Raw genomic sequence first — 54,452 nt, 5'->3', positions numbered from 1 at the left:
TTGTCCTTGGCCGCGCCGATGGCCGCATAACGCTCGCCCTTTGCGGTGATCTTGTAGGCTTTCGAGAGGTCAGCGCCGACCGTGTCGAGCACGGCTTTCAGGGCAGCCGAATGATCCGGCGGCTCATAGGCGAAGGGCTCTTTGGCGGCTTTCTCGGCCAGCGCGATGATCGCATCGATCACCGGCTGCATGGCTTCATGGCCGGCCACAACCGCGCCCAGCATCACTTCTTCGGAAAGTTCGTAGGCTTCCGATTCCACCATCATCACGGCGTCGGCGGTGCCGGCGAGGACGAGATCAAGCTCGGACTCTTCAACTTCTGCCACGGTCGGGTTGATGATGTACTGGCCATCCTTGTAGCCGACGCGCGCAGCACCGATCGGGCCCATGAAGGGCGCGCCGGAGAGCACGAGCGCAGCAGAAGCGCCGATCATGCCGACGATATCGGCATCGTTTTCGAGGTCATAGGACAGGGTCGTGACGACCACCTGAACTTCATGCTTGAACCCATCGACGAACAGCGGGCGGATCGGACGGTCGATCAGGCGCGAGGTCAGTGTTTCTTTTTCGGTGGGGCGGCCTTCGCGCTTGAAGTATCCGCCGGGGATCCGGCCGGAGGCGAAGTATTTTTCCTGGTAATTCACGGTCAGCGGGAAGAAATCCTGACCCGGTTTTGCTTCCTTCGCGAACACGGCGGTCGCGAGGACAATGGTGTCGCCGTATTGCACCATCACGGCGCCATCGGCCTGACGTGCCACCTGGCCCGTCTCGATTGTCAGTGTGCGGCCAGCCCATTCCAGCGACACGGATTGCTTGTTGAACATTCGTCTTGTCTTTCTTTCACATACGAAAAGCCCGCCGCGGCCCCAATGCCCGGCGGGCTTGTTTTTCGGAGCCTAGCGGCGGATGCCGAGCTCCGTGATGAGTTTCGTGTAACGATCCTCATTCTTGCCCTTGACGTAGTCGAGGAGCTTCCGGCGCGTGGCAACCATGGTCAGGAGGCCGCGGCGGGAATGGTTGTCTTTCTTGTTGGTCTTGAAGTGATCGGTCAGATTGTTGATCCGCTCGGTGAGGATCGCGACCTGCACTTCCGGGGAGCCCGTATCGCCTTCTTTGGTGGCGAACTTCTTGATCAGCTCCTGCTTCTTTTCAGCAGTAATCGACATCGGCATAGCCTTCTGGTTCAAGCATCCCAAAGGGATGCGGGTTTGAATAAACGCCTGAATTGGCGGGTTTTTTTGGGAACGGCCCTTGTCAAGTTGGCCACGGCCGGGATGTCGTCCAGCAGGGTCAGCAGGCAGGCCTCCGCCCCAAAAACGGGCTTATGACCTATTTGACGGGGAATTGAAAGTGGCGATTGTGCAAGCATTTGCCCTGCCGGGGCCCGTCTGCGGGCAAATTCCGCTGGATGCCAGCCATACGGCGCATTAGCGTCGCTGCATCGAATCGGGAGGGTTCCTATGAAAATCTGGTCGTGTGCGGCGCTGGCAGCCCTTTTTGTGGTCTCCGCCTGCGAAACCTTGAGCGAAAGCTATGTGATCGAGCGGGACGACCTGCTCAACGAAGACGGCATTCACGTCTATAGCGACCTTATGGAGAACCCTTGGGACGGCGCCCAGTACTGGCAGTTCCGCGCCACCAATTACAGCGACTATCCTTTCTGTGTCCGCACAGGGCTCGCCAGCGTCAGCCATTCCAACGGATACGACATGGGCAACGTCCATTATCTGGCCCCAGGGGAAAGCCGGGATATCGGCTATGTCCACGCCCCGGCTAATTTCCAGGTGGATGCCCGCACCTGGGACCCGGACGCAAACGGCAACTGCTGAGCCCGGCGCCGCCACCCGAAACGAGCCTGCTGATGACCCCCACGCCCCTCCCCGAAGAAGTCGCCCACATCATCCAGCTCGCCATTGCCCCGGTGTTCACACTGGCGGGTATCGGCGCGCTGCTGAATGTCATGGCAAACCGGCTTGCCAGGGTGGTCGACCGCTGGCGCGCGCTCGAGGCCGCCCTGCCGGAGACAGAACCGCTCACCCGCAGCCTCTACCATTCTGAGCTCTCCGTACTGGACAAGCGAATGGAGCGCATCCACCGCGCCATTTCCCTCTCCACGCTGGCAGCGCTGCTGATCTGTGTGGTGATTATCCTGCTCTTCACCGGCCAGCTGGTGCCGATCCCGGTCGCCCAGGCTGTTTCGGTTCTCTTCGTGGCTTCAATGGTATTCCTGTCGGTGGCGCTCGTCTCCTTCCTGATGGAAGTCCGCATCGCCAGCCGCACCCTCCGCGTCACCCGCGCGGTTCTGGAAGCAGGAAAGCCCGGAAAGCCGCGATAAACCCCGCCCTATCCAACCATGCCATCCCGGCAAGGCCGTTCAGCGGCGCCGGAAAGAGGCGCGCCCTATTTCTCGCCGGCGGCCTTGCCCATCTGGCGCAGGATCCAGACCGTGATGCCAACCATCACCAGCACCAGAGCGCCAAAGCCCGCCAGCGCGCCCACCGCCAGGGGATCAATCGTCAGATTACCGATCTGCATGTGAGGCCTCCTCCCGCATTCAGCTTCTGACGGGAAGATACGAAAAGCCTGGCCAGCGGAAAACCCACGTAAAACTACCTAGGCTGGGAAAACCCCTGCCCGGCTGAGCGCGCTGGCCACAGGGTGGCCCAGCACGGTTTCCAGCCATTTTGCCGTCTCGATCAGGCGGGCCAGATCCAGCCCCGTCTCAAATCCCGCCCGCTCCAGCATCCAGACGACGTCTTCGGTGGCCACATTGCCTGTCGCCGCCGGCGCAAAGGGGCAGCCGCCGATGCCGCCGCAGCTGGCATCGATCACGTCAATGCCCGCCTCCACAGCGGCAAACACGTTCGCAAGGCCCGCCCCGCGCGTATCGTGGAAATGCATCCGCAGGAACACATCGGGCGCCTCGATCCGTACCCGGTCAATTGCGCGGCGCACATCCCAGGGCGTTGCCGCCCCGATCGTGTCGCCCAGGGCGAGTTCGGCGACGCCCGCCCTTTGGGCCTGCGCAGCCAAGCTGCCGACGACGGCGATATCCACATCGCCCGTATACGGATCGCCAAAGGCCACCGAAATGGTTGCCGTCAGCGGGATGCCCGCCTCATGCGCCAGCGGGGCGCACTTTGCCAGCATGTCGGCGCTCTCCTGCGGGCTCATGCCCTGGTTGCGGCGTCCGAAAGCCTCGCTGGCCACCAGCACGAAATTGATCTCGTCGGCCTTCGCCTCGATCGCGCGGCGCATGCCTGTCTCATTCAGCGCGAGGGCGATGTGGCGCGTCGGCCGTGTCCGGTCGACCCCGGCGAAAACGGCCGGGGAGTCGGCCATCTTTGGCACGGCCTTGGGGCTGACGAAGCTGCCCGATTCCATCCGCCGGACGCCCGCCGCCTCCAGCCGCGCAATGAATTCCAGCTTCTGCGCGACGCTCAGATTGGCCGGATCATTCTGCAACCCGTCGCGCGGGCCTACTTCCACAATGTCGATACGGCGGGTCATTACGCGTTCCTATCTGCCTGTAAATGCCGGGGCCCGGCGCTCCACAAAGCTCGCCACCCCTTCCTTGAAATCATGCGTCGCAAAGCTCGCTTCCATCTCGCCGTCTGCCACTTCCAGCGAAGCGGCGTAAGACTGGAAATAGCTCTCGCGCACCTGCCGCTTCATGATCGCCACAGAGCGCGGCGATACCTGCGTCGCCAGATGCAGGGCAAGATCGTGGACATATTCCATCAGCTCATCCCCCGGCATCGCCTTGTTTACGAGGCCCATCCGTTCGGCCTCCGCCCCGTCAAACTTGCGCGCCGTGAACAGAAGGTCGAGCGCGTTGGCCTCTCCCACAAGGCGCGGCAGCTGCCAGGCAATGCCATGCTCGGCAATCAGGCCGCGCTGGGCAAAGGCGGTGGTGAACTTCGCCTCGGCCGCTGCATAGCGCATGTCAGCAAACAGGGTGAGGATCAGGCCAATCCCGGCGCAGGGGCCGTTGATGGCCGCGATGATCGGCTTGGGACAGGCAAACATATGGCCGAAGCGGCCGGGAAACATCTTCTCCAGCTCTGACGGCGCCTGAGGTTTGGGGGCAGCTGGCCGGGTCTCGTTATAGTCCGCCCCGGCGCTCGCCTGGATCGACTGGAGCCCGTTCATGTCAGCCCCGGCGCAGAAGCCGCGCCCGGCGCCCGTCAAGATGATCACACGCACGGCCTCGTCCGCCCCGCCCTTCCGGATTGCGGTCTCCACCTCCACCTGCATCGTGCCGGTCCACGCGTTCAGCCGCTCCGGACGGTTCAGCGTGATCGTCAGCACGCCGTCTGAAAGGCCGGTCATTATCTCCTGATAGGCGCTCATCGCTCGTCTCTCCCCTATGGTCTTTGTATCAGTCTAGACCCGTATCCCAGGATTGGGCAGACGCAAAACCCCCTTCCCCTGCGGCTTGACTTGCGCGCGGCCATGGGCGACCGCTGCCGTTATGTCCACCTTCCCTCCCCCCCTCTCCGGCAGCGCGCAGGACGAAACCGCCGAGCTGCGCCCGCGCTTCGACGAGAGCGGCCTCATTGCCGCGATTGCGCAGGATGCGGTTACAGGAGAGGTGCTGATGCTCGCCTGGATGAATGCCGAGGCGCTGCAGAAAACCATCGAGACCGGCCGGGCCACCTACTGGTCGCGGTCGCGGGGCGAAATCTGGATCAAGGGCGAAACCTCCGGCCATATCCAGGAAGTCACCGAAATCCGCGTCGATTGCGACCAGGATGCCGTGCTGCTGAAAGTGCGTCAGACGGGCGGGGCCTGCCACACCCACCGGGAGAGCTGCTTCTACCGGCGTGTAGACGGGGGGGCGCTATCCTTCCCCGGTGAGGCAGACTAGGGTTCCCGAAAACCGGAGGAACCGCCATGCGCCTGCCCACATCGCTCACCCAGATCCTGCTCACCGGCGCTGCCGTAGGGATCCTTGCTGCCTGCGCCCCACCTGCTGAAGCGCCCCCCGCCGCCGCCCCGCCGCCAGCTGCAGAAGCCACAGAAACGGCGGGCCCGGCGCTCTATGTCGACGTGCTCGATTGCGGCACCATCGCCATCTCCGATCTCGACGCATTCTCCTCGGCTGGCGATTATGCCGGCCAAGCCGACGAATTCACGAACACTTGCTATCTGATCAACCATCCCAATGGCCGCCTGCTCTGGGATCTCGGCCTGCCCTCCCAGCTCGTCGGTCAGCCACCCTTCACCCAGCAGATATTCACCGTGTCGGTAGAAAGATCGATCACGGACCAGCTCGCCGATCTTGGCGTCGTCCCCTCTGAGCTGACCTATGTGGCGATTTCGCATGCGCATTTCGATCATATCGGACAGATCGATCAGGTCCAGGGCGCCACCTGGCTCGTCAATCAGACCGAATATGACTACATGTTCCCGGCTGACGGCGCGCCGCCTGCAGACCCGTCGCTGGTGGCCAACTTTGCCCTGTTCAAGCCAATGGAAACCCAGATCATCAACGATAGCCATGATGTCTTCGGTGATGGCAGTGTCGTGATCTTCCAGACCCCGGGCCATACGCCGGGCCATTCATCGCTTCAGCTGACCCTTCCCGAAACCGGGCCGGTCCTTCTGACTGGCGACCTTTATCACCGGTCCGAGAGCCGCGCGCTGGGCCGCGTGCCGCGTTTCAATACAAGCGAAGAGAATACGCTCGCCTCAATGGCCGCGTTCGAGGCCCGCGCCACCGACCTCGGCGCCAGGGTGGTCATCCAGCATGAGCCGGCTGACGTCGACCCCCTGGGCGGCGTTATTCGCTAGGCACTGCGCTTTCTTCCGCAGGCAGAGGAGCTGGCCGGATGAAAATCCGGTCCTCCCGCGCCGCGAATTCGCCCCGCCGGAACTCGCCGGCGATGCTTGCCGTCAGGCCAGCCTCCTCCAGCACTGCGGCGACCCGCGCCGCACGGCGATGCCCAAGCGCGCGCTCGTCAAAGGTCTGGGCGGCCAGCGCGTTCGGCAGATAGGCGACCACCTCCACCTGGCCAGCCCCCCAGCGCTGCAGGGCCCAGACCTGATCGGCCAGCATATCGGCTGCCCGCGGCGCAAGCGCATCGTCATTGGGCGCAAACGGGATGGGCAGCAGCGCCAGCGGCGGCGGCACGATAGAGACTGTCCAGTCGGCATAGTTCCGCGTCAGCCCGTCCTCCAGGCTGCGCCAGGCCGGCAGGGTCACGCCTTCAGTCGGCGCAGCGGCGAACACGGCCGAACGCGCCTGGGCGTCGATGTCTGCGGCAGCGAGATTGAACGGATAGGCCGCGCGCAGTTCCCGCTCGGTCCGGCGTTCCTGGGCCAGCGCTTCGAACTGGGACATCTGCGCGCGCAGCGGCGCGCCCAGCGAAGACTCGGCCGCCTGAAGGAAGCGCGCCGTTGCGGTGTTATTATTATCGTCCACCTGAATCTGGTCGATCGACACTTTAACCGTCCGGCGAAACCGCTCTGCCAGCCGTTCTGCCAGCGCTGCCTCGGCGCCCGCCACACGGTCATTGGTCAGCACGGTCGCCTGCAGCACGATCTGATGTTCCCCGCGCCGGGGAAACGCCACATCCATATCGGAAAGCCGCGCCTCCCTGCCCTCGAACGGATCAAGCACCATATCCCGCGCCACATCCCGCACCCGGGTCTCATACGCAATATCGCGCAGGGCGAGGCCCAAGGGGATCGACAGGGCAACGAACACGCCGACGATCAGCCCGGTCTGCCAGAAATTATGCTGCGGGCTGTGGCGCTCGCCAAACCCGTAAAAGCGGGAGAGCACCGTCACCGACAGCGCAATCGCCAGAAGGTTCGTCATGTAGAGAAAGAATGCGCCGCCCGCCAGCTGGAACTGCGCCGTTGCAAGGCCATACCCCACCACGGCAAGCGGCGGCATCAGGGCGGTGGCAATGGCCACGCCCACAATCGTCTCGCCCTTGCGGTGGATCACGGCATAGCCCCCGGCGAGCCCCGAGAACACGGCAACCAGAAGATCGAAGAAGTTCGGCCGCGTCCGCGCCAGGATCTCGGGCGTCACATCCGTTAACGGAGAAAGAAAGACGATCAGAAAGGACGTTCCCAGCGCCAGCCCCGTACCGATGGCCAGCGACACAATCGCCTCGCGCAGCGCCTTCAGTTCCAGGATCGAAAGCGAGAAGCCCATCAGCATGATCGGCCCCATCAGCGGAGAGATCAGCATCGCGCCGATGATGACGGCCGGAGAGGACAGAAGCAGGCCCAGAATGGCGATCCCGCAGGACATTGCCGTCATGAAGAGGTAACGCCCGGAGACGCCGCCTTCCTCATGGACGTGATCGACCACTTCCATATGGTCAATGCTGCGGATGCCCCGCCAGCGGGCAACTCGCAGACGGCGATACCATTCCGGCCGCCGGGGCGGCTTTTGCTCAGCAGTATCGGTCATGTTCCGTCCTCGTCAGAGAGTCCGCCCAGGCGTGGTGCGCTAAGGCCGCCGGCGCGCTCAAGGCGCAGCGGCAAAAGCAGGTTCAGTTGCCACCCTCGACCAGGCGCCGGGCGATAACCATCGCTTGCACTTCGCCTGCGCCCTCGAAGATGTTCAAAATACGCGCGTCCTGCAGAATGCGGCTGATCGTGTATTCCAGCGCAAAGCCGTTGCCGCCATGGATTTGCACGGCATTGTCCGCCGCCGCCCAGGCGACCCGCGCGGCCAGCAATTTTGCCATGCCGGCCTCAAGGTCACAGCGCTTGCCGTTATCCTTCTGGCGGGCGGAGAAATAGGTCAGCTGGCGCACGCCGACGAGTTCGGCCGCCATCATCACCAGCTTGTTGGAGACGCGCGGGAACTTGAAGATCGCCTGGCCAAACTGCTGCCGGTCCAGCGCGTAGCGAAGACCGGTCTCGAAGGCGTTCTGGGCCACGCCCACGGCGCGCGCGGCCGTCTGGATACGGGCGCTCTCGAAGGTGGCCATCAGATGCTTGAAGCCCTGCCCTTCGACGCCGCCCAGCAGGTTCTCGGCCTTCACCTTGAACCCATCAAAGCCGATCTCGTATTCCTTCATCCCGCGATAGCCGAGCACTTCGATCTCGCCGCCGGTCATGCCTTCTGCCGGAAACGGATCGGCATCGGTGCCGCGCGGCTTTTCAGCCAGCAGCATCGAGAGGCCCGAGAAATTGTTCGTCGCCGGATCAGTCCGCGCCAGCAGTGTCATCAGGTCGGCGCGCACAGGATGGGTGATCCAGGTCTTATTGCCGGTGACGATATAATCGGCGCCATCGGCAGACTTCACCGCGCGCGTGCGCAGCGAGCCAAGGTCAGACCCGGTATTGGGCTCGGTAAACACCGCCGTCGGCAGGATCTCGCCGCTGGCAATCTTGGGCAGCCATTTTTCCTTCTGCTCCGGCGTGCCCCCGATCAGGATCAGCTCAGCGGCAATTTCCGACCGCGTACCGAGCGAGCCTGTGCCGATATAGCCCCGCGAAAGTTCCTCGGAGACAACGCACATCGCCGTCTTGCCCATGCCGAGGCCGCCGAACTCTTCCGGGATCGTCAGCCCGAATACGCCCAGCTCCGACATCTCCTCGACAACATCCATCGGGATATAGTCGTTGCGCAGGTGCCACCCATGGGCATGCGGCTTGATCCGGTCAGCGGCGAACTTCGCGAACTGCTCGCGCACCATTTCCATCGTCTCGTCGAGACCGGTCGCCTCCACCGTATTGCGCGACAGGGCGTCCGGCAGCAGCGCCGCCGCCGCCGAGAGAACCGCCTGACTCTTGCCCTCGATGATCAGCTTGCGGATGACGGGCACCGCGAACAGCGCGTCGGCCGCTTCCAGGCTGCCCAGTTCATGCGGACGGATCGTCTCGCCCTGGTTCATCGGAATGCCGCCGACGATCTGGGCGCAATACTCGCTGAACAGGATCTGGGAGAGCAGCGCCTCGGCTTCGCCAAACTTGCCGTCGGCCTCCAGCCGCGCGGCCCATTCGGAAACCTGGCGCAGGGTTTCCACATAGGTGACGAGCCAAGAGAGGCCATGGGCCAGGTGCTGATTGCGCTCGAAGGCGCCGCGATCGGGTTTCCCGTCAGCGCCGGCCAGCAGGTCCCGGGCGCCAGCAATTGCGGCGGCGGCATAGGTGTCCAGCGCGGTGACCGCTTCGGCCAGCGTGCCCACGAGCCCCTGAAAAACCGTGCCCTGCCCCTGTTCCAGCGTATCTGTTGCACCCATCACGTCTCTCCCTCAAATCTGTTGCCGCCTCATGTCGCCGAATAGGATAGGGCGGCAAGCGCTTTCTGGCATATCCATGTTGTGCGGCGCAACATCGCGCCGGAGTCCACCTCCCGGCCTCAGCCTTCCAGTTTCCGGTACCGCGCGGTCTGGGAATGCGCCAAAGTCCGCCCTGCCGGCTCCGGCAACAGGCGTGTCAGCGTCGCTACCACCTTGTTGAACAGGCCGGGCACCACCACCGGCTGCCCCCAGTTGACGGCATCAATTCCCGCCTTCACCACAGGGGCGGCCTCCATCCACATCCATTTCGGCATCTTGTTGGTCGTCTCCCGCATGCCGTTCACGTCATGGAACTCGCTCCAGGTGAAGCCGGGACAGAGCGCCGTGCAATGAACATCCTTATGCCCCAGCGTCTGGCATTCGGCCGCCACGCTTTCGGAGAACTTGATCATCGCGGCCTTCACGCTCCCGTATAGCGTGTGTCCGGCGCTGCCGGGCGCATACCCGGCGAGTGAGGCGACATTGATGATCCGCCCGAAACCGCGCGCCGCCATGCCCGGCAGCACCCGGTGCGTCAGTTCCACTGGCGCCAGATACAGTACCTGCAGGAAATCAGCCTGATCAGCCCATGAGGTGGACAGAAACGTTCCAGGAAGTCCGTAGCCGGCATTGTTCACCAGCGCGTCAATCTCCCGGCCCTTCCCTTCCAGCGCCGCGATGATCCGCGGCGGCGCGCCGGGGTTGGACAGATCCTCCGGAATGACCTCCACCAGCACGCCGTAACGGGCATGCAGCTCGGCCGCCAGAACCTGCAACCGGTCCGCCCGGCGCGCCGTCAGCGCCAGGTCCCACCCCAACGCTGCGTATTGCTTCGCAAACTCAGCACCTATTCCAGAAGACGCACCTGTGATGAGGCAAAGCCGCCTATTCATGCCCATTTTTCATGCTCGCTTCATGAGTTGTGTCAGAAATGCAACAAAAGCATAACTAAAGCATGGTGTTAGCCCGGTCTGCTTGTTGATTGCTGCAGTGCCCTCACCTTACGGTTAGTTCAGGTTTCCACAACCGCCCGCCGGCAAGCCGGCACACACGCACACGGAGTTACCAACCCAATGCAATTCAAAGCTGCTCTTTCGGCGGCCGTTGCCGTCATCGCACTTTCCGCTGCTGCCGCGCCAGTCTGGGCGCAGGAACAGGAAGGCGAGTCCGCCCGCACCCTCGATACCGTCGTCACCGTCGGTACCCGCGTTGCCAACCGCTCTGCCCTCGATACCGCCGCCCCGGTAGACGTTGTTTCTGCAGAGACGATCCAGAACATCGGGGTCGGCGAGCTCAATCAGGCGCTCTCCGTCAACCTGCCTTCTTACAACTTCCCCCGTCCGGCCCTGACCGATGGCACCGACTCTGTCCGCCCCGCCGCCCTGCGCGGCCTGGCGCCTGACCAGACGCTCGTGCTCGTGAACGGCAAGCGCCGTCATTCGGCCGCCCTCGTCAACGTCAACGGCTCGATCGGCCGCGGCGCTTCTGCGGTTGACCTCAACACCATCCCGTCGCTGGCAGTCGGCGGCGTGGAAGTCCTGCGCGACGGCGCCTCGGCCCTCTACGGCTCTGACGCGATTGCCGGCGTGGTCAACGTCCGCCTGCGCGAAGCCAATACCGGCGGCGCGATCCAGGCGAGCTATGGCTGGCGCGAAACCGAATACACAGTGCCCGTCATCGCCCCCACCGCGACAGGCGTGCCCAACCCCGGCGCCACCGCCACCCGCGAACGCTCGGACGGCCACGTGCTGACCGTTGCCGGTTGGAAAGGCTACAGCCTCGGCGAAAACGGCTTCCTCACCATCACCGGTGAGTATAAGGACCAGAACCACACCGAGCGCGCCGGCTATGACAGCCGCCAGCAATATCCAACGGTGTTCCCGGCCGGTGAGGCGATCATCAATCGCTGGAATGGCTGGACCGGTGAGCCTGACCTCGAGCAGCTGAGCTTCTTCGCCAATGCCGGCTACACGCTTGCCAATGGCGTCGAGCTTTATGGCTGGGGCAGCTTCCAGGACCGCGAAACGGTTTCCGCCGGCTTCTTCCGCCGCGCCAATGATGCCCGCAACGTCATCGAGATCTATCCGAACGGCTTCCTGCCGAAGATCAACCCGACGACCACGGACTATTCTGCCCTCGGCGGCGCCCGCTTCAACTGGGCTGGCTGGGATGTGGATGCCTCGCTCGGCTATGGCTCCAACAAGATGGAGTTCCAGATCATCGACACGGTGAACCGGTCCATCGGGCCTGCATCGAAAACATCGTTTGATGCCGGTGGCTTTGAAGGCTCGCAGCTGGTTGCCAACATTGGCTTCGTCAAAGGCTTTGCCATGGACGGCCTCGCCTCCGATCTCAACGTGGCCTGGGGTGTGGAAGCCCGCAAGGAAACCTATGAGATCTTTGCCGGTGAGCCTGACTCCTACCGCAATGGCGGCGTGCTGCTGAATGGCGCCCCCACCGCTTCCGGCGCCCAGGTGTTCCCTGGCTTCCGCCCCGAAAACGAGCGTGACGAAGACCGCACCGCTGTCGGCGTCTATGTCGACCTTGAAGCCAACGTCACCGACAAGCTGCTCGTCTCCGGCGCCGTTCGCGGCGAATCCTATTCGGACTTCGGCGAAGCCCTCACCGGGAAGCTCGCAGCCCGCTACGACCTGACCGAAAGCTTTGCGGTTCGCGGCTCGATCCAGAACGGCTTCCGCGCCCCGTCGCTGCAGCAGCAATACTTCACCACTACCTCGACGAACTTCATCAGCGGCGTGCCCTTCGACATCACCACCTTCACCGTGGACGATCCGGTCGCTGTGGCCTTGGGCGCAACCCCGCTCGACGCTGAAAAGTCGGTCAACTATGCCCTCGGCTTCGTCTTCCGGGCCGGCGCCTTCAACCTGACCGTTGATGGCTACCGGATTGATGTCGAAGACCGCATCGTCCTGTCGGAAAACCTCACCGCAACCAACGTCCAGGCTTACCTGCAAGGGCTCGGTTTCGTGGGTTCGGGCGGCGGCCGCTTCTTCCTGAACGGCGTCGACACCGAAACCACGGGCGTTGACATCATCGCCAACTACGCCTTTCCGGAAACAGAAATCGGCACCTTCCGCGGTACGCTCGGCGCCAACTTCAACAAGACCGAAGTGACGAAAGTTCCGGCTGTTCCGCAACTGGCGGCGCTTAATCCGGCACCCGTCCTCTTCGGCCGCGTCAACGTGCTGACGCTCGAAGAAGGCGCGCCGAAGGACAAGTTCACCGGTCAGCTCGACTGGGAACGCGGCCCCTTCGCCGCTACGCTCCGGGCGATCCGTTATGGCGAAGTGCTTGTTCCGGGCACCACGTCGGCAACCGACTATAACCTCGACCCGAAAACGGTTGTGGACCTGGAAGCCCGTTACAACTGGAACGACCGCGTAACCCTGGCCCTCGGCGCAGATAACATCTTCGACGAGTATCCGGATGCGGCGCCCGCTGCGCTCAACAGCACCGGCAACACGCCCTTCTCCACCTACTCGCCCTTCGGCTATTCGGGCCGCTTCGTGTACACGAAGGCTACCCTGAAATTCTAAGGCGCGATCCTTCCGCTTACCCACAAACGCCGCCCTCCGGGGCGGCGTTTTTCATTGCCCTGAGGGCAGCGCTTGATCTCTCCGGGGCCGCCCCTACTGTCCGGCGCCAGCATACCATTCTCGGGGGGAGACAGCATGGCCCGCATTCGCGCCAACGGCATTGAACTGGAATATGACACGCTGGGAAACCCAGCCGATCCGGCCATCCTGCTGATCATGGGCTTTGCCTTCCAGATGACGCGCTGGCCCGACGCCTTCCGCCAGGGACTTGCTGATGCTGGCTTTCATGTCATTCGGTTTGACAACCGGGATATCGGCCTTTCCCAGGAAATGGGCGGCTTTTCCAGCTACACCCTGAACGATCTCGCCGCCGATGCCGCGGGCCTGCTCGGCGCCCTAGGAATCGGCCGTGCGCATATTGTCGGCATGTCGATGGGTGGCATGATTGCCCAGCTGATGGCCCTCGACCATCCCCACAAGGTTTCCAAGCTCGTCGCCATGATGACCTCTTCCGGCGCGCCGAACCTGCCTCCGCCCACGCAGGAAGCGCTCGCCGCGCTGACCGCCGTGCCCTTGCAGCGCACGCCCGAGGCCATCGCCGATATTGCTGTGAAAGCGCAGCACGCCATCGGCTCGGCGCCCCATCTGCGCAACAGCGCAGACACCATCCGCCGCTATGCGATTGAAGACTTCCGCCGTTCAGACCGGCCCTTCGGCGTCATCCGTCAGTTTACGGCCATTCAGGCCCAGCCGCGCTGGCATGAACGCCTCGGCGCCATCCCTCACCCCACCCTTGTGCTGCACGGGAGCGATGATCCGCTGGTGCGCCCCGCTGCGGGCGAAGACATTGCCCGCCGCATTCCCGGTGCCCGCTTCAAGGCCCTGCCGGGATGGGGCCATGATCTCGCCGACGCCATGTCGGAAACCCTCGCCCGCGAGATCACTTCCTTCCTCAAGGAATAATCCGTCAGCGGATAGCCACTGGATTGATGATGGCCTGCACGGCGCCTTCAAGGCGGGGCGTGCCCAGCGTGAAGAAGAACTCCGTCACGCCGTCTTCAGCCAGCTCATGCGTCACCATGTTTTCTAGGATGTAGACCCCGTTCTTGGCCAGCAGTGTCAGGTGAACATCAAACGGCCGGGCTTCCTTCTCGAACGGGATCACCTCCAGCGCCCAGGTGTCCGCCCCCACCGCTACCGCGCCCAGATCGGCCAGATATTGCGCGCCCTCCACGCCGGGACCAGGCTCAGTGGGCGGAAGATCAGCGGAGCCTTCATTGGCCTTCATCGTGCCGGTATGGAACAGCACCACATCGCCCTGCGTGATCGTGACGCCAGCCGCAGCCATCGCCGCATCAATCTCCGCCTTGTTGAAGGCCGTGCCCGCCGGCACCGGATTGCCAAACTGCTTGGTCATGTCCAGCAGCACGCCCCGGGTTGCCATGGGCGGCAGGTCATGCGTGCCAAACTGTGTCAGCCCGGCGGTGGTTACAAAATCCGCCACCCGAACACCGTTATAATAGCGATGGTCGATGCCCATATGGCCAAGGCCATCAATCTGGCTGCCGATGCCGATATAGGTGTTGACGAGATCGTCATTGCCAACAGCCTTGTTCTCGCCCAGCGGCGTGCCCGAACCGTCCGACAGCTGAAGGATCGTCATGGAGAAGCTGCGCGGGCCGTAGGCCGGTGTCTTGCGCCCGGTTACCTGCCCCAGGGCATAGGTCTTGCCCGTGGTGATCAGCTTGGCCGCCTCGGCGGTCTTCTCCGGCGAGAGAAGGTTCATCGCCCCGATCCGGTCCTCCGCGCCATAGCGGGAGGGATACCAGACCTCTTTGGCATCCGCCTTCGCGCCCGGCGCAGCCTCATCCGCCGCCATATGCCCACACGCCGCCACCAGCAGCACCGAGGCCATCAGGAACTTCTTCATCGCTTCCTCCCGTTATGAAATCTTTGGGAGAAAGCCTAGCGCCGGATCGCGCCTGCGCAACCCGTATCAGGCCCGGCGCACCAGGAAGCCCGCCCGGGGGAAATGCACATGCGTTGTCTCGGTTTCCGGGGTCACACGCTGCAGGATCACGCGCTGGCTGTCAGCATGCACCAACTCGCCCTCCACCCAGTCCTGGCCATAATCGTCGGGCGCCACAGCCACATGCTCGCCTGGCGCAAAGCCCTGCGGCTCGTTGCGCGTCGTTGCCGCCACAAGGCGCGGGGCGGCATCCTTGGCAATCGCCACGGCCTGGGCCGGCGTAATCGTCTCAGGCGTCTGCCCTTCCACTTCAGTCAGCCGGTCATACCAGGCCCGCGTCAGCGGCGCGCTCTCGAAACAGGCGTCGGCAAAGGCAGGCACGGCCTGCTTCATCCACCACACATTCATATAGGCATGCACGTCCACAAAGCCCGGCTTGGCGCCCACAAGGTAGAGCCCGCCGCCTGCGCCCTTGGCGCCCGCCAGCCGCTCCTCCAGCAACATCAGCCGCGCCCGCCACTGGTCGCGCATCATCGGCGCCACTGCCTTCATCGCCGGAATATTGAACGGCCGCCCGGAAAGCTGCTCCCGGTCCTTGATGAAAGCCTGGGGCACATTGTCCCCGATCTCGCCGAAGATCACCGCCACTGAAGACTGGAACCAGCGCCCATCGGTCCACCCGGCTACCATCTGCGCGAGGCCCTCATGGCCCGGAAGTTTCAACGCGACCATCGGATAGCGGATATCCAGCTCCCGCAGAATGATCGCCGTATCGCAATAGATATCCGCGCCGATCTGCAACACCGGAATGCGCCGGTATCCCCCCGTCAGCGGAACAAGGTCGGGCTTGGGCATGATCGAAGGCTGCTCAACCCGCGCATAGGCAAGGTTCTTGAGGCGAAGCGTCAGGCGCACCTTCTCGGCATAAGGCGATGCAGGATATTCGTGCAGGATAATGCTGCGGGCGTCCGCCATGATAACTGTTTGCCTCCCAGGCTGTTTTTGGGGCGCACTCTGCGCGCGTTCCTGTTTACAGGAAAGTGTAAATTCCGCCCTTAACCCGGCGATAGGAAACGGCAAGAAACGGGTGGCGCGCCCGCTGCCCCTCCGGCAAACTCTCCGTCATGGCTGACACGTTCTATCCCCTCGACGACCGCGCCCGCGCCTATGCCCGGATGGCCAAGGCCCTGGAATGGCTGGGCGATACCTGGCAGGACTGGCCGGGCCTTGACGCGGCCGCCCGCGCCATGGGCCTCTCCCCGCATCATTTCCAGCGCGAGTTCACCCGCTGGGCCGGCATCAGCCCCAAACAGTTCCAAGGCGCCCTCGCCCATGCCGCTGCCGGTGATCTCCTGCGCCAGGGCGCCAGCGTGCTGGACGCAAGCCTTGAGGCGGGCCTCTCCGGCCCCGGCCGCCTGCACGACCTGTTCATCGCCCATGAGGGCCTCACCCCCGGCGAGGCCAAGGCCGGCGGCAAGGGCGCAGACCTCATCCTCGGCAAGGCGCCCACCCCCTTCGGCATGGGTGCCTGGCTGATCGGCCCCCGCGGCCTCATCGCGCTGGGCTTCATTGACGAAGACGCCGCCCCCCGCACCGGCTTCGAGCATCAGGGCCGGCGGGAAGAAGATGCCTTCGCCAATCTCGCCAGCCGCTACCCCGCTGCCTCGATCCGCCGGGATGATGCCACCGCCGAGCGGATGGCGCGCGACGTGTTCGAGGATGGCGCCCCCCTGCCCGTCTGCCTCTATGGCACGCCCTTCCGCCGTCAGGTCTGGCGCGCGCTGCTGGATATCCCGGCCGGTGAAACCTGCACCTATGGGCGCCTGGCCGCGGCTATTGAGGCGCCCAAGGCCTCGCGCGCGGTCGGCGCAGCGGTCGGTGCCAACCCGATCAGCTGGTTCATCCCCTGCCACCGGGCCCTTGCAGCCGATGGCCGGCTACATAACTATCATTGGGGTGTGGCGCGAAAGCGCGCCATGCTGGTATACGAACGCGCCCATCTGGCCTGATCCTCAACGGGGCCAGCCAGCTTCGGGCGCCCAATTCTGGCCCTGAAGCGGACCTGACCCATGTGGCTCTACTTTCTTCTCCTTTTTGCCATCCTGGCCTGGGGCGCCCACCTTGGCTGGCGGTGGAAACAGACGCGGGAATTTGCGCCCCAGCTGCTCGCCCTGCGCCAGCAATCGGGTGAGTTGCCCCCCGGCATTGACGAGAAGGAGTTCACCGATCTCTATCTCCGCGCCGAGGGCCCCCGCGCCGCCACCTATATCTATGTCTGTGCCGCGCTGCTGACGCTGGGCCTCGCCCCGCTGATCGCCGTCTTCAACATGATCTGGGACACTTTCTGGCAGCTCTCGGGCACCTCGCCGGTCTTCGAGCGCGGCACCCTGATCCACACCTTCAGCACCTTCCTCGCCTTCATGGGGGTAACCGTGCTGCTCCTCGCCGCTGCCCTCCGCCGCTACTACACCCTGACACCGCCAAACCTCCGGCAGGTCATCCGTAATCTGAAGGAAGCCTATTCATGAGCCCTGAATTCCTCCACACCATGATCCGTGTCGGCGACATTGACGCGGCCAAGCGCTTCTTCTGCGACGGGCTCGGCCTGACAGAGGTGACCCGCTACGACAATGAAGCGGGCCGGTTCACCCTCGTCTTCCTCGCCGCGCCGGCAGACATCGAGCGGGGTGGCGGCGTGCCCGAAGGCGCCTCGCCCACTTCGCTCAATATACCGATGGTGGAACTCACCCATAACTGGGACGAAAAGGAATATTCCGGCGGGCGCAATTTCGGCCACCTCGCCTATCAGGTCGAAGACATCTACGCCGCCACTCAGCGCTTTGCCGATCTTGGCGTCACGATCAGCCGCCCGCCCAGAGACGGCCGCATGACCTTCATCCGCTCCCCCGACGGCATTTCGGTGGAGCTGCTCCAGAAAGGCAAGCCGCTGGCCCCGCAGGAACCCTGGGCCAGCGCGCCGAATATCGGGGCCTGGTAGCGGCCCCGAGGCCTACTCCGCAGCCGGAAGATCGAAGCTGTAGGCGTGACGCGCCAGCGGCTGCAGATTACCCACCTCATAGGTGTCAACGACAACCCGGCCGCTTTCGGTCACCGTGAACACGCGGTACATCGGCGTATGGCGGGTTTCGTCCGGAATCTTGGTGCGCTCCAGGGCCGGAATGTGCAGATAGTGCACATGGCCGATCTGCTTTGAATGGTCCACGCGGTCCATATCCATATGCAGGTCGCCGGAGATCACCGCGGCCAGGTTCGGCTGCGCCACCACCTCGGCAAAGCGGGGATTGGCGATGCCCTTGTCGGCATTTTCGGGGTACACACCAACCTGCGCGCCATGCACGATCAGCATCACCGGCTTGGGCGCTGCGGCCTGCACCGCCTCCAGCATCCAGGCAACGCCTTCGTCATTGAACTCCCGGCTGAAATCAGGGGAAGCGTAAACCATGACAACCGGCCCTTCATCCTGCACATAGCGGCGGCTGTCGAATGTGGCCTTGCCTTCGTTCCAGAGATTGGCAAATTCCAGGAAACGTTCTTCGGTCGAGCCGTATTCCTCATTCCCCATGATCGGATAGAAAGGCAGGGTCAGTGCCTGCAGCACCGGCGTGGCGGCTTCATACTGCAGCAGCGTTCCTTTATGCGCGATGTCGCCCACGCCGACGACAAAATCCATCCGCTCTCGGCCTGCCAGTGCGTTCACATCCGCCACCGCGCCCGCCATATTGGGAAACTCCGCCAGCGGCTTGGGCTCAGCATCCCCAAGCACCGCAAAGCGCAGCGCCACAGCCTCCACTGGGGCCGGCACCGGCGTCGCGCAGGCGGCCACCAGTGACAGCGCCGCCATCTGCGCGGCGACAAGAAGATGCCTCAGGGGCTGTGTGCGAAATCGGATCATCAACTCTCTCCCGAATGATCGGCCCCGGCAGGCAGAGGGCCCACCCGGCAAACTTCAAACCCGTCCCATGCCCCATCGCGACGAAGGTTTTATGACAATTGCCGCCGATATAGATGACAGTTTTGTGTCCCCCTCCTCCGCCCAAGGATGACCCTCCGCTCTGTCCCTGCGGTGAGGCTGCGGAAGATCAGCATTTGCCCTGCAAACGCCTGGAGCAGGCCATCGCGCAGCAAGGGGAGGCGAGAGCCTGCAACAGCGAGGATACGCGCGCCGCTATCCAACACGCCCCGCCCTCTCCTGCGGAAAGAGAGATCGCTCCCGATGGTACGGGAAGGCCGGGATCAGCACCGAGCAATCAAAGAAGATGGTGATCCCGGCGCGATTCGAACGCACGGCCTACAGATTAGGAATCTGTCGCTCTATCCTGCTGAGCTACGGGACCAGCCAATGCCTCCCCTATCCGAAAATGCCGGCGCGTTGAAGCGGAAATGCATGGGTCAGACATTCTCCAGCGCCTGTTTGAGGTCCGCCAGAAGATCATCCGGGGCCTCGATGCCCACCGAAAAGCGGATGAGCCCGTCGGTAAAGCCGATCCGGGCGCGCACATCGGCGGGCACGGCCGAATGCGTGGTCGAGCCGGGATGGCACATCAGGCTCTCGGTGCCGCCCAGGCTGACCGCCAGCTTGATCAGCCTCAGATTATCCAGAAGGCGGAAGGCCGCCTCCTTGCCGCCCGTCACATCGAAGGAAAAGGTCGCCCCGGCGGCCTCGCACTGCTCATCGAACACGCGCTTCTGGGGGTCGCCCGCCTCCAGAAAGCCCGGATACATCACCTGGGAAACCTTCGCATGATCCTTCAGATAGTCCGCGCAGACCCTGGCATTGCTGAAGGCCCGCTCCATGCGCAGCTGCACCGTCTCAAGAGACCGCGTCAGCAGCCAGCAGGTATGAGCGTCCAGCATCGTGCCAAGATAGTTCCGCATACGGCGGATCTTCGTCAGGATCTCTTCATTGCCGACAATTCCGCCGGCAATGAGATCGGAATGCCCGCCGACATATTTCGTCAGCGAATAGAGCGCGAGGTCGGCCCCATGCTTCAGGGGCTTGTGGCCGATCGGACCCATCATCGTGTTATCGCACATCAGGATCGGGCGGCGGCCGGTCTCCGCTTCGAGGATATCTGCCACGCGGGCGCAGGCGGCGATGTCCACCAGCGCGTTGGTGGGATTGGCCGGAGACTCGGTGAAGATCACGGAGACGGGGCCATGCCGGCGCACTGCCTCGCGGGCCGTGGCCAGGATCTGTTCCTGTGTCGACCAGGCGTCGAACTCTGCCGATTGCACGCCCCAGCCCGGCATGAAGCTCCGGACAAAGACTTCCGAAGCCCCGTAAAGCGGGCTGGAATGCAGGATCGCGGTTCCCGGCTCGGCGCAGGCAAACAGCGCCGTGGTGATGGCCGACATACCGGACGAAAAGGACAGCGCCGCCTCCCCGCCATCATAGAGGGTCAGCCGGTCCTCCAGCACTTCCATATTGGGATTGTTGAAGCGGGTGTAGATGAGGTCGGCCTCCTCCGGGTCCCCCTCCTCCCACCGCCCGGCGAGCCGGCGGAACAGCGCCTCCCCATCGCGGGCAGATTTGAAGGCGAAGGTCGAGGTCATGAAAATCGGCGGCTTGATCGAGCCTTCAGACATGAAGGGATCATAGCCAAATCCCATCACCAGTGATTCCGGGCTCAGCGTGTGGCCGGCAATCTCCCGTTTGCGATAGGGCTTCAGCGGTTTTGACATGGGGTTCCTCCCGTATACTTATCGTAAGGGAAAGCTTACCGGCGAGAAGTCTGCCTTAGCAAGGCGAAGTCACTTGCCTCCCGCCCGGCCGCCGGGTGATAGTTGGCCAATGGACGAGGCAGGGCGCCGGACGCCGATCCGCAATTTCGTGATCTTCGCCGCCGCGCTCATCGTGGCCGCTTGCGGCCGCGCGCCCTCTGATCCCCTCGAAGGTCTGGCGGTGGGAGAGCGGGGCCGCGTCGTACGGGTGATCGACGGAGACGCGCTGGTGCTCTCGACCGGGCAGAGCGTTCAGCTGATTGGCATTGAGGCGCCAGCCGGACCAAGCCGGGGCCGCGACGGCGAGGCGGGCTTTGAAGAATCCAAACGGGCGCTGGAGGATCTGGCCCTCGGCCGGGAGGTAGAGCTGCGCTATGGCGGTCTCACGCGCGACCGGTATGACCGGGCGCTCGCCCATGTCGTCACCACAGATACGCTGGGGCCAAAATACTGGCTGAATGCGGAGATGGTGAAACGCGGCGCCGCGCGGGTGCGGGTCTATCCCGATACGGCGGTGGCAAACGACCTCCTCCTGCCGCTTGAAGTTGCTGCGCGGGAGGCGAAAGCCGGCCTCTGGAAAGGGCGTCTCTGGACCATCACCCAGGCTGATGCCCTGCCCGATACATTCCAGGGCTTCCAGGTGGTGGAGGCAGTCACAGGGGGCATGCAGGGCTCAGACTTCCGGGGCGTCTCCTGCGACGTGCTGCTGGAGCGCTCCCTGCTGGTGCTGGAAATAGAGACCGCCGCCGCCGCGCTTTGCCAGATGGACCCGGATACGCGTATCCGTGCCAGGGGCTATGTCCGCAATCTCCGAATGGAGATCACCCATCCTCTGAATCTGGAAATACTTGAGGAACCCTGACAGGTCAGGCGTCGGGAACGAGCCCTGCGGTTTCCGGATCGCCCGCAATCTCCTCCAGCGCGCGCTTCAGTTTCAGGAGGGCAGCATGCTCGATCTGCCGCACGCGCTCCTTTGAGACACCAATTTCCTCGCCCAGCGCCTCAAGCGTCATCGGCTCGTCCGAGAGCCGCCGGCGCGTGATGATGTGGGTCTCTCGCGGGGTCAGCGTCTTCATGGCAGCGTCGATCCAGCCATGCCGGCGTTCTGTGTCGCGGCTGCGCATCACCGCCTCTTCCGGCGGCAGACTTTCATCGGCGATCATGTCCTGCAACTGCCCGTCCCCCTCCATCGTCAGGGGCGCATTGAGAGAGCGGTCTGATCCAGACAGCCGGGCAGACATTGTCTCCACATCCCGCAGCGGGACGCCCAGATGGGTGGCCACCCATTCCCGGTTCTCGGCGGTCATCGTTCCGTCGCCAAGATCGGAGATGCGCGCCCGCAACCGGCGCAGATTGAAAAACAGCGACTTCTGCGCCGAGGTCGTCCCGGTGCGGACGATGGACCAGTTGCGCAGCACATAGTCCTGAATGGAAGACCGGATCCACCAGCTGGCATAGGTGGAGAAGCGCACTTCACGCTCGGGCTCGAACCGGGCCGCTGCCTGCATCAGGCCAACATTGCCTTCCGATACCAGATCGGCCATCGGCAGACCGTAATGGCGAAACTTCGCGGCCATGGAGATGACGAGACGCATATAAGCCGTGGTCAGCTCATGCAGCGCGGCCTCGTCCGCGCCTTCGCGCCAGCGCCGGGCGAGCGACGCCTCATGCGCCGGATCAAGCAGCGGCGCCTTCATCGCCGTCTTCACGAACTGGCGGTCCGCCGGGCTCGTCGCTGAATATGCATTTGGCACGCGAAACCTCCTGCAGGCCGGATATGCTTCTCTCACCAACCTCTACGCCCCGCATTCCTGGCTGGATCACTGGCGGGCCTTGATTTTCGCCCCTTCCGCCCAAGCAGGCCTGCAGCCACCTCCGCTTGACGGGAAAACCCTGCCGGGCATAGGGTGGCCAAAAAGGAACAATACCGGAACGCGCCGCCATGGCCGATACCTCCAATGAAGAGTTGCCCCTCCGCCGCGCCGCCGAGATCTGCCGCGGCACGCTGCGGCTGATGGCGCAGCTTGGCTATTACGGCGTCACGGAGATGACGCTGGCCAACAATCGCCGGGCCGATATCGCCGCGATCGGCCCGGCCGGGGACATCTGGATGATCGAGATCAAATCCAGCATCCAGGACTTCAAGTCCGACGCCAAATGGCGGGAATATATGGACTATTGCGACCGGCTGACTTTCGCCGTTGGCGCAGACTTCCCCCAGGAGCTGATCCCGCCCGACACCGGCCTGATCATTGCCGATGCCTTCTATGGGGCAGTGATCCGGGAAGCACCGGAAACCCGCCTTGTGCCAGCCCGGCGCAAGGCAGTGACCCTGCGATTTGCCCGTCTGGCCGCTGCCCGGCTTACCAATGCCGCTGATACGGGCTGGACGCCGGGCGAGGACACGCTTACCTCGCCCCTGTCATGAGCCTTGCCTATCCCGTTGCCCGCTCCCTTGAAGATGCCCTGAAGCCCGGCGCGCCCACGGCGCGAAGCCGGCGCGAAGCAATGGCCCTTGCCAGAGGGCTGGCGCTGCAGGGGCTGGAAACCAGCTGGCTGCACTTGGCCGAGGCCGAAGCCGATGCTCTGTTCAAGGCTATCGGCGCCGACGGCCCAGCCGGCCATCTGCAGCGCTATGAAGATACCTCCGGCCACGCCGTCGTGGCGGTGACCTGGTGGAAGCTGGTGGACCCCAGTGATGTCCGCCCGCCGGAGAAGCGCGCCTTCGAGCCCGCCCCGCCGCCACCGGCGGAAGAAGATCACACCGACGACCTCTATTTCCGCCGCGGCCGCACCAAGACCCGCCGCCAAAAACCGGCCGATCCCAACCAGCTGGACCTGTTCAGCAAGAACCTGAAGGGCTGATGGCTCAGGCCGCCGCCGGCACTGGACCCCGATAGACAGAGCGCGGGCGCACCAGCCGCCCTTCTCCAATCTGTTCGCGCGCATGCGCCGTCCAGCCCAGCACCCGGCCGCAGGCAAAGACCGCCGTAAATGCTTCGCGGGGAAGGCCGAGCGCTTCCAGCAGCAGCGCCGTATAGAACTCCACATTCGTTTCCAGCCGCCGCTTGGGATATTTCGCTGCCAGCCGGCCAAGTATGGCCTGTTCAATATGTTCGGCAAATTCGAGCCGGCCAGTCGTTCCCGGCAGGCGCGCGACAGCCGCTTTGAGAGCATCCGCCCGGGGATCGCGCACCCGGTAAACCCGGTGGCCAAATCCCATGAGCCGGTCGCCGCGATTGAGCGCGCCCTCGATCCAGCGCTCCGCATTGGCCGGCGACCCGATGGCGTCTATCATGTCCAGCACCGGGCCCGGCGCGCCGCCATGCAGCGGGCCCTTGAGCGCCGAGATGCCGGCAACGGCAGCCGAGACAAGCCCGGCTCGCGTTGACGCCACAACGCGGGCCGCAAATGTAGACGCATTCAGCCCGTGATCGCAGACCGTCACAAGATAGGCATCCAGCGCGCGGGCCTCGGCCTGACCAGCCTGATTTCCCGTCAGCATCCGGAGGAAATCGGTTGACTGGGACAAGCCTCTGTCTGGCGCGATAGCGCCCTCTCCCCTCCTCCGCCGAACCGCAGCGGCCGTCAGCACCGGCCCGGCGGCAGCCAGCCGGATGGCGGTTTCAATGCTCTCATCGTCTGGCAACAACGCCCATCCCGCACGAAGATATGACACCCCATCCAGACCGGCCGGAAGATCAGCCACCAGATCAAAAACCTCTTCGCGCGCAGCGCCGATCCGCGCGCCAAGTTCCGCAACATCCGGCAGATCGTCAAAGAACCCCTGCCACAACAGATGCGCCACATCTTCAAACGCCATGGACGCTGCGAGCATCTCAACCGGCCAACCACGAATGATCAGGCGGCCGTTCTGTCCGTCCACATCTGACAGGACGGTCTCTGCCGCAACAATATCTTCAAGCCCGGAATCCATGACGGGATCTCCCTCTACATCTGGAAATCCATTTCGGCAGGGATCTTGGCATCGTCAATCTTGATCAATACAATCAACATATCATGTGGATTGCACGCACGGACGCTCTGAGCCTTTTGGGGGTAAAGCCCCAGACCCTGTATGCCTATGTCAGCCGGGGTTTGATTGCTTCCAGGCCGGATGCGGATGATCCTCGCGCCAGCCTCTATTCTGCCGCTGATATAGAAACATTGCTGAAGCGCCGCCGCAGCGGACGGGGCCGGGAGGCCATTGCCCGCGCCGCGATTTCCTGGGGCGAACCGGTGATGCAGACCGCCATCACCACCGTGCGCAGAGGCAAGCTGATTTATCGCGGCCGCGACGCGGTGCGCCTCGCGGCGGAAGCAACACTTGAAGAAACCGCCGCCCTTCTCTGGGATGCCGGCCCCCTGCCGGCCCAGCGCGCCGCAGAGACGCGGCCAGCAACCCTATGCGGAAAGGCCGGCGCGCTGGAATTTCTAGCGGCCCGCGCCGCCACTGACCCACCGAGTTTTGGACGCGGCCCCGCAGCATTGGCCAATGAGGGCGCATCCCTCCTCTCGGGTTTCTGCAACGCGATTACCGGCACCGGCGGACGCGGCTTCTTCCATCAGCGGCTTGCCCGGCATTGGGACCTCTCGCCAGGCGGGACAGACATGCTGCGGCGGGCTCTGGTGCTTGTTGCCGATCATGAGCTCAATCCGTCCACCTTCGCGGCGCGCGTTGCTGCCTCAACGGGCGCGCCGCTGGCTGCCTGCGCGCTCGCCGGCTGCGCCACCCTGACAGGGCCGCTGCATGGCGAAGCCTCCGCGCGCGCCCTTGCCTATCTGAAACGCGCCCTTGAAGCCGGGCCGGATGCTGCGCTCACGGATATTTCAGCACGCGGCCAGCATATCCCCGCCATGGGGCACGCCCTCTATCCGGAGGGAGATCCGCGCGCGGCCGCCCTGCTTAGATGGATGAAGCCGGGGCCGGAGCTTCGCCGCGCAATTCGCTCAGCCGAAGCCGCAGCGGGCGATGCAGCCAATATCGACATGGCGCTGGCCGCGCTGACCGTTCAGCTGAACCTGCCCGATGACGCGCCGTTCCTGATATTTGCCAGCGGCCGGATGGCCGGGTGGATTGCGCACGCCATGGAGCAGCGCGCCAGCAATCGCATCATTCGCCCACGGGCAAATTATACCGGCAGCTAGATCAGAGACGCTCTTTGATCGCGGCGACGGCAGCTTCCGCCGTGATGCCGAAATGCTGGTAGAGCTTCTGATAAGGGGCGCTGGCGCCGAAGCTGTCCATGCCGACAAAGCCGCCCTCAGCACCGATCCAGCGGTCCCAGCCAAAGCGAACCCCTGCCTCGATGGCGACCTTCGGCAGATCCTTGCCCAGCGTTTGAGCGCGGTAGGCAGCGTCCTGCAGGCCGAACAGCTCCATCGACGGCATCGAGACAACGCGCACGGCGATCCCCTCTTCAGCCAGCAGAGCCTGCGCCTTCAGCGCAATCTCGACTTCCGAGCCCGTGGCGATCAGCACGCCGCGTTCCTTGCCCTTGCCGGCAGGCGACAGCACATAGCCACCCTTCGCGGAGAGATTCTCGTCCGTATGCGTCTTGCGGGCGGGGGCCACGTTCTGGCGGGTCAGCGCCATGGTCGAGGGGCCTTCATTGCGGTGCAGCGCCAGTTCCCAGCACTCGGCGGTCTCCACGCCGTCAGCCGGGCGGAAGACGATCATGTTCGGCATCGCGCGCAGCGAGGCCACATGCTCCACCGGCTGGTGCGTCGGGCCATCTTCGCCAAGGCCGATGGAATCGTGCGTCATCACATGGACGACCTGCGTGCCCATCAGCGCGCCCAGGCGGATCGCGGCGCGGCTGTAATCGGCAAACACAAGGAAAGTGCCCGAATAGGGAATGATGCCACCATGCAGCGCCATGCCGTTCATCGCCGCCGCCATGGCGTGCTCGCGCACGCCGTAATGGATGTAGCGGCCATCCCAGCTTTTCGGCGTCATCGGCGCGGTGTGGCTGGTCTTGGTATTGTTCGAGCCCGAAAGGTCTGCCGAACCGCCAACCATTTCCGGAACAAGGCCGGTGATCACTTCCAGCGCTTCACCGCTCCACACGCGGGTTGCCTTAGAGGCGCCGCCTTCGGCCACCGCCTTCTTGTGCTTGATCACGGCCTTGCCGAGATTTTTCGGCAGACGGCCTGCGATCGCGGCATTGAACTCACCCTTGTGCGGGCTTGCCGTCAGGCGCTTCTTCCACGCGGCATGTTCGGCCTGCGACCGCTCCCCGGCTTTCGCCCAGGCTTTCTCGATCGCTTCAGGCACTTCAAACGGGGCATGCGGCCAATCCAGGGATTTGCGGATGCCGTCGATTTCCTCAGCGCCGTAAGGGCCGCCATGGGCCTTGCCGGTGCCGGCGAGTTTCGGCGCGCCGAAACCGATGATCGTTTTGACCGCCAGGAAAACCGGCTTCTTCTGCTTGGTGGCCCATTTCAGGGCCGCCTCAACGTCTTTCTCGTCATGCCCGTCCACGCGGCGGCTGATCCAGCCGGAGGCTTCAAACCGGGCGCACTGGTCGGTGGAATCCGAAAGGTCGGTCGAGCCATCAATGGTGACGGCATTGTCGTCGAACAGCACGATCAGCTTGTTCAGCTTCATATGGCCGGCCAGCGTGATCGCTTCCTGGCTGACGCCTTCCATCAGGCAGCCATCCCCGGCAATCACCCAGGTGCGATGATCGACCAGATCATTGCCAAACCGGGCGTTCAGGTGACGCTCGGCAATGGCCATGCCGACGGCGGTGGCGATGCCCTGCCCCAGCGGGCCGGTGGTCGTCTCGACGCCAAGGGTGACGAAATTCTCCGGATGGCCCGGCGTATTGGCGCCCAGCTGGCGGAAATTGCGGATGTCATCGCGGCTCACCGAAGCATAGCCCGTCAGGTGCAGCAGGGAGTATATCAGCATCGATCCGTGACCGGCCGAGAGCACAAACCGGTCGCGATCTGCCCAGTTGGGGTCTTTCGGATCAAACTTCAGGAATTTGCGGAAGAGGACGGTAGCAGCGTCCGCCATACCCAGCGGCAGGCCGACATGGCCCGATTTGGCGGCTTCGACGGCGTCCATGGACAGGGCTCGCACGGCATTTGCCATGTCGCGATTGGTGACAGCCATTCTGCTGATCTCCCGAAGTTTTGAGTTCGAGGCTGCTAGGCCAGACTTGCTGGCCTCCGTCAAGGCGCTTGGCGGCGCAAACCAATGCAGATACTTCATAATCTTATGAATGACATGGACTCGGCAGCCACGCGCCTGGATGCGGCCCTGAAGCGCCTTGAAGTGGCGCTCGAAGCCCATTTGACCCGTGCCGGCGATCCAGCCGCCCTGAAAGCCGAAATAGCCGCCCTCGTGGAAGATCGCGCCCGGCTGGCCGATCAACTCGATAAAGCCCTGGCGCGGGAGCAGGAGCTTCAGACCCTCGCCGATGAGGCGAGCGAGGCCCTCGGCGCCGCCATCCTGGAGGTTCGCGCCGCCCTCAGCCCGGAGGAAGAGGAGGCCGGCGATGGCCAAGGCTGACATCCGCATCCGGGGCCGCAGCTTCTCCATCGCCTGCACGCCGGGACAGGAAATGCGGGTTCAGCGCCTTGCCGAACAACTTGATGTCCGGCTGGCAGGCATTTCCTCGGCGGTCGGCGATATCGGGGATGACCGGCTACTCTTGATCGCGGCCCTCGCCTTGCTGGATGAGCTGGACGCAGCCCGCCAGGTGGCGCCATTTTCAGCCGCTGAGGCGCGGGCCGCAGGACTGATTACCGCCATGGCGGCCAAGGTTGAGGCGCTGGCCGCCCGGCTTGAGAGTGGCGGCCCCCTATGAACCAGGATGCCGCGACCCGATGCAGCAGGGCGCACCCACGCCAAGCGGACTAGTATCCAGCCCACCTAGGATGAAAGGCGAAACGCCATGCAACAATTCCTGACAATCGGCTTCTATGCCGCCCTGATCGCCGTCGCTGTGGTTCTGGTAATCGGCGTTGCCAATCTTGCCCGCCGGGACGGCAATCAGGTGAGCCGGTCCAACAAGCTGATGCGGATGCGCGTCATCTTCCAAGCCATCGCGATTGCCTTCCTGGTTCTCATCGGTATCGCTGCCGGGGCCATCAAGTTCGGCGGCTGAACAAGGAGAGCCTCGCCATGGTTCGCATCGACAAGATCTACACGCGCACCGGAGACAAGGGCGAAACCCGCCTCTCCACGGGCGAGCCGGTTGCGAAATGGCACCCCCGCGTGGCCGCCTATGGCACCGTCGATGAGCTCAATGCCGCGCTCGGCGTTGCCGCGCTGGAAGCAGATGGTGAGATGCTGGCACGCCTGCGCCGCATACAGAACGATCTTTTCGACCTTGGCGCAGACCTCGCCACCCCAGACCGGGGCCGCGTTCTGGAATGGACGCCGCTGCGCATCATCGCCACCCAGGTCAGCCGGCTTGAAGAAGAGATTGACGCGATGAACGCCTCAATCGCGCCCCTCGACAGCTTCATCCTCCCGGGCGGCTCACGCCTTGCTGCGCAGTTGCATGTCGCGCGCACCCTCTGCCGCCGCGCAGAGCGCGCCATTGCCGAGCTCGGCAGCATGGAAGACGAACCGGTGAACCCTGAAGCCCTCGCCTTCATCAACCGGCTGTCGGACTGGCTGTTCGTGGGCGGGCGGGCCGCCAATAATGACGGCGCCGATGACGTCAAATGGGTGCCGGGCGCCAACCGCTAGGCGTCAGCGCCGCTGCGCATCCCGCACCTCGGCCATCAGCGCAAACAGGTCCATCACCGGCGTCACCTTGCCGTCGCCGCGATATTCCCGGTAGAGACTGTCTACATTGACCGCGATCCGCTCCGCATCGCCCCAGTCGGCATAGTCGCCCAGCGCAATATCCAGCGCCGCTTCCCGTGCGCTCAATCCCGCATCAAACCGCGCCCGCGCTTCCCGGTCCACAAAGGCGAGATATTCCGCCACGCGGCGCACGCCCGCTTTGTCCGTTACCGGACCATGCCCCGGCACGATCACATCAACATCCATGGCAATGATTTCGTCACAGGCGCGAATCCAGTTTGCCACCGGCCCCGCCCACATCAGCGGCGTGCCATTGATGAAGAGAATGTCTCCGGTAAACACCGCCCTGTCTCCGGGCACATGCACCAGCACATCCCCGCCTGTATGCGCCGGGCCCACCTCGATCAGGCGCACCGCCTTGTCGCCCACCTTCAGTTCCATGGCGCCGGAGAAGGTTTGCGTGGGTTTGCGCTCATCGACATTCTCGAAATCGAACGGGGCGAATATGTCCGCGAAATAGGCGCCGGCAGGCCCCAGCTGCGCGCCCATCTTCTTGAACTGCGCCAGCATGGCGGGCGGCACTTCTGCCATTTCCCGGGCACTCGCCTCACTCGCAATAATCTCCGCCTGCGGACAGCAGCCATTGCCATGGCAATGATCGCCGTTGGCGTGGGTGTTGACGATCGTGCCGATCTTCTCCGCGCCAATGCCTGTGGCATCAGCCATCGCGTCCAGCATCTCGCGCGTCAACGCCATGTCGAACAGCGTATCGACTAGAAGCGAGGCCTCTCCATCCCGGATCAGCCCGGCATTCGACCAGCCCCAGCCGCCATCAGGCTGCAACCAGGCGTACAGCCCGTTGCCGATGTCCTTGAGACCCTTGGTATATTCCCAACGCGCCGCCATTGTATTTCCTCCCGGTCTTGTTTTGCCCGAAGCAGACCATGGCAGCCTCGCCCCGGCAAGCGCCCGATCAGAAACGCTCCAGCAGCCGGCGGAGATATTCGCGTTCTTCCTCATCCTCAGCCTCGCCATAGCGGCGGCGGAGTTCATCGAGAATATCCTTGGCACGCTGACGTTCGGATTCAGACGGTATCTCCACGCCCTGCCCGTCATTGCCTGCGCCCGTCAGCGGCCGCCCCAGCGGATCGTTGGAGTTTTGCCCCTGCTCGCCCAGCCGGTTTGCCCGCATCTGGTCAATCTGCTCTGCCATCTCACGGGAGAGTTCCGAGAGCATCTGCGTAGCCCGTTCCTGATCCATCACAGCGCGGCCCTCATTGCCGCCCTGAAGGGCGCGCTCGGCGCGGCGCTGCGCTTCCAGAATTGCCCGCAAGGCGTCTTCATCCAGGCCGGCTCCCGGCTGGCCTGCCCCCTCTTCGCCGGTCTGGCCGCTGTTCCCGCCGCGCCGTGCCAGTTCTTCCACCAGACGGCCAAGTTCAGCCTGACGCTCCGCCAGCGAACCGCCGCGGCCAGCGCCGGGCGTGCCGGTGCCCTGGCCTGGACCACCATCCTGCTCCTGCCCTTCGCCTGTGCCCTCGCCCTGATCGGTGCCTTCGCCGGGCTGTTGCCCGCTCTGGCCCGACTGCTCGCCGCGCTGCTGAGCAAGGGTGTCATCATTGAGCTGGCGTTGCTCGCGGAGGATTTCGGACAGGCGCCGCATGGCATCGGTCAGTTCCTGTTCTTCAGGCGGAAGGTCGCTGTCCTCGCCATCGGCCTGCTCGCCCGGCATCCCGTCACCCTGACCTTGCCCCCGCTGGAATTCGAGATTTTCCAGCAGGTTGGTGATGTCGGAAAGCAGCTGGCGCGCCTGTTCGGCGGCGCCCGTTTCGGTCAGATCCTGCAGCGCATTCAGCATGTCCTCGAAATCCTGCCCGCCGAGGGAATCTCCGCCCGCCTGGGCCTGGCCATCCTGCTGCTGCTCCGGCGCGTCCAGCCCCCCGGCCATCGCCTCGGCCATTTTCGCGGCAAGGTATTCGTTGGCGGCGTCGCGGAAGGCTTCCATCAGCCTGCGGATTTCCTCTTCCGGCGCGCCTTCCCGCAACGCCCGCTCGAGCGCCGCGCGGGCCGCCTCGAGCCGCGCCCGCGCATCAGCCACACTGCCATGCTCCAGTTTCAGCGCGATGGCCCAGAGCAGTGGCTCCACCGCGTCCGCTTCCGCCTTCGTGCCGGCCGTCTGCAATGTGCCAAGCGCCATGCGCAGACCCATGAAGGCACCCAGGTCATTGATGAACATTTCGCCGCGATAGGTCACCGAATCGAGCATCAGGGCGGCCTGGCGCACGCCCTCCGGCGCCGCGTCCAGCCGCCCGGTGGCCGCCGTGTTGATTGCGCCATCGGTCAGCGCCTGATCATTCCTGGGCATCTCGGCATACGGGCGGGGCTCGCGCAGCACGGTTACGCGCGCTTCCTGCGCCGCCTGCGCCAGCGGATCGAGGAACAGCTTCTCCGGCAGGATAAACGGCATCGACTCGCTGAAACCCTCCTGCCCGGCCCCATCCCGGGCAACCAGCCGCACATCCACCGGCAGGCCGGCCCAGCGGTGACGGGTAAGATCCAGCTGCGCGGTAGCCGACAACTCCCTGGCTCCCGGCGCGCCCGGCATCGGCACGGGCACACGGTCCTCCGCCTCCGGAGCAGCCGGATGCGGCACGCGCAAGCGGATCGCCAGTTCCACGGCGGTCACGCCATAATCATCGCCCGCTTTCCATTTGAACTCTACCTGATCCCTCTGCCCGGGCGCAGGCGGGCTGTCGAAAGCGATCAGCGGCACTTCATCGGGCAGCACAATGAAATTCCACCGTGCCCGCTCGCCCCACCAGTTCACGGTCAGGCGTGTGTCACCCTCTATCCGGGCGCGCGCTTCGAAAGCGCCTTCTGGCGTCTGGGCAAAACGCATCGTCTTGCGCTTGTCGCCGCGCAGAATGAGTTTCGGCGCCGAGGGCGCCTGCGTGCGCAGGGTAATTTCAGAACCGACCGGCACGCGCACATCTTTCATGCCCGCCTGCAGGAAGACCGGCGCCCGGCCGGTATGTTCGGGCGGCGTCACCCAGGCTTCCACCACCATCTTGTCAGCGCCCGCCAGCGCGCCGAGATCCGGGCTCAGGGCACGTAAAATCCGCCCCGGCGCCGCCGGTCCCGCAACCAGTGCCAGCGCCACCACAACCACCGGCACGATATAGCGCACGCGGTAAGGATCGAGCGCCGCCCATTCCGCCGCCAGACGCGGCAGACGAAGATTTCCGATTTCCGCAACCAGCCGCGCCCGGTGCGCCCGCCAGAGGCTTGCCGGTCCCGCAGCTGGGTCAGCTGGCCGGTCCGTCAGCGATGAAACGGGCCGCAGCTCAGACTGCCCATCGAGCGCGCGGACCACATCGGCCTCTGCCGGCCGCCGATACCGCCGCCAGGACATCCAGCAAAGACCGATGCCGGTGAGGATCAGAAGCGGCAGGATAAGCGCCGCCAGGAAACTGCTCAGCCGGTCAAAACCGCCCGCCAGCGCGATAGCCAGGAAACCGGCGATAAAGACAAAGGCTGGCCACCAGGCGCGGCCCAGCGCCAGAAGCGTCAGCCGGCGGCGCGTCGCCGCCAGCTTCTTCCCCAGCGTGTTCAGGCCTTCGCCTTGATCCAATCGGGCACCTCTTCCAGCATCGTCATTTCGTCGAAATCCGGCCGCCGGCGCACCACGCTATAGTGATCGCCACTGACCAGAACTTCCGGAACCAATGGACGGGCATTGTAGGCCGAAGAGAGCACAGCGCCATAGGCGCCTGCAGACATGAACGCCAGACGGTCACCCGGCGCCACCTCCGGCAGGTTGCGGGCGGTGGCAAATTTGTCAGTCGACTCGCAGATCGGCCCCACCACGTCATAGGTCTTTTCCGCAGTCCCTAGTGCAGGTTCGGCCAGGGGGCGGATGTCGTGATGCGCCCCGTAGAGCGCCGGACGGATCAGATCATTCATGCCCGCATCGATGATCAGGAATGTCCGGTCCGGCGCCTGTTTTTCATAGAGGGCCGTGGTCAGCAGCACGCCCGCATTCCCGGCAATCACGCGGCCCGGCTCTAGGATCACCTCAAAGCCATGGCCCGCCGTGACGTCTGAAATCATCGCCGCATAGGCCGAGGGCGCAGCCGGCGCGTCGGTTTCGCGGTAAGGGATACCCAGCCCGCCGCCCACATCAATGCGGGCGATGTCATGCCCCTGCTCCCGCAGGCGCAGGGCAAGGCCAACAACTTTTTCGAATGCCGCCCGCATCGGGCCAAGTTCACCGATCTGGCTGCCGATGTGCACGTCAACGCCAACCACCTTGATGCCCGGCAGCTTGCCTGCCTCGGCATAAAGCGTTTCGGCCTCGCCCCAGGGCACACCGAACTTGTCGCCGGATTTGCCCGTCGAAATGTTCGGATGCCCGCCAGCCGCCACATCCGGGTTCACGCGCAGCGCAATCGGGGCTGCGGACCCCAGATCACTCGCCACCTTCGACAGCAGGCGAAGCTCCCCGGCGCTCTCGACATTGAACTGGTGAATGCCCGCTTCGAGCGCCAGCTTCATCTCAGCCGCCGTCTTGCCGACGCCGGAGAAGACAATACGGGAAGCCGGAATGCCCGCCTTCATCGCCCGCTGCATCTCGCCGCCGCTGACCACATCGGCCCCGCAGCCTTCGGCCGCAAGGGTCGCGAGAACAGCCAGGTTGCCATTGGCCTTCACCGAATAGGCAATCAGCACCTTCTGGCCGCTGAACGCCTCGGCGATCACCCGCGCATGGCGTTGCAGCGTGGCATTTGAATAGACATAAACCGGTGTTCCCACCTCGTCCGCAATGCGGCCAAGGTCGACGCCCTCACATTGGAGGCGGCCTCCGGCATAATTGAAATGATGCATATAGGCTCCAGGTCAGGAGAGGTCGCCAAGTCCGCCTTCGTCGACATTCCCGGCAGGCTTGTTCTCGGGAACTTCCCCGCCCCACTCGTTCACGCGGGGCTCGTCTGCCGATGGCGGTGGCGGCACATCGACGACCGGCAGCTCCTCGGCAACCGGTTCAGGTTCTGGCGCAGCGGGCGCGGTCTGGCAGGCCGCCAGAAAGGCGCCCGCGAGTGTCGCCAGCAGGAAGGCTCTGGTCTTCATCAGCTGCCTCCCGGCCCGCCGAGGAGTTCATCCTCTGCTGCAGGCGTCTGTTGCTGCGAAGGGCGGTCGGGCAGCTGCGGCAGGTCGCGGGCCTCCCCATCGGGCAGCGTGGCCGGGTCAACATCGCTGGAAGGATTCCCGATCAGCGGACCGGGCCGCTGAAGCGGTCCCTGCAGGCCACACGCCGACAGGCTGGTCGTGAGAAGGGCAATCGCCGCGAGGGCAAGAATACGTTTCATGGGACTACTCCACTCGAAGTCTCTGTTTCCACTGTGCCACCTGTTCGGCCACGCGAACAGGGCTTGTGGCGCCATATGAGGTACGCGAAGCAGCTGACGCTTCCACGCTGAGCACACTGAAGATTTCCTGCGTGATAGCACCATGCACCGCCTGCATTTCCTTCAAGGGCAGGTCGGCCAGATCAACCCCCTCTGCCTCGGCCCGCGCCACGATACGGCCGGTGACATGGTGCGCGTCGCGGAACGGCATCCCGAGCTCCCGCACCAGCCAGTCGGCCAGGTCCGTCGCCGTGGAAAAGCCCTTTGCCGCCGCTGCCCGCATCACATCGGGTTTGAAGCTGATGGTTTCGATCATGCCGGTCATTGCCCGGATGCACAGATTGAACGTGTCAAAGGCGTCGAAAGTGAGGCGTTTGTCGTCCTGCAGGTCCTTGGCATAGGCCAGCGGCAGCGCCTTGATGGCGCCCTGCAGCGCCGCATACTGGCCAGTGATCAGCGAGGCTTTCGCCCGGATCAGTTCGGCCGCATCCGGGTTGCGCTTCTGCGGCATGATCGAAGAGCCCGTCGACCACTGGTCGCTGAGGCGCGCGAACCCGAATTGCGGGCTAGTCCAGAGCACAATCTCCTCGGCAAGACGCGAGAGATGGGTTGCCGCGATGGACAGGCTTGCAAGAGCCTCCAGCGCGAAATCGCGCGCCGAAACGGCGTCCAGCGAGTTGGCCATCGGCCGGGCAAAGCCCAGCGCTTCGGCCGTCATGTCCCGGTCAATCGGGAACCCCGTCCCGGCCAGCGCCGCCGCTCCCAGGGGGCATTCGTTGAGGCGCACGGCGCAGTCCTGCAACCGCGACCGGTCCCGCTCCAGCATCTCGACATACGCCAAGAGGTGGTGGCCGAGCGTCACCGGCTGGGCCGTCTGCAGATGGGTGAAGCCGGGCATGACTACGGCGGTGTTCTCATCGGCCCGGCGCACCAGCGCTGCCTGAAGCCCCGCCACCAGCTGCCCCGTCTCGTCCAGCGCCCCGCGCGTCCACAGGCGGAAGTCGGTAATCACCTGATCATTGCGGGAGCGCGCGGTATGCAACCGCCCGGCCGGCTCACCGATCAGTTCCTTGAGGCGGGCCTCGACATTCATGTGAATGTCTTCCAGCTCGCGCCGGAAGGGGAACGTTCCTGCCCGCATCTCTTCCAGCACCTGGTCGAGCCCGGCCTGGATCGCCTCATTGTCGGCTACGCTCAGGATGCCCATTTCGGCCAGCATGTCGGCATGCGCCCGGCTGCCCGCCACATCCTCTTCCGCCATCCGCCGGTCGATATCCAGCGAGGCGTTGATCTCTTCCATGATGGCCGAAGGTGTCGCGGCAAAACGCCCGCCCCACATCATCTGGCCTTTGTCATCCGCCATTGCCATATCCTCGTATCTGTAACTGACGCCAGTGAAGGGCCCATCCCATGACCCGCTACGCCTATTTCGGCCTCTTCTTGGTCGCCCTTGCAGCGATTGTCTACGTGCTGATGAGCGCTGCGACAGGAAAGCCTGACGGAAACTCTTATCAGGGCTTCGCCAAAGGCGAGATGGCGAAGCTGGATTTCGGCAGCGCGGGTCAACCAATCCCTGCCGGCACCTTCACCGATACCGACACTACGCAACAGACACTCGAAATCTTCAAGGGAAAGACCATCCTGGTCAATTACTGGGCCACCTGGTGCCCGCCCTGCGAGAAGGAGATGCCCGCCCTCGGCGCGCTGCAGACCGCCCGCGCCAGCGACAAGTTCGAAGTCGTCGCCCTCAGCGTCGATTCTCCGGAAGACGCCGAGTATGCCAAGCGCCGCCTGACGGAGCTTGGCGCCGCCAACATCGCCTTCCGGCACGCCCCGATGGACAATGGCGACGTGATCTATGGCGCCGGCGTGCGCGGCTTCCCGACCACGATCCTCTACGGCCCCGACGGGATCGAGATCGCCCGCCTGGCAGGCGATGCCGACTGGGCATCCGCCGACGCTGTGCAGTTCATCGATGCGGCCATCAAGAACGCGGCCCGCTAGGGCAATACTGCCAGGGCCACTTTGACCCGCGCAAACTGCTCGGACATCCGCACCTCTGGCGGCGGCGTACGCCCGGCCAGCGGCCCGGCGGCGGGCCACATCAACACCAGAATATCGAGTTCCAGCCGCAGATCGCTATACACAGTCTCATCCAGCGGCGAGATCAGGTCGCGCGCGGCCACCGCATAGCCATAGGCCGCCTGATAGGCCTCCAGATCTCTGATCTCGCCATATCTGACCCCGGCGTCATAAGCCTCCGCGGAAAGCCGCATCAGAAAGGTGACGGTCTCCTTCGGTGCCACGCCAGACACCTCGATCACGCCGGAAAGATTGGCCTCTGCGCCGGCAAACAGCGGCGCGATTTCCTCGTCCGGCAGGTCAAGATCCAGCGCGCCCTGGATCGCGTCGATCCGCGCGGGCTCAAATCCCAGCGCCTGTAGCGCGCCGGCATCAAGCGCCGCCATCTGCTGTCTGAGATCGCCCAGCTGCGCCTTGGCTGTGTCCCGGTCCCCTGCCCGGAACACACTGTCGGCAGCGATTACGCGCCCGGCCAGAAACGCGGCCTGCTGGGGCGGCGACCAGCTTGCTGCCTCGTCGGCCTTCACCGCCTTCTGGGTGGCTGGATTGGCAACCATCGGATCGAAAGCTGCAGGCCTGGCGCGCGGCGGTTGCTCGTCACAAGCCGCTACCATCAGCGCCAGCCCGGCGCCTGCCGTCAGCTTGAGCAAATCTTGAATCATCGGGCGCCTCGTCCTTGCAATCGCTTGCAAGGCTAATCGCGGGCCCGGTCTTTACAAGTGCCTTGAGAAAAGTTCACGGAGCCGCGCCACTGCCCCACCCACCGCACCAGTCGGGCTTGGGCGCGCCCCCATCATAATCCCAGGCTTTGTGCGTGCCGCTCGCCACCAGCAGCTTGGCAAGGTCTTCGCCTTCCAGCGAAAGGGTCACCACATTGCGCCCGTATCTGTCCCGGCCCATGATCCGGCTGACGGTTACCGCCCGCCCGCGCGTCAGCTCCACCGCCGCCGCCTTGGCATCATAGCCAAGCTCCCGCTCCGCCTCGCATTTGGCTCCGCCGCGCTGTTTCATGGACCCTGTCTCGGGCGCGTCCACGCCGTGCAGGCGAAACTTCGTGCCATCTGAAAGGCGCCCGGAATCCCCGTCCGACCAATACACCGTTCCGCCAAGCTCAGTGGCGGCCTGCGCATTCTCGGACGCAAACCGTGCCCCGAGCAGCGCCATCAGGATGAACACTATCGCTCCGACAATCGGCACAATACGTGTGCGGACAAACATAGCTCAGCCTCCGGAATACCCGAAGCAGAGCCTGCCGAAAGGATGTTAACCGGACGTTTAGAAACCTGTCCGGAAAGCAAGGATCTCTAACAAAAACGGTTAATCTGGTAACCAGATCTACCGGCTGGGCACCGGCGCATCGCCCGAATAGTCATAGAAGCCCTTGCCGGACTTCTTGCCAAGCCAGCCTGCCTCCACGAACTTCACCAGCAGCGGGCACGGGCGATACTTCGTATCGGCAAGCCCGTCATGCAGCACCTGCATGATCGACAGGCAGGTATCGAGGCCGATGAAGTCAGCCAGTTGCAGCGGCCCCATCGGATGGTTGGCGCCCAGCTTCATTGCCGTATCGATGGACGCCACCGAGCCAACGCCTTCATACAGCGTATAGACCGCCTCGTTGATCATCGGCATCAGGATGCGGTTCACGATGAAGGCCGGATAGTCTTCGGCATTGGTCGTCGTCTTGCCGATGGTCTTGGTGTAACCGATCACGGCTTCATAGGTGTTCTGTTCGGTATTCAGGCCACGGATCACCTCGACCAGCTTCATCAGCGGTACGGGGTTCATGAAGTGCAGGCCGATGAACCGCTCCGGGCGATCCGTCACGGAGGCCAGGCGGGTGATGGAGATCGAGGAGGTGTTCGTGGCCAGCAGGGCATGGGCAGGCACCACCTCGCAGAGCGCGCGGAAGATCTGCTCTTTCACTTCCCGCTTCTCGGTGGCCGCCTCGATCACCAGGTCGGAGGCTTCATGCGCCTTCACAGAGGCTGACGGGCGAATGCGTTTCAGCGCCGTCTGCATCTGGTCCAGGGTGATCATCTCGCGCGCCACCTGGCGGGACATGTTGCGCTCGATGGTCTCCATCCCGGCTTTCAGCGCTGCTTCAGAAACATCGCTCAGCACGACATCATAGCCTGCAAGCGCGCTCACATGAGCAATCCCGTTGCCCATCTGACCTGCGCCGATCACGCCGACTGTCCGAATCTCTGTCATATCCTGCTGCATCCTGATTTTGTTTTTTGCGAATGGTTATACTCCATTGTGCAGTGCGTCAAAGTCTGCGCGCAGACCTGCGATCTGCGGCACTTGCTGCAGGCCTACTGCATCGCGCCTGCCTCTTGCGAATGCCCGGCAAGGGCGGGGGTCTTGATGAAGCGGCTACCCAGAAACACCAGCGGTCCGATCAGGATCATCAGCGCCCCGGCAATCGGCCCGGCCGGCGTCAGCAGCGCCACCAGTCCCGTCACCGTCGCCATGCCGGCCTGACAGCCATAGTGCCAGAGCGATTGCCGGGTGATGGCTTTCTCGGTTTCCGAAAGCTCCAGCTGCTGACTTCGGCCCAGAGCGTGGCCATACATCAGGCTGATGATCAGAAAGATCAGGGCATACCCGAAGCTGAAATAGGCCATGATGATCCCGGCCTCCCGGAAGCCTATGCCGGTTCCTTCAAGAACCGCCCAGTTTCCCAGTTGCGCCAGAATGACCCCGAACAGGCTGTCGAAGATGAAGCGGAGCGGATAGGCCACAAACAGGACCAGCAGAAGCAGAACGCAGTTCAGCAATATGATCCGCCCATCGGCCACGCCATATCGCCGGAAAAAGGTGAAGTGCGCATTCCAGATCAGCACCAGAAGCGCAAATCCAGCGGCCACTGGCACAATCGTCAACAAGTGGCCGGTCAGTTCGGAAAATGTTGTGGGCCTGGCTGCCGAGGAAACCAGCATGCCAAAGGCCAGAGCAAACACGATGTCCGAAAGGTTTTCTATCCGGGTGACAGCGCCGCCCCGCCAGCGAAATCGCGGATCGTGATCCAATTCCCTGACAACCAGATCGCGGACCATCTGATACCTCCCAGAATGTCGCAACCCTGACGCAGAATACCCCGCCGATCAATGGCGCGGGCCGTGCCCCCAAAAAGAAACGCCCCGGACCATCTGGCCGGGGCGTCTGCATGTGTCTGGACCTGATCGTGGCCGGATCAGAGCGCGTTGGTCAGTTCCGGAACGATGGTGAAGAGATCGCCCACGAGGCCATAATCAGCCACCTGGAAGATCGGAGCTTCTTCGTCCTTGTTGATCGCCACGATGATCTTGGAGTCCTTCATGCCAGCAAGGTGCTGGATGGCGCCCGAGATACCGACGGCAATGTAGAGTTCCGGGGCAACGATCTTGCCGGTCTGGCCGACCTGATAGTCGTTGGGCGCATAGCCTGCGTCCACTGCCGCGCGCGAAGCGCCAACAGCGGCGCCCAGCTTGTCGGCCAGCGGGAAGATGACTTCCTGGAATTTCTCGGACGAGCCGAGCGCGCGGCCACCGGAGACGACGCGCTTGGCGCCGGCGAGTTCCGGGCGATCCGACTTGACCATCTCTTCGGAGACGAACTCGGATTTGAACGGACCAGCCGGGGCGGCCACGTCTTCCACCGAAGCCGAACCGTCATTGCCAGCCGCCGGGAAAGCCGTGCCGCGAACGGTGATGACTTTCTTGGCGTCGGCCGATTTCACGGTCTGGATGGCGTTACCGGCATAGATCGGACGCACGAAGGTCGAGGCGTCTTCGATGCCGATGATTTCGGAAATCTGCATCACGTCGAGTTTCGCGGCGATACGCGGGGCGACGTTCTTGCCCGTGGTGGTCGCGGCCAGGAACACGGCGTCATAGCCTGCCATCAGCGGCACAACGAGGGCTTCCATCGCTTCGGCGGTCTGCTTGCGCAGGCTCTCACCTTCGGCTTTCAGCACCTTGCGCACGCCGGAAATCTTGGCGGCTTCCGGAGCAACCGCGCCGGCGTTTTCACCGGCCACCAGCACGTCCACATCGCCGCCGAACTTGGCAGCGGCGGTGACAACCTTGTGCGTCGCGTCGGAAAGCGCGCCATGGCTATGTTCTGCAATTACGAGGACGGCCATTACACAGCTCCCGCAGTCTTGAGTTTCGAAACCAGCGTTGCGACGTCTTCAACCTTGATACCGGCGCTGCGCACCGGCGGCTCGGACACTTTCACAACCGTGAGGCGCGGCGAGATATCGACGCCATAGGCATCAGGGGCCTTCTCGTCGATCGGCTTCTTCTTCGCCTTCATGATGTTCGGCAGCGACGCATAGCGCGGCTCGTTGAGGCGCAGGTCAACGGTGACAACTGCCGGCAGGGTGAGTTTCACGGTCTGCAGGCCGCCATCGACTTCGCGGGTCACTTTCAGCGCGTCGCCGTCTTTCTCGACCTTGAACGCGAAGGTGCCCTGCGGCCAGTCGAGCAGCGCGGCCAGCATCTGGCCGGTCTGGTTGGAATCGTCGTCGATCGCCTGTTTGCCGACCAGAACGAGGTCGGGGCTTTCTTCGCCGACCACTTTCGCCAGCAGCTTGGCAACGGCCAGCGGCTCAACCGTGGCGTCGGTCTTGATCAGGATGCCGCGGTCAGCGCCCATGGCGAGGGCGGTGCGGATCGTTTCCTGTGCCTGCTGGGGCCCGATGGAGACAACCACGATCTCGGTGGCAACGCCTGCTTCTTTCAGGCGAACAGCCTCCTCGACGGAGATTTCGTCGAAGGGGTTCATGGACATCTTGACGTTGGCGAGATCGACCCCGGTCTGGTCCGGCTTCACGCGGACCTTCACGTTATAATCAATCACGCGCTTGACGGGCACGAGGACCTTCATGCGGGCGCTCCCAGGTTGGCTACGGTTCTTGGCACTTTAAAGTGCGCTGTCCCTACATATAGGCCGCCCTCGGCGCAAGGCTTGACGCTTACGTCAGGGTCAAATTGGCGCGGTTACTGCCCGAACACCTGGAGATTGACACGCATTTCTTTTCCCCTACGCGTTGGACACAATACAATCGCTCTCAGGGGGAGACACATGAGCTTCGACGAAAAACTAAAGGACTTGTCAGCGCGAATCGAGAGCCAGCGCCAAATGCTTCTCACCGAAGAAGCAATGAAGACGGCGATCATTCTAAAGATGCTCTCGGCGCTGGAATACGATGTTTTTGATCCAAGTGAGGTCATTCCCGAATTCACGGCGGATGTGGGCATCAAGAAGGGGGAGAAAGTTGATTATGCCATTCGCGTCGGCGGACGGATCTCCATCTTGATTGAGTGCAAGGCTCCGAACGCGCCACTGGACCTGAAACACGCCTCTCAACTTTACCGGTATTTCAGCGTGACCGATGCCAAGTTTGCCGTTCTGACCAACGGTTACGATTGGGAATTTTATACAGATCTCGATGAGCCCAACCGGATGGACAGGCGACCTTTCCTAACCTTTAACCTCACCGACATTGATACGACATCCGCCTCGGAACTCAGCCGTTTCAGAAAATCTGTATACGATGTGGGCGCAATCCTCAGCACAGCGAGGCGTCTGAAATACATTTCAGCATTAAAGACCCGGCTCAAGGAAGAGTTTGATAACCCGTCCGATGAGTTCGTCGCTTTCTTCGGCCGCCAGATTTATGATGGCATGTTTACCGCCAATGTCCGCCAAGAGTTCGCGCCTCTGGTGAAGCGCAGTGTCAGCGAGGTAATCCGAGATCGCGTTAATGCGCGCCTCAAGAGTGCCCTGCTTCAAAACACAACAGAAGCACCAGAAGAGGACATTGACCTTGAGGAAAAAAGCGAAATCGAAACCACCGAAGATGAGTGGGATGGTTTCCGCATTGCCGTCGCCATTGCGGCCCGCGTGATTGATCCATCTCGCGTGGTAATCCGTGATCAGAGATCATATTGCGGGGTTCTCGTCGACAACAATAACCGCCGGCCCCTGCTTAGGATGTATTTTAATAGCCCTACCACGCGCTATCTGGGCCTATTCGACGGAGAAGTTGAGGAAAAGGTCGCCGTCAAAGCGCCAGTTGATCTCTATCGGTATGCGGATCGTATTTGCGCCACGGCCGAAAAATACAAATCCGCTACCTGAAGCCCCCTACTCCGGCGCTTCCCCGTTCGCGCCGAGCACCTCGCCCGCCAGGTAGAGCGAGCCGCAGATCAGCACGCGGTCGGCTCCGCTCGCGCCGGCGGCGCGCAGGGCGTCTTCAAGGCTCGCGCAGGCAGTCACCTTCAGCCCCGCTTTTGAGGCTGCCTGCGCCAGTTCGGCAGGCGGCGAGGCCTGGTGCCCCGGCGCGTTCGGGCAGGTGAACACATCCACCCCCAGCGGCGCAAACGGCACGAAAAATCCCGCCGAATCCTTGCTCGCCAGCATCGCCGTCACCAGCGCGGTCTTGCCGCCCAGAGCGGAGAGATACGCCGCAATCGCCCGCGCCGCATGCGGATTGTGCCCGCCATCGAGCCATACCGGCAGCCCGCCGGCCAGCGCCGTCACCGGCCCATCCTTCAGCCGCTGCATCCGCGCGGGCCACACCGCCTTGCGCGCACCCTCAAAGATCGCCGCCTGGCTGATCCGCGTGGAATTCCCGAAAAGCTGCATCGCCATCGCCGCCAGCGCGGCATTGGCCCGCTGGTGGGGCCCGGTGAGCGCTATGTCTTCCGGCATCGCGTCAATAAAATAGGGCTGCAGCCGGTAAAGCGGCGCGCCCACTTCTGCGGCGCGCGCCGCAATCACGGCGCCGGCCACATCCTGCTGGATCGCCGTCAGCGCCGGGCGGCCCGCCTTGATGATCCCCGCTTTCTCCCCCGCGATCCCGGCAAGGTCGGTCCCCAGAAAGGCGGCATGATCATAGTCCACCGGCGTAATCACCGAGAGCGCCGGCGCGCCGATCACATTCGTCGCGTCATACTTCCCGCCCAGCCCCACTTCCAGGATCAGCAGATCTGCCGGCACTTCGGAAAAAGCGAGCAGCGCGGCCGCCGTCGTCGCCTCGAAATGCGTGATCTCTCCGCCTTCGATCGCCGCATAGGTCCGGTCCAGCCAGCCGATCAGCGCCGCATCCTCAACCAACTTTCCCGCGAGGCGAATGCGTTCATTGAACCGCACCAGATGCGGCGAGGTGAACACATGCACGCTCAGGCCAGCAGCTTCCGCCATCGCGCGCATGAAGGCGCAGGTGGACCCCTTCCCGTTCGTGCCCGCCACATGGATCACCGGCGGCAGGCGGTCCTGCGGACGGCCCAGCCGCTCAAGCGCACGTTCAATGCGCCCGAGCGAAAGCTCGATAACATCTGGATAAAGGCCTTCGAACCGCTTCAGGGCCGCGTCGAGGGCCGGCGAATTGCCGCTCAATCAGCTTTGCCCTTTGCCTCGGGCGGCTTTTCCGCATGCGTGCGCGGCGGCGTCAGCTGCAGGGCCGAGCGGTCATCCCGGCGGCGCGACATCGGCAGCAGATGCCCCAGCACACGCGCCACGGTCGCCTTCAGCTTCCGGCGGTCCACCACGATATCCACCTGGCCCTTTTCCCGAAGGAATTCAGACCGCTGGAAGCCCTTGGGCAGGCTCTCGCGGATCGTCTGCTCGATCACGCGCGGTCCGGAGAAGGCAATCATCGCGCCCGGTTCAGCAATGTGGACGTCGCCCAGCATCGCATAGGAGGCCGACACGCCCCCCGAAGTCGGGTCCGTCAGGATCACGACATAGGGCAGCTTCGCATCGGCCAGGTCATTGATGGCCAGCGTCGTGCGCGGCATCTGCATCAGGCTCAGCGTGCCTTCCTGCATCCGCGCGCCGCCCGAAGCGGTGCACACGACAAAGGCAGACTTGCGTGCCAGGGCGAGCTGCGCGGCGGTAATGAACGCCTCACCGGCCGCCATGCCGAGCGAACCGCCCATGAAGTCGAAATCCTGGACCAGCACGACCGCGGGCACGCCGCCGATCTTGCCATAGGCGGCCACCATGCAGTCTTCCTGCAGCAGCGGGGCTCCGCCCTCTTCGGTTTCCTTCAGGTCTCGATTCTGGACTTTGGACTTGGCCGCCTTCAGGCGGGCCGGATAAGGCTTGTCATCCTTGAATTTCAGCGGGTCCAGCGGCACGGGCGGCAGCGAAATTGGCTCCCAGCGCTCATCATCAAACAGGATGCGGAAGCGCATGCGCGGCGAGATGCGCAGATGGGCGCCCGCCGGCGTCACATACCAGCTCTGCTCAAGATCGCTGCGATAGATCAGCTCGCCCGAAGCGGGACATTTAACCCACAGATCGTCCGGCGTGTCCTTCTTGGACATCATCGTCTTGAGGCCGGGCGGCGTTACCTTGTTGATCCAGTTCATCTGAAGATGTCTCCCGATTTCCCGGCGGTATCAGCCTTTGGCCACGCCTGCGAGCGCTTGGCGCAGTTCTCCGGCAAGCTCGCCCATTGCGGGCGCTGCCGTCTCAGACTTTCCAGTTTCATGCGCATCCTGCGCCTTTTCCACAAAAGCCGAACCAACCACCACCCCGTCGGCGATCTTAGCCATTTCTACGGCCTGCGCACCATTTTTTACACCAAAGCCGACACAAACCGGTAGGCCAGACACCCGGCGCACCATGGCCACCTTCCCTGCAATCGCTGCAGGATCAGCGCTGCCAGCCCCGGTCACGCCGGTCACGGCCACAAAGTAAATGAAGCCCGAGGCCCCGTCGGCCACCTTCGCGGCGCGGGCCTCATCGGTCGTCGGCGTCGCCAGGCGGATCACCGAGAGGCCGAGGCGCCCATAGATTTCCCGCAGGCCTGCATCCTCTTCCGGCGGCAGGTCCACGATGATCGTGCCATCGATGCCGGCTTCTGCGGCCGCCTTGGCAAAAGCCTCATAGCCCATCGAATGGATCGGGTTGGCATAACCCATCAGGATCAGCGGGGTTATCTGATCGTCCTTCCGGAAGCGGGCAGCCAGCGCCAGCACATCGGTCAGCTTCGTGCCGTTCGCCAGCGCGCGCAGACCCGCCCGCTGGATGGCCGGGCCATCCGCCATCGGATCAGTGAAGGGCGCGCCCAGCTCGATGATGTCGGCGCCCTTGTCGCGCAGGGCACACAGCGCCTTGAAGCTCTCCTCAAGGTTCGGGTCCCCCGCCATCAGATAGGTGACAAGCGCAGCGCGGTTTTCGCCCTTCGCCCGTGCGAAGGCGGCTTCAATTCTTTCCCGGCCCATGGTCAGCTTTCCGTATTCTCAATCGCCCACGCTTCGTAGGCGGAACTTACATGTGTCAGCGGCATCGCCACGATCGCGGGCACATCATAGGGGTGAAGGCGCTGGACCATGTCGTCGATCTTCGCCCAGTTGGCTTCCGGCGCCTTGAGCCAGAGGATGAACTCGAAAGATTGCTCGATCACGCCCTTCCAGCGATAGGAGGACGTAACCGGCCCCTCCAGGTTCGCGCAGGCCGCCAGGCGCCCCTCAAGCGCGGCGTCAGCAATATCCTCCGCCACACGCCGCGAAGGACATGTAATCCGTATAAGGAGCAGCTTGCTCATACATCAACCCCCAGCGCCTTCGCCACAGAGAACACATCCTTGTCGCCGCGCCCGCACATGTTGAGGATCAAGAGGCCGTCCTTGCCGAGCTCTTTCGCCACCTCGCCCACGCGCGCAATCGCGTGCGAGGGCTCCAGCGCCGGGATGATGCCTTCCAGCCGCGTGCAGAGCTGGAAGGCATCGAGCGCCTCCTGATCCGTACACGACAGGTATTCCGCCCGGCCCATATCGCGCAGGAAGGCATGCTCCGGCCCGATGCCGGGATAATCAAGGCCTGCAGAAATGGAGTGCGCATCGATGATCTGGCCGTCATCAGTCTGCAGCAGGTAGGTGCGGTTGCCATGCAGAATGCCCGGCTTGCCGCCATTGAGGGCCGCGGCATGCTCGCCCGTCTCGATGCCGTGCCCAGCCGCTTCCACGCCGATCAGGCGCACGCCTTCATCCTCGATGAAGGGATGGAACAGGCCAATGGCGTTGGACCCGCCCCCGATGCACGCCATCACGGCGTCCGGCAGGCGCCCTTCCCGCTCCAGGATTTGCGCGCGCGCTTCCTTGCCGATGATCGACTGGAAATCGCGCACCATCTCCGGATAGGGATGCGGGCCTGCCGCAGTACCGATGCAGTAGAAGGTGTCGTCCACATTCGTCACCCAGTCGCGCAGGGCTTCGTTCATGGCGTCCTTCAGCGTGCCCGTGCCCGAGGAAACCGGCACGATCTGCGCGCCCAGAAGGCGCATCCGGAACACGTTCGGTTTCTGGCGCTCAACGTCCGTCTCGCCCATGAACACCACGCAATCGAGGCCAAAGCGCGCACAGATAGTCGCCGTCGCCACGCCATGCTGGCCCGCGCCCGTCTCGGCGATGATCCGCTTCTTGCCCATCCGCCGGGCGAGCAGCACCTGCCCCAGGCAGTTATTGATCTTGTGCGCGCCGGTATGGTTCAGCTCATCGCGTTTGAAATAGATCTTCGCCCCGCCAAAATGCCCGGTCAGGCGCTCGGCGAAGTAGAGCGGCGATGGGCGGCCCACATAATGGGTCCACAGGTCGTCCATCTCTGCCTTGAAGGCCGGGTCTTGCTTGGCCGCGCGATATTCACGCTCCAGATCAAGGATCAGCGGCATCAGCGTCTCGGCCACATACCGCCCGCCAAACTCGCCAAACCGGCCATTCGCGTCCGGCCATTGATCCCAGGTATTCCGCAGGTCCATTACTCTATCCTTTGATCCCCGCTGCGCGATGAGCGCGCTCAGGGCTGGTCCGGTCTTCCCTTCGCCGCGCGGATAAACGCGCGGACGAGTTCCCTGTCCTTTAGCCCCCGGATACGTTCAACACCAGAGGACACATCAACGCCCGGCGCGCCGGTCTGCCGAAGGGCTTCAGCAACGTTGTCAGGCGTCAGGCCGCCCGCCAGCAGCCAGGGCTTCGGTGCGCTCCAGCCCTTGAGGATCGACCAGTCGAACGCCTGACCATGGCCCCCGCCAAAAGCGGCCCCGTCTGGGGCCTTGGCGTCCACCAGAAGTCCGTCGATGTCCGGAAACGTCCCGATTTGTCCAAGATCTGACCGCTCGCGCACCCCGAAAGCCTTCCAGATGTCCCGTCCTGTCAGGCTTTTGATTTCTTTTGCCCGCTCTGGCGTTTCCTGCCCGTGCAATTGCAGGACCGGGAAGCCCAGCCTGGCAATCTGCATCACCAGCGCGTCATCGGGGTCAGCCATCAGCGCCACCGGCACCGCTTTGCCCAGCCGCAGCATCAGTGTCGCTGCCGCCTCCGGCGTCACATAACGCGGGCTCTGCGGCACAAAGTTGAACCCGATCCAGTCCGCACCCTCACGGGCCGCGAACGCCACCATATCCGGGTCCCGAAGCCCGCAGATCTTCACCGTCACCATAAGAGCCCGTTACGCCAGCGCGCGCCTCCCGTCCACGGGGCCCGTGCGCCGCCCCGCCTTACTTATGCCCGAGATATGTCAGGGCGCGCTGCTCTTGGTCATCCCGCGGCAAAGCCCTGACATGGCTCACCCCTAGGCCTTTCCCTGCTGGCCTCATCCCCCCCGGAGGCCAGATCACATGGCCAAGTTTCCGGCCCAGACTGACAGGAGTTATCCCCATGCTGACACGCCGTCTCAGCGCCCGCCTCGCCGCCAGCGCCCTGGCCGCCCTCATCGCCTTCAGCGCCGTAGCCCATGCCCAGCCCGCCCCGCCCCCCGAAGGGCCCCGTTACATCAAGTCGGAGAAGGTCAATGTCCGCGGTGGCCCCGGCACCGGCAATTCGGTCATCGAAATCCTGCTGCTCGGCGCCGAAGTCCAGATCTACGCCGTCACCGGCGACTGGGCCCGCATTTCCCCGCCCGGCAAGCCGGAGAGATGGGTCTACTCTCCCCTTCTCCAGCCGGAGAAACCCCAGCCGAAGCCCCCGAAAGGCCAGCCCCAGCCGGAAAAGGCCAAGATGGGACCCGACCAGAAAGATCAGTCCGGCCCCAAGGGCCAATCCAAACCCAAACAGGACGAACCTTCCAAGGACTCCAAGGATCAACCCCTAAAACCGCGCTGATCACCCCCAATACAGGGAGGCAGACCGCAACACGGCGCGTCTGCCTCCCTCTTGCCTGACACAGCTCTCTTTCCAGCACCGGCGTGCAATCGGCGCTCTCATCTGGACCCTGGCCGCAGGGCCGGTTCAGAAGAAGGGCCGCTTCTGTCCCCCCCCTCAGACCCGGAAAACATTCCGCAGTCTCGCCACGCGCGCCGCTGCGCCCGTCCGATATGCCTCTGCCTCAATATCCGTATGCGGCTCGGGAAAGGCGTGCTCTGCCCAGAAAACCGCGCGATCGAGAATGTTCTGGTCTGAAGGGCTCTGATGCAGCGCCGCTTCATACGCATCGGCCAGCGCATTGGCGCCATATATGTCGCTGTCGATCTGGCGCACCCTCATCTCCGCCTCGTCAAACCGCAAAGCCAGAATAAGGCGAACGGTCTCCTCCCCCATCTCCGCCAGGCGCTGGCGCATCCCCTCAACAGGATCCGGCAGAACCGTCCTCTGCGAAACTTCCGGCACGCCCGCCCCCGCAAACAACGGCACGCTGGGCGCTGGCCGCTTGCCGATATCCAGCGACAGCATCACCCCCTCAAGAAAAGGCGCATAGTCAGTCCAGAGATCATCGGGTACACTGAGCGTGCCAAACCAGACCTGCCCCTTGCTTTCGAAAGCATAGGCGGTCCGACGCGGCGACCCTTCCATCGCCGCTGAAAGCCCCGGCCACACATACGCCTCCCCCATGGCGCAAACCTGCCGGGGCGGGCCGCCCCCTGCCCGCCCCCGCAGCACTTCAGCAAGATCCGGCGCGCCGTCCAGGGCGATCATCCGGATACGCAGCGTTGCCGACACCGCCGCCGTCAGCGCCGCCGCGAAGCCTTCGGGTGCCTCGTCATCCGGAAACAGGCCAGGCGGAACTTCCAGGGAAAGCGAACCAAACCGGCGCCGGGGATAGGTCATGGCAGAAATCGGAAAGCCAGATAGGCAGCGGTCAGCGCGAGCGGGCCCACCAGCATGAACACCACCGGCCCTGCCCCCTCCTCCAGGATCAGGAACGCCTTGTCCGGATGCCGGTCATCGACATAAGCGAGCACTTTTGCCCCAACCAGATAGGGCGCAATCACTGCGGCCGCTTCAGCCTGTGAAGCATAGCTCGTTCCGATGATGTTCGGACGCAGCATGTCGCTTTCATAAGTTGTTCCGTTCACGACATAGCGGAAGCGGACATTCGGGGACCAGCTGATGGTGGACGTGCTCCGTGTCAGGCTGCGATCTCTATCCTTGGACTCCGAGCGGGTCACATCCGACCGGATGATCTCCACCTGAATCGGGCGCGCATTCGCCGCAATCCGCTTCTGGCTGAAATACTGGGTGACGCCGACATAGACCAGCATCACGCCCAGACCGCCAAACATCAGCACAAATATCCAGCGCATGACCGTCCCCACATGGCTTGGAACCTAGCTGCCGTATTCCGGATACATTGAAAAGAGGCGGAAGACCTCAACCTGGGATTGGCCTGCCGGATCACGAGCCAGATTGCTGACCCCTGCGGCCTGCGATAGGCTTGGCCATGATCTTTGCTTTTCTCTGTGTTCTGCTCGCCCATTCGGCTCCTGAGCCGCCGCTGGTGGTTGCCTCCTACAGCTATCCCGCATTCGACCGCAGCGTGGCACTGGCGCCGATGGCCGATGTTGTCGGCCATGCGGCCGGACGCCCCGTGAAGATTGTGCTGTTTGATACCCCGGACGCCCTTTCAGACGCGGTCTGCGCCGGGCAGGTGGATGTGGCGATGACCAATCTCGGAGCCTGGGTAACGATGCGCGACTGCGCCGGTGTGAACGCGATTGCCGTACTCGATACGCCGCCAACCGTGCTTGATCGCTATCGGGGTGTGCTTCTGACGCGGGCCGATACGGGTATTTCGGGTCTCGCCGACCTCTCAGCGCAGACGGAAACCCTGCGCTACAGTGAAGTGCTGCCCGGCTCGACATCAGGCGCGCTGGTTCAGGCCGCCCAGTTGCGCGAACTTGGCGTGACACCTGCCCACTTCGCGGCGCGGCTTCATGCTGGCACGCACGACAAATCCCTTGAGTATCTGCTTGCCGGCGAGGCCGATATCGCCGCGTTGGCCGAGAACCCCTGGCGAAGCCTGCAGGAAAGTGACCCCGCCCGCGCTGAAACACTGCGTCTTCTGTGGCGATCCGACCCGCTGCCCCCTGGCCCGGTCATTTGCCGTGAAAGGGAGGCAGTCCCCTGCACCGCTATTGGCAACGCACTGCTCGAGGCGGGCGCAGCAGCAACGGCTGAGGCGCTCGCTCAGGGTTGGATGGAGACGGAAGGCGCTGAGCGGTTTCGGCCTTATGACGAAGCGGTCTACGCGCCGTTCACGTCCCACTAATTAAGTGGCGCCCGGCCCAGCTACCCACTCACTGATATCAGCCGGCAAATGGCTGGCGGTGGTGTCAGACAAACTCGAACGGGTCTCCGAAATTCGCACGCGAGCGGGTGTATAGCAACAAGGGGATTCCGCCATTCACCCGGCGCGGCATCGCGGGGGGTTTTGAGTTTGGGCCGTGCGCATAAGCGCCTTTCGAAACCAACACGGGAACCGGGCATACATTATTTCTGCAATCTGGATGATCTCGCGCGAAGTCTTCGAGTAGCGAAAGAGACATTCAGCCATTCTCTCAAACTACGTCTGAGAACGGACGCCCAACTCCGAAACTTTTGACTTCATCGACAATAAAATCCGTTCACTGTTATGCCCAGACAGACCGATCGGCAAACACGGTTCCATCACGGTAGGTGACACTGGGCGATCGGTCACGGGCCAAAAATGTCGATCCATCTAGATCTACAATATCGCAGCTTTGCCCCAGCACAAAGCCTGGCGCCGTACCCAGACTTGTACAGATCATCGTACCGACCATGACGCCCAGGCCCAGCCGGCGCGCTTCGGCCGCCATCATCAATCCCTCCGTCAAACCGCCGCACTTATCAAGTTTGATGTTGATGATATGGAACCGCCCCTGCGCCGACCTCACATCCTCCAACGACAGAATGCTCTCATCACCTGCCAGAGGGATTGGGGACGCCAGGTCTTCAAGCTCAGGATCGTGACCCCGCGCAAGAGGTTGCTCAAGAAGCGCCACTTCCTGGTCGACCAACGCAGGAATTAATGCATCTAGCTGGCTCCGCACGAACCCCTGGTTTCCGTCGACTCCGAGCCAGACGTCGGGGCGGACAGCTCGGATCGCTTTCACACGCTGGATGTCCAAATCCAAGTCACCCGTCAGCTTAACCTTGATGGCTCTTGCATCGGCGAGGCCTGCGGCAGCCATCGCCATGTCATCAGGATCGCCCGCACTCAGGGTAAAAGTCGTCATGAGTGGGCGCGGCGTACCCTGCCCGGCCAGTTGCCAGACTTCCCGCCCTGAGCGCGCCGCCTCGAGGGCCCACATGGCACAGTCAACAGCGTTCCGCGCGCCCCCCGGGGGAAGTATCGACCTTAGCGTCTCTCGGTCGGGGGCTGCCCTGATCTGTGATTTCACACGCTCGATCGCCGCATGCATCTGCTCGCCGGTCTCACCCAAAAAATAGACTCCAGCACCCTCGCCTTCGCCAGCGTGTGCGCCGTCCCGCAAAGTAACATGAACCCGGTCCCAGGTTTCAAATACATAGCCGGCGATGCGAATCGGGCTTATGAGTTGAAGAGTGTCGTGTTGTACTTCAATGTCCAAGCTTGGCACGTTTTGAGGTCCTTCAGTATGTGTGAGTTCCGGATGCAGCCTGTCGGCGCTCCGCATGGGGAAGATTTGAGACCGGGCGAGAGAGCGTAACGCTCAGCGCGCCTCGACGGCATTACGTCACAGCATCTGATCCGCAGACGAATTAGTCCGGACCAAAGATCATCTCCAGGATGTGTTTGCGCCATAGAGTGGTTGCTAGCGCAATCGCCTCGCTGTCACCTGTCCTTATATGCTCGACCGTAAGCCCGCGCGTAACGGCATTGCTCAATAGTTGAATTGTCTGTGTCTTTGTATCGTCGCGAACGCCCGCAGCTCGAAGTATGAGACGACTCCACCGAAGAACGCGAAGGTCGAATTTCCTGGAAATCGGGGCCAGCTCCCTGTCCAGTTCCGGATCACTTCGACGAGCCAGGTGAACTTCGAGCGCTGCAGCTGCTTCTGGAAGGCTGATCATCCGCAGATTGGCGTCGATAATATTTTCCATCGATTGCCGCGGAGTCCCGCCGGCCCTAATCGCCTGAGCGTAGATCGCAACCCGGCGCGAAGAAAAATCTTCGACCACCGCAGCCATCAGCTTCGCTTTTGTCGGGAACTGGTGCTGAATTGCGCCCAGACTTATGCCGGCAGCATTGCGGATCGCAAGCATAGTTGCTCCGGAGTAGCCTTGCGCAAAAAGCACATCGCGAGCCGCCGCCAGAACTTTCGCGCGGGTCGCCGCGCTGCGTTCAGCATGACTCCGCCTTGCCTTCACACTCACCGGTTTCATCAAGTCCTCAGCCTGCAAGTCCTGGTGCCGGAGCGCGCACACCTGATCCTGCCCCGACGCCTCAAGTCAACGCGCTTTGCGCCATAGACTGTAGGCATTGAGAGCAAGCACACCGTGGCCTCGCCGCCCTCGTAGCTGCGTAACCGCAAGAGTGGGTATGCAGCCTCCTTGTGAGAGTACGTCATAATACAATACGGTCAACCTACTTTTTTATTGACGCCATTTGCAAGTTGATCATATTGCATATGCGCCAAATCGATGGGCTGAGTGTTGATTGCCGTTGAGAATTGACCCTGGGAGGGCAGAAATTTCCACTGAGAACTGACCCATGTTTGAACCGGTCCCGAGCTTTGGCGAGCGGGGGACCATGGAGTGTTGGACATGGCATTATTGAGCGTTATCCGGCGGTGGTATCACCGCGACCAGATGTCGATCCGGGAGATCTCCCGGCGGACGGGCCTTTCAAGAAACACGTTGCGCAAGTACCTGCGATCCGAAGTGGTCGAGCCGCGTTTCCGCACGCCGGACCGGCCGAGCAAGCTGGATCCTTATGCGGACCGGCTGTCGGCATGGCTGCGGCGGGAGATGACGCGGCCGCGCAAGCAGAAGCGCACAATCAAGCAGCTGCATGCCGATCTGGTGAGCCTTGGATATGACGGCTCGTATGGCCGTGTGGCGGCGTATGCACGAGCCTGGCAAGACGAGTACCGCGTCCAGCAGCAGACGAGCGGACGCGGCACTTTTGTGCCGCTCTCGTTTGCGCCGGGAGAGGCGTTCCAGTTTGACTGGAGCGAGGACTGGGCGATCATCGATGGTGTTCGCACCAAGCTTCAGGTCGCGCACTTCAAGCTCAGCTACAGCCGCGCCTTCTTCGTACGCGCCTATATCCTTCAGACGCATGAGATGCTGTTCGACGCGCACAACCATGCGTTCCGTATGCTGGGCGGCGTGCCGCGGCGCGGGATCTACGACAATATGCGCACGGCGATCGACAAGGTCGGGCGCGGCAAGGCGCGGACAGTCAACGCGCGGTTTGCCGCGATGGTGAGCCATTACATGTTCGAGGCCGAGTTCTG

Annotated in this window: 59 protein-coding genes and 1 tRNA gene (1 of these 60 running past the window's edge); 22 read left to right on the top strand and 38 right to left on the bottom strand. The window is 63.5% G+C overall.

Going from position 1 to position 54,452, the window contains the following annotated elements:
* Positions 1–824: the 5' end (the start) of a polyribonucleotide nucleotidyltransferase gene (gene pnp / locus HPO_RS16195; protein WP_035601066.1), read on the bottom strand. It extends 1,318 nt beyond the left edge of the window; the window shows 824 of its 2,142 coding nt (coding positions 1–824); it begins with the start codon at positions 822–824; its stop codon lies off the left edge, out of view.
* A 72-nt stretch (positions 825–896) separates the two neighbouring features.
* Positions 897–1,166, bottom strand: a complete 270-nt coding sequence (gene rpsO, locus HPO_RS16190) for a 30S ribosomal protein S15 (protein WP_035601109.1) — start codon at positions 1,164–1,166, stop codon at positions 897–899.
* Between the two features lie 294 nt (positions 1,167–1,460).
* Between rpsO and HPO_RS16185 the strand changes: the two genes are divergently transcribed.
* On the top strand, positions 1,461–1,829 hold the full coding sequence (locus HPO_RS16185; protein ID WP_035601064.1) for a hypothetical protein: 369 nt from the start codon (positions 1,461–1,463) through the stop codon (positions 1,827–1,829).
* 32 nt (positions 1,830–1,861) lie between these two features.
* Positions 1,862–2,335 carry a DUF2721 domain-containing protein gene (locus HPO_RS16180; protein WP_035601060.1) on the top strand — a complete coding sequence of 158 codons (474 nt, stop codon included), beginning with the start codon at positions 1,862–1,864 and terminating at the stop codon, positions 2,333–2,335.
* Positions 2,336–2,400: 65 nt separating this feature from the next.
* On the opposite strand, the gene HPO_RS21115 is transcribed toward HPO_RS16180, so the two are convergent.
* The 3 genes from HPO_RS21115 to HPO_RS16170 form a co-directional block, all read right to left on the bottom strand.
* A complete protein-coding gene (locus tag HPO_RS21115) occupies positions 2,401–2,535 on the bottom strand; it encodes a hypothetical protein (RefSeq protein ID WP_277813441.1) in 135 nt (44 codons plus the stop codon).
* Between the two features lie 78 nt (positions 2,536–2,613).
* On the bottom strand, positions 2,614–3,510 hold the full coding sequence (locus HPO_RS16175) for a hydroxymethylglutaryl-CoA lyase (RefSeq protein WP_035601058.1): 897 nt from the start codon (positions 3,508–3,510) through the stop codon (positions 2,614–2,616).
* Positions 3,511–3,519: 9 nt separating this feature from the next.
* Positions 3,520–4,353 carry an enoyl-CoA hydratase gene (locus tag HPO_RS16170; protein ID WP_035601055.1) on the bottom strand — a complete coding sequence of 278 codons (834 nt, stop codon included), beginning with the start codon at positions 4,351–4,353 and terminating at the stop codon, positions 3,520–3,522.
* A 121-nt stretch (positions 4,354–4,474) separates the two neighbouring features.
* Between HPO_RS16170 and hisI the strand changes: the two genes are divergently transcribed.
* Positions 4,475–4,870: a phosphoribosyl-AMP cyclohydrolase gene (hisI, locus tag HPO_RS16165; RefSeq protein WP_035601052.1), complete on the top strand. Its 396-nt coding sequence runs from the start codon at positions 4,475–4,477 to the stop codon at positions 4,868–4,870.
* Between the two features lie 26 nt (positions 4,871–4,896).
* The gene (locus HPO_RS16160) at positions 4,897–5,796 is read left to right on the top strand and encodes an N-acyl homoserine lactonase family protein (RefSeq protein ID WP_051612696.1); all 900 of its coding nucleotides are present in this window, start codon (positions 4,897–4,899) and stop codon (positions 5,794–5,796) included.
* Here HPO_RS16160 and HPO_RS16155 read toward each other — a convergent pair.
* The 3 genes from HPO_RS16155 to HPO_RS16145 all read right to left on the bottom strand — a co-directional run bounded on the left by HPO_RS16155 (position 5,786) and on the right by HPO_RS16145 (position 10,147).
* Positions 5,786–7,432: a TIGR00341 family protein gene (locus HPO_RS16155; protein WP_051612695.1), complete on the bottom strand. Its 1,647-nt coding sequence runs from the start codon at positions 7,430–7,432 to the stop codon at positions 5,786–5,788. The genes HPO_RS16160 and HPO_RS16155 overlap by 11 nt on opposite strands.
* 82 nt (positions 7,433–7,514) lie before the next feature.
* Positions 7,515–9,215, bottom strand: a complete 1,701-nt coding sequence (locus tag HPO_RS16150) for an acyl-CoA dehydrogenase family protein (protein ID WP_035601050.1) — start codon at positions 9,213–9,215, stop codon at positions 7,515–7,517.
* 119 nt (positions 9,216–9,334) lie between these two features.
* Positions 9,335–10,147 carry an SDR family NAD(P)-dependent oxidoreductase gene (locus tag HPO_RS16145; RefSeq protein ID WP_035601047.1) on the bottom strand — a complete coding sequence of 271 codons (813 nt, stop codon included), beginning with the start codon at positions 10,145–10,147 and terminating at the stop codon, positions 9,335–9,337.
* 180 nt (positions 10,148–10,327) lie between these two features.
* Between HPO_RS16145 and HPO_RS16140 the strand changes: the two genes are divergently transcribed.
* Together HPO_RS16140 and HPO_RS16135 are read left to right on the top strand one after the other, a co-directional pair.
* Positions 10,328–12,811: a TonB-dependent receptor plug domain-containing protein gene (locus tag HPO_RS16140; RefSeq protein ID WP_035601045.1), complete on the top strand. Its 2,484-nt coding sequence runs from the start codon at positions 10,328–10,330 to the stop codon at positions 12,809–12,811.
* Positions 12,812–12,946: 135 nt separating this feature from the next.
* A complete protein-coding gene (locus HPO_RS16135) occupies positions 12,947–13,774 on the top strand; it encodes an alpha/beta hydrolase (RefSeq protein ID WP_035601043.1) in 828 nt (275 codons plus the stop codon).
* A 4-nt stretch (positions 13,775–13,778) separates the two neighbouring features.
* Here the strand turns inward: HPO_RS16135 and HPO_RS16130 are convergent, their stop codons facing one another.
* Both HPO_RS16130 and HPO_RS16125 read right to left on the bottom strand, forming a co-directional pair.
* The gene (locus HPO_RS16130) at positions 13,779–14,741 is read right to left on the bottom strand and encodes a cyclase family protein (protein ID WP_035601040.1); all 963 of its coding nucleotides are present in this window, start codon (positions 14,739–14,741) and stop codon (positions 13,779–13,781) included.
* A 66-nt stretch (positions 14,742–14,807) separates the two neighbouring features.
* Positions 14,808–15,755, bottom strand: a complete 948-nt coding sequence (locus HPO_RS16125) for a glutathione S-transferase (RefSeq protein WP_035601037.1) — start codon at positions 15,753–15,755, stop codon at positions 14,808–14,810.
* A 149-nt stretch (positions 15,756–15,904) separates the two neighbouring features.
* On the opposite strand from HPO_RS16125, the gene HPO_RS16120 reads away from it, so the two are divergent.
* Genes HPO_RS16120 through HPO_RS16110 form a run of 3 tightly spaced genes read left to right on the top strand, consistent with a single transcriptional unit; the run spans position 15,905 to position 17,778 of the window.
* On the top strand, positions 15,905–16,789 hold the full coding sequence (locus tag HPO_RS16120) for a methylated-DNA--[protein]-cysteine S-methyltransferase (protein WP_035601035.1): 885 nt from the start codon (positions 15,905–15,907) through the stop codon (positions 16,787–16,789).
* Between the two features lie 60 nt (positions 16,790–16,849).
* The gene (locus HPO_RS16115) at positions 16,850–17,308 is read left to right on the top strand and encodes a hypothetical protein (RefSeq protein WP_035601032.1); all 459 of its coding nucleotides are present in this window, start codon (positions 16,850–16,852) and stop codon (positions 17,306–17,308) included.
* Complete coding sequence (locus tag HPO_RS16110) at positions 17,305–17,778, top strand: VOC family protein (RefSeq protein ID WP_035601029.1); 474 nt, start codon at positions 17,305–17,307, stop codon at positions 17,776–17,778. Before HPO_RS16115 ends, HPO_RS16110 begins: the two co-directional genes overlap by 4 nt.
* 12 nt (positions 17,779–17,790) lie before the next feature.
* Here the strand turns inward: HPO_RS16110 and HPO_RS16105 are convergent, their stop codons facing one another.
* The 3 genes from HPO_RS16105 to HPO_RS16095 all read right to left on the bottom strand — a co-directional run bounded on the left by HPO_RS16105 (position 17,791) and on the right by HPO_RS16095 (position 20,483).
* Positions 17,791–18,693 carry a metallophosphoesterase family protein gene (locus HPO_RS16105; protein ID WP_051612694.1) on the bottom strand — a complete coding sequence of 301 codons (903 nt, stop codon included), beginning with the start codon at positions 18,691–18,693 and terminating at the stop codon, positions 17,791–17,793.
* A gap of 365 nt (positions 18,694–19,058) precedes the next feature.
* A tRNA-Arg gene (locus tag HPO_RS16100) sits at positions 19,059–19,135 on the bottom strand.
* Positions 19,136–19,190: 55 nt separating this feature from the next.
* Positions 19,191–20,483, bottom strand: a complete 1,293-nt coding sequence (locus HPO_RS16095) for a cystathionine gamma-synthase family protein (protein ID WP_035601026.1) — start codon at positions 20,481–20,483, stop codon at positions 19,191–19,193.
* A 109-nt stretch (positions 20,484–20,592) separates the two neighbouring features.
* Here HPO_RS16095 and HPO_RS19940 point away from each other — a divergent pair, with 109 nt between their 5' ends.
* Positions 20,593–21,384, top strand: coding sequence for a thermonuclease family protein (locus HPO_RS19940; protein ID WP_051612693.1), 792 nt, complete (start codon positions 20,593–20,595; stop codon positions 21,382–21,384).
* A 4-nt stretch (positions 21,385–21,388) separates the two neighbouring features.
* Here HPO_RS19940 and HPO_RS16085 read toward each other — a convergent pair whose 3' ends face one another.
* Positions 21,389–22,276, bottom strand: a complete 888-nt coding sequence (locus HPO_RS16085; protein WP_035601023.1) for an RNA polymerase factor sigma-32 — start codon at positions 22,274–22,276, stop codon at positions 21,389–21,391.
* A gap of 188 nt (positions 22,277–22,464) precedes the next feature.
* Here HPO_RS16085 and HPO_RS16080 point away from each other — a divergent pair, with 188 nt between their 5' ends.
* A complete protein-coding gene (locus HPO_RS16080) occupies positions 22,465–22,950 on the top strand; it encodes an MmcB family DNA repair protein (protein WP_035601020.1) in 486 nt (161 codons plus the stop codon).
* Entirely contained in the window at positions 22,947–23,387 is a 441-nt protein-coding gene (locus HPO_RS16075; protein WP_035601016.1) for a hypothetical protein, read from the top strand. The genes HPO_RS16080 and HPO_RS16075 overlap by 4 nt, the downstream gene beginning before the upstream one ends.
* A 4-nt stretch (positions 23,388–23,391) precedes the next feature.
* Here HPO_RS16075 and HPO_RS16070 read toward each other — a convergent pair whose 3' ends face one another.
* Positions 23,392–24,459, bottom strand: a complete 1,068-nt coding sequence (locus HPO_RS16070; RefSeq protein WP_035601012.1) for a citrate synthase/methylcitrate synthase — start codon at positions 24,457–24,459, stop codon at positions 23,392–23,394.
* An 83-nt stretch (positions 24,460–24,542) separates the two neighbouring features.
* On the opposite strand from HPO_RS16070, the gene HPO_RS16065 reads away from it, so the two are divergent.
* Positions 24,543–25,670 carry a citrate/2-methylcitrate synthase gene (locus tag HPO_RS16065; RefSeq protein ID WP_035601009.1) on the top strand — a complete coding sequence of 376 codons (1,128 nt, stop codon included), beginning with the start codon at positions 24,543–24,545 and terminating at the stop codon, positions 25,668–25,670.
* 1 nt (position 25,671) lies between these two features.
* Here the strand turns inward: HPO_RS16065 and tkt are convergent, their stop codons facing one another.
* The gene (gene tkt / locus HPO_RS16060; RefSeq protein WP_422120102.1) at positions 25,672–27,744 is read right to left on the bottom strand and encodes a transketolase; all 2,073 of its coding nucleotides are present in this window, start codon (positions 27,742–27,744) and stop codon (positions 25,672–25,674) included.
* Between tkt and HPO_RS16055 the strand changes: the two genes are divergently transcribed.
* The 4 genes from HPO_RS16055 (at position 27,730) to HPO_RS16040 (ending at position 29,232) form a co-directional block, all read left to right on the top strand.
* The gene (locus tag HPO_RS16055) at positions 27,730–28,044 is read left to right on the top strand and encodes a DUF4164 family protein (RefSeq protein ID WP_035601003.1); all 315 of its coding nucleotides are present in this window, start codon (positions 27,730–27,732) and stop codon (positions 28,042–28,044) included. The two genes, tkt and HPO_RS16055, sit on opposite strands and share 15 nt — an antisense overlap.
* Complete coding sequence (locus tag HPO_RS16050; RefSeq protein ID WP_035601002.1) at positions 28,031–28,342, top strand: cell division protein ZapA; 312 nt, start codon at positions 28,031–28,033, stop codon at positions 28,340–28,342. Before HPO_RS16055 ends, HPO_RS16050 begins: the two co-directional genes overlap by 14 nt.
* Positions 28,343–28,429: 87 nt before the next feature.
* Positions 28,430–28,642, top strand: a complete 213-nt coding sequence (locus HPO_RS16045) for a twin transmembrane helix small protein (protein ID WP_035601000.1) — start codon at positions 28,430–28,432, stop codon at positions 28,640–28,642.
* A gap of 17 nt (positions 28,643–28,659) precedes the next feature.
* Positions 28,660–29,232: a cob(I)yrinic acid a,c-diamide adenosyltransferase gene (locus HPO_RS16040; RefSeq protein WP_035600998.1), complete on the top strand. Its 573-nt coding sequence runs from the start codon at positions 28,660–28,662 to the stop codon at positions 29,230–29,232.
* A gap of 3 nt (positions 29,233–29,235) precedes the next feature.
* On the opposite strand, the gene HPO_RS16035 is transcribed toward HPO_RS16040, so the two are convergent.
* From HPO_RS16035 to argH, 6 genes are all read right to left on the bottom strand, one after another.
* Positions 29,236–30,198 carry an MBL fold metallo-hydrolase gene (locus tag HPO_RS16035; protein ID WP_051612692.1) on the bottom strand — a complete coding sequence of 321 codons (963 nt, stop codon included), beginning with the start codon at positions 30,196–30,198 and terminating at the stop codon, positions 29,236–29,238.
* Positions 30,199–30,265: 67 nt separating this feature from the next.
* On the bottom strand, positions 30,266–32,920 hold the full coding sequence (locus HPO_RS16030; RefSeq protein ID WP_035600996.1) for a DUF4175 domain-containing protein: 2,655 nt from the start codon (positions 32,918–32,920) through the stop codon (positions 30,266–30,268).
* A complete protein-coding gene (gene lysA, locus HPO_RS16025) occupies positions 32,899–34,173 on the bottom strand; it encodes a diaminopimelate decarboxylase (RefSeq protein ID WP_035600993.1) in 1,275 nt (424 codons plus the stop codon). The genes HPO_RS16030 and lysA overlap by 22 nt, the downstream gene beginning before the upstream one ends.
* A gap of 12 nt (positions 34,174–34,185) precedes the next feature.
* Positions 34,186–34,416 carry a hypothetical protein gene (locus HPO_RS16020; RefSeq protein ID WP_035600990.1) on the bottom strand — a complete coding sequence of 77 codons (231 nt, stop codon included), beginning with the start codon at positions 34,414–34,416 and terminating at the stop codon, positions 34,186–34,188.
* Positions 34,416–34,655 (bottom strand): LPS translocon maturation chaperone LptM, encoded by a 240-nt coding sequence (gene lptM, locus HPO_RS16015; protein ID WP_035600987.1) that lies wholly within the window; start codon positions 34,653–34,655, stop codon positions 34,416–34,418. Before lptM ends, HPO_RS16020 begins: the two co-directional genes overlap by 1 nt.
* A gap of 4 nt (positions 34,656–34,659) precedes the next feature.
* Positions 34,660–36,057, bottom strand: coding sequence for an argininosuccinate lyase (gene argH, locus HPO_RS16010; protein ID WP_035600984.1), 1,398 nt, complete (start codon positions 36,055–36,057; stop codon positions 34,660–34,662).
* Positions 36,058–36,104: 47 nt separating this feature from the next.
* On the opposite strand from argH, the gene HPO_RS16005 reads away from it, so the two are divergent.
* Complete coding sequence (locus HPO_RS16005; protein ID WP_051612691.1) at positions 36,105–36,698, top strand: TlpA family protein disulfide reductase; 594 nt, start codon at positions 36,105–36,107, stop codon at positions 36,696–36,698.
* Here the strand turns inward: HPO_RS16005 and HPO_RS16000 are convergent.
* The 6 genes from HPO_RS16000 to HPO_RS15975 form a co-directional block, all read right to left on the bottom strand.
* The gene (locus HPO_RS16000; RefSeq protein WP_035600981.1) at positions 36,695–37,438 is read right to left on the bottom strand and encodes a hypothetical protein; all 744 of its coding nucleotides are present in this window, start codon (positions 37,436–37,438) and stop codon (positions 36,695–36,697) included. The genes HPO_RS16005 and HPO_RS16000 overlap by 4 nt on opposite strands.
* Before the next feature lie 73 nt (positions 37,439–37,511).
* Positions 37,512–37,994 (bottom strand): thermonuclease family protein, encoded by a 483-nt coding sequence (locus HPO_RS19935; RefSeq protein ID WP_051612690.1) that lies wholly within the window; start codon positions 37,992–37,994, stop codon positions 37,512–37,514.
* Positions 37,995–38,111: 117 nt separating this feature from the next.
* Entirely contained in the window at positions 38,112–38,990 is an 879-nt protein-coding gene (locus tag HPO_RS15990; protein ID WP_035601076.1) for a 3-hydroxybutyryl-CoA dehydrogenase, read from the bottom strand.
* Positions 38,991–39,094: 104 nt separating this feature from the next.
* Positions 39,095–39,838 (bottom strand): TMEM175 family protein, encoded by a 744-nt coding sequence (locus HPO_RS15985; protein WP_035600979.1) that lies wholly within the window; start codon positions 39,836–39,838, stop codon positions 39,095–39,097.
* 137 nt (positions 39,839–39,975) lie between these two features.
* On the bottom strand, positions 39,976–40,905 hold the full coding sequence (locus HPO_RS15980; protein ID WP_035600977.1) for an electron transfer flavoprotein subunit alpha/FixB family protein: 930 nt from the start codon (positions 40,903–40,905) through the stop codon (positions 39,976–39,978).
* Entirely contained in the window at positions 40,905–41,651 is a 747-nt protein-coding gene (locus tag HPO_RS15975; protein ID WP_035600975.1) for an electron transfer flavoprotein subunit beta/FixA family protein, read from the bottom strand. The genes HPO_RS15980 and HPO_RS15975 overlap by 1 nt, the downstream gene beginning before the upstream one ends.
* A 198-nt stretch (positions 41,652–41,849) precedes the next feature.
* Between HPO_RS15975 and HPO_RS15970 the strand changes: the two genes are divergently transcribed.
* Positions 41,850–42,908 carry a type I restriction endonuclease gene (locus HPO_RS15970; RefSeq protein ID WP_035600972.1) on the top strand — a complete coding sequence of 353 codons (1,059 nt, stop codon included), beginning with the start codon at positions 41,850–41,852 and terminating at the stop codon, positions 42,906–42,908.
* 6 nt (positions 42,909–42,914) lie between these two features.
* Here the strand turns inward: HPO_RS15970 and HPO_RS15965 are convergent, their stop codons facing one another.
* The 6 genes from HPO_RS15965 to HPO_RS15940 are packed head-to-tail and all read right to left on the bottom strand — an operon-like array spanning position 42,915 to position 48,214.
* A complete protein-coding gene (locus HPO_RS15965) occupies positions 42,915–44,168 on the bottom strand; it encodes a bifunctional folylpolyglutamate synthase/dihydrofolate synthase (protein WP_035600969.1) in 1,254 nt (417 codons plus the stop codon).
* Entirely contained in the window at positions 44,165–45,145 is a 981-nt protein-coding gene (locus tag HPO_RS15960) for an acetyl-CoA carboxylase carboxyltransferase subunit beta (protein ID WP_035600967.1), read from the bottom strand. Before HPO_RS15960 ends, HPO_RS15965 begins: the two co-directional genes overlap by 4 nt.
* Before the next feature lie 30 nt (positions 45,146–45,175).
* The gene (gene trpA / locus HPO_RS15955; RefSeq protein ID WP_035600964.1) at positions 45,176–46,003 is read right to left on the bottom strand and encodes a tryptophan synthase subunit alpha; all 828 of its coding nucleotides are present in this window, start codon (positions 46,001–46,003) and stop codon (positions 45,176–45,178) included.
* A 2-nt stretch (positions 46,004–46,005) separates the two neighbouring features.
* Positions 46,006–46,326, bottom strand: a complete 321-nt coding sequence (gene cutA, locus HPO_RS15950) for a divalent-cation tolerance protein CutA (protein ID WP_035600962.1) — start codon at positions 46,324–46,326, stop codon at positions 46,006–46,008.
* Positions 46,323–47,534, bottom strand: a complete 1,212-nt coding sequence (gene trpB, locus HPO_RS15945; RefSeq protein WP_035600959.1) for a tryptophan synthase subunit beta — start codon at positions 47,532–47,534, stop codon at positions 46,323–46,325. Before trpB ends, cutA begins: the two co-directional genes overlap by 4 nt.
* Before the next feature lie 38 nt (positions 47,535–47,572).
* Complete coding sequence (locus HPO_RS15940; RefSeq protein WP_035600956.1) at positions 47,573–48,214, bottom strand: phosphoribosylanthranilate isomerase; 642 nt, start codon at positions 48,212–48,214, stop codon at positions 47,573–47,575.
* Between the two features lie 218 nt (positions 48,215–48,432).
* On the opposite strand from HPO_RS15940, the gene HPO_RS15935 reads away from it, so the two are divergent.
* Positions 48,433–48,876, top strand: a complete 444-nt coding sequence (locus HPO_RS15935) for an SH3 domain-containing protein (protein WP_035600953.1) — start codon at positions 48,433–48,435, stop codon at positions 48,874–48,876.
* A 156-nt stretch (positions 48,877–49,032) separates the two neighbouring features.
* Here HPO_RS15935 and HPO_RS15930 read toward each other — a convergent pair whose 3' ends face one another.
* Both HPO_RS15930 and HPO_RS19930 read right to left on the bottom strand, forming a co-directional pair.
* Entirely contained in the window at positions 49,033–49,818 is a 786-nt protein-coding gene (locus HPO_RS15930; protein WP_035600951.1) for a hypothetical protein, read from the bottom strand.
* Positions 49,815–50,294, bottom strand: a complete 480-nt coding sequence (locus HPO_RS19930; protein WP_051612689.1) for a DUF3592 domain-containing protein — start codon at positions 50,292–50,294, stop codon at positions 49,815–49,817. Before HPO_RS19930 ends, HPO_RS15930 begins: the two co-directional genes overlap by 4 nt.
* A 137-nt stretch (positions 50,295–50,431) precedes the next feature.
* On the opposite strand from HPO_RS19930, the gene HPO_RS15920 reads away from it, so the two are divergent.
* Positions 50,432–51,259, top strand: a complete 828-nt coding sequence (locus tag HPO_RS15920) for a phosphate/phosphite/phosphonate ABC transporter substrate-binding protein (RefSeq protein WP_035600949.1) — start codon at positions 50,432–50,434, stop codon at positions 51,257–51,259.
* A gap of 361 nt (positions 51,260–51,620) precedes the next feature.
* Here the strand turns inward: HPO_RS15920 and HPO_RS15915 are convergent, their stop codons facing one another.
* Positions 51,621–52,610, bottom strand: a complete 990-nt coding sequence (locus HPO_RS15915) for a dipeptide epimerase (RefSeq protein ID WP_035601071.1) — start codon at positions 52,608–52,610, stop codon at positions 51,621–51,623.
* 142 nt (positions 52,611–52,752) lie between these two features.
* Positions 52,753–53,376 (bottom strand): TetR/AcrR family transcriptional regulator, encoded by a 624-nt coding sequence (locus HPO_RS15910; RefSeq protein ID WP_157532892.1) that lies wholly within the window; start codon positions 53,374–53,376, stop codon positions 52,753–52,755.
* Between the two features lie 381 nt (positions 53,377–53,757).
* Between HPO_RS15910 and istA the strand changes: the two genes are divergently transcribed.
* Positions 53,758–54,452, top strand: a 695-nt coding sequence (gene istA / locus HPO_RS15905; protein WP_241767945.1) for an IS21 family transposase, incomplete at its 3' end; no start/stop codon positions are given.

This window comes from Hyphomonas polymorpha PS728, from assembly GCF_000685315.1.
Lineage (GTDB): Bacteria > Pseudomonadota > Alphaproteobacteria > Caulobacterales > Hyphomonadaceae > Hyphomonas > Hyphomonas polymorpha.
Note: the sequence above shows the minus strand (reverse complement) of the source record. Positions and strands in the feature narration are given on the sequence as shown.

Excerpts from the sequence above, each read along its gene's own strand:
- HPO_RS16020 (WP_035600990.1), bottom strand. The coding sequence starts at position 34,416 with ATGAAGACCAGAGCCTTCCTGCTGGCGACACTCGCGGGCGCCTTTCTG.
- lptM (WP_035600987.1), bottom strand. The coding sequence starts at position 34,655 with ATGAAACGTATTCTTGCCCTCGCGGCGATTGCCCTTCTCACGACCAGC.
- HPO_RS16115 (WP_035601032.1), top strand. The coding sequence starts at position 16,850 with ATGTGGCTCTACTTTCTTCTCCTTTTTGCCATCCTGGCCTGGGGCGCC.
- HPO_RS16080 (WP_035601020.1), top strand. The coding sequence starts at position 22,465 with ATGGCCGATACCTCCAATGAAGAGTTGCCCCTCCGCCGCGCCGCCGAG.
- HPO_RS16035 (WP_051612692.1), bottom strand. The coding sequence starts at position 30,198 with ATGGCGGCGCGTTGGGAATATACCAAGGGTCTCAAGGACATCGGCAAC.
- cutA (WP_035600962.1), bottom strand. The coding sequence starts at position 46,326 with ATGAGCAAGCTGCTCCTTATACGGATTACATGTCCTTCGCGGCGTGTG.
- HPO_RS16160 (WP_051612696.1), top strand. The coding sequence starts at position 4,897 with ATGCGCCTGCCCACATCGCTCACCCAGATCCTGCTCACCGGCGCTGCC.
- HPO_RS16170 (WP_035601055.1), bottom strand. The coding sequence starts at position 4,353 with ATGAGCGCCTATCAGGAGATAATGACCGGCCTTTCAGACGGCGTGCTG.
- HPO_RS16135 (WP_035601043.1), top strand. The coding sequence starts at position 12,947 with ATGGCCCGCATTCGCGCCAACGGCATTGAACTGGAATATGACACGCTG.
- HPO_RS16045 (WP_035601000.1), top strand. The coding sequence starts at position 28,430 with ATGCAACAATTCCTGACAATCGGCTTCTATGCCGCCCTGATCGCCGTC.
- HPO_RS15980 (WP_035600977.1), bottom strand. The coding sequence starts at position 40,905 with ATGGCCGTCCTCGTAATTGCAGAACATAGCCATGGCGCGCTTTCCGAC.
- HPO_RS16070 (WP_035601012.1), bottom strand. The coding sequence starts at position 24,459 with ATGGATTCCGGGCTTGAAGATATTGTTGCGGCAGAGACCGTCCTGTCA.
- HPO_RS15985 (WP_035600979.1), bottom strand. The coding sequence starts at position 39,838 with ATGGTCCGCGATCTGGTTGTCAGGGAATTGGATCACGATCCGCGATTT.
- HPO_RS16125 (WP_035601037.1), bottom strand. The coding sequence starts at position 15,755 with ATGGCGGACGCCCGCAGCATTATCCTGCACGAATATCCTGCATCGCCT.
- HPO_RS15990 (WP_035601076.1), bottom strand. The coding sequence starts at position 38,990 with ATGACAGAGATTCGGACAGTCGGCGTGATCGGCGCAGGTCAGATGGGC.
- HPO_RS15940 (WP_035600956.1), bottom strand. The coding sequence starts at position 48,214 with ATGGTGACGGTGAAGATCTGCGGGCTTCGGGACCCGGATATGGTGGCG.
- HPO_RS16000 (WP_035600981.1), bottom strand. The coding sequence starts at position 37,438 with ATGATTCAAGATTTGCTCAAGCTGACGGCAGGCGCCGGGCTGGCGCTG.
- HPO_RS16040 (WP_035600998.1), top strand. The coding sequence starts at position 28,660 with ATGGTTCGCATCGACAAGATCTACACGCGCACCGGAGACAAGGGCGAA.
- HPO_RS16175 (WP_035601058.1), bottom strand. The coding sequence starts at position 3,510 with ATGACCCGCCGTATCGACATTGTGGAAGTAGGCCCGCGCGACGGGTTG.
- lysA (WP_035600993.1), bottom strand. The coding sequence starts at position 34,173 with ATGCATCATTTCAATTATGCCGGAGGCCGCCTCCAATGTGAGGGCGTC.
- HPO_RS15920 (WP_035600949.1), top strand. The coding sequence starts at position 50,432 with ATGATCTTTGCTTTTCTCTGTGTTCTGCTCGCCCATTCGGCTCCTGAG.
- HPO_RS16180 (WP_035601060.1), top strand. The coding sequence starts at position 1,862 with ATGACCCCCACGCCCCTCCCCGAAGAAGTCGCCCACATCATCCAGCTC.
- tkt (WP_422120102.1), bottom strand. The coding sequence starts at position 27,744 with ATGAAGTATCTGCATTGGTTTGCGCCGCCAAGCGCCTTGACGGAGGCC.
- HPO_RS16130 (WP_035601040.1), bottom strand. The coding sequence starts at position 14,741 with ATGAAGAAGTTCCTGATGGCCTCGGTGCTGCTGGTGGCGGCGTGTGGG.
- HPO_RS16095 (WP_035601026.1), bottom strand. The coding sequence starts at position 20,483 with ATGTCAAAACCGCTGAAGCCCTATCGCAAACGGGAGATTGCCGGCCAC.
- HPO_RS16120 (WP_035601035.1), top strand. The coding sequence starts at position 15,905 with ATGGCTGACACGTTCTATCCCCTCGACGACCGCGCCCGCGCCTATGCC.
- HPO_RS16185 (WP_035601064.1), top strand. The coding sequence starts at position 1,461 with ATGAAAATCTGGTCGTGTGCGGCGCTGGCAGCCCTTTTTGTGGTCTCC.
- HPO_RS16140 (WP_035601045.1), top strand. The coding sequence starts at position 10,328 with ATGCAATTCAAAGCTGCTCTTTCGGCGGCCGTTGCCGTCATCGCACTT.
- HPO_RS16075 (WP_035601016.1), top strand. The coding sequence starts at position 22,947 with ATGAGCCTTGCCTATCCCGTTGCCCGCTCCCTTGAAGATGCCCTGAAG.
- HPO_RS19940 (WP_051612693.1), top strand. The coding sequence starts at position 20,593 with ATGGACGAGGCAGGGCGCCGGACGCCGATCCGCAATTTCGTGATCTTC.
- HPO_RS19935 (WP_051612690.1), bottom strand. The coding sequence starts at position 37,994 with ATGTTTGTCCGCACACGTATTGTGCCGATTGTCGGAGCGATAGTGTTC.
- HPO_RS16055 (WP_035601003.1), top strand. The coding sequence starts at position 27,730 with ATGCAGATACTTCATAATCTTATGAATGACATGGACTCGGCAGCCACG.
- HPO_RS15960 (WP_035600967.1), bottom strand. The coding sequence starts at position 45,145 with ATGAACTGGATCAACAAGGTAACGCCGCCCGGCCTCAAGACGATGATG.
- trpA (WP_035600964.1), bottom strand. The coding sequence starts at position 46,003 with ATGGGCCGGGAAAGAATTGAAGCCGCCTTCGCACGGGCGAAGGGCGAA.
- HPO_RS16150 (WP_035601050.1), bottom strand. The coding sequence starts at position 9,215 with ATGGGTGCAACAGATACGCTGGAACAGGGGCAGGGCACGGTTTTTCAG.
- HPO_RS16005 (WP_051612691.1), top strand. The coding sequence starts at position 36,105 with ATGACCCGCTACGCCTATTTCGGCCTCTTCTTGGTCGCCCTTGCAGCG.
- HPO_RS15970 (WP_035600972.1), top strand. The coding sequence starts at position 41,850 with ATGAGCTTCGACGAAAAACTAAAGGACTTGTCAGCGCGAATCGAGAGC.
- HPO_RS21115 (WP_277813441.1), bottom strand. The coding sequence starts at position 2,535 with ATGCAGATCGGTAATCTGACGATTGATCCCCTGGCGGTGGGCGCGCTG.
- trpB (WP_035600959.1), bottom strand. The coding sequence starts at position 47,534 with ATGGACCTGCGGAATACCTGGGATCAATGGCCGGACGCGAATGGCCGG.
- HPO_RS16145 (WP_035601047.1), bottom strand. The coding sequence starts at position 10,147 with ATGAATAGGCGGCTTTGCCTCATCACAGGTGCGTCTTCTGGAATAGGT.
- HPO_RS15935 (WP_035600953.1), top strand. The coding sequence starts at position 48,433 with ATGCTGACACGCCGTCTCAGCGCCCGCCTCGCCGCCAGCGCCCTGGCC.
- HPO_RS16050 (WP_035601002.1), top strand. The coding sequence starts at position 28,031 with ATGGCCAAGGCTGACATCCGCATCCGGGGCCGCAGCTTCTCCATCGCC.
- HPO_RS19930 (WP_051612689.1), bottom strand. The coding sequence starts at position 50,294 with ATGCGCTGGATATTTGTGCTGATGTTTGGCGGTCTGGGCGTGATGCTG.
- argH (WP_035600984.1), bottom strand. The coding sequence starts at position 36,057 with ATGGCGGATGACAAAGGCCAGATGATGTGGGGCGGGCGTTTTGCCGCG.
- HPO_RS16110 (WP_035601029.1), top strand. The coding sequence starts at position 17,305 with ATGAGCCCTGAATTCCTCCACACCATGATCCGTGTCGGCGACATTGAC.
- HPO_RS15975 (WP_035600975.1), bottom strand. The coding sequence starts at position 41,651 with ATGAAGGTCCTCGTGCCCGTCAAGCGCGTGATTGATTATAACGTGAAG.
- HPO_RS16065 (WP_035601009.1), top strand. The coding sequence starts at position 24,543 with ATGTGGATTGCACGCACGGACGCTCTGAGCCTTTTGGGGGTAAAGCCC.
- rpsO (WP_035601109.1), bottom strand. The coding sequence starts at position 1,166 with ATGTCGATTACTGCTGAAAAGAAGCAGGAGCTGATCAAGAAGTTCGCC.
- HPO_RS15910 (WP_157532892.1), bottom strand. The coding sequence starts at position 53,376 with ATGAAACCGGTGAGTGTGAAGGCAAGGCGGAGTCATGCTGAACGCAGC.
- HPO_RS16155 (WP_051612695.1), bottom strand. The coding sequence starts at position 7,432 with ATGACCGATACTGCTGAGCAAAAGCCGCCCCGGCGGCCGGAATGGTAT.
- hisI (WP_035601052.1), top strand. The coding sequence starts at position 4,475 with ATGTCCACCTTCCCTCCCCCCCTCTCCGGCAGCGCGCAGGACGAAACC.
- HPO_RS16105 (WP_051612694.1), bottom strand. The coding sequence starts at position 18,693 with ATGATCCGATTTCGCACACAGCCCCTGAGGCATCTTCTTGTCGCCGCG.
- HPO_RS15930 (WP_035600951.1), bottom strand. The coding sequence starts at position 49,818 with ATGACCTATCCCCGGCGCCGGTTTGGTTCGCTTTCCCTGGAAGTTCCG.